The organism is Dactylosporangium sp. NPDC051087 (assembly GCF_055586325.1).
Map to the genome: position 1 here is coordinate 113272 of NZ_JBVJIJ010000006.1, position 57671 is coordinate 170942.

Here is a 57671-nt window from a genome sequence, read left to right on the forward strand (position 1 = left end):
CACGGTCGCGGCCGCCTGGACCGCCCGGCGGCACGACACGGTCCCGGTGGCCGGGCGGCCATGACGACCAGGGTCCGGCTGATGCTGCTGGCGGGCGGGACCGCCGTGGTGGTGTGGGCGGCGCTGCACCTGTCCTCCGCCGGCGCGTCCTGGTCGGGGGCGTGGTGGCAGCTCACCACCGTGACCTGGCAGTGGCTCGCCGGGCTCGGCGTCGTCTGGCTGGCCGGGCTCTGTGTGCACACCGTCGTGCTCAGCGCCGCCATGCCCGGGCTCACCCACCGCCGTGCCCTCACGCTCAACCTGGCCGGCAGCGCCCTGTCCAACGTGCTGCCGCTCGGCGGCGCAGCCGGCACCGCGCTCAACCTCGCCATGGTCCGCGGCTGGGGACACAGCAACCTCGACTTCGCCCGGTTCGTCGTGCTGTCGAAGGCGTGGGACTCCGCGGCGAAGCTGGTCATGCCGCTCGCCGCCGTCGTCGCGCTGCTCGCCACCGGCTCGCTGGGCGTCGGCCGGGCCGGCCTGCCGTGGCTCGCCGCGGCGGTCCTCGCCGCCGGTGCCGGGCTGCTCCTGGTCGCCGCGCTCTTCGGCAGCGCCGGTCCGCTCCTTCGCGTGGTCGGGTTCGCCGAGCGGCTGCGGCACGGCCGGCCCGGCCGCGGTGCCGGCACCGCCGCGTCCGGCGCGGTGCCGGGCTGGACGGCCGCGGCCGCGGCGCTGCTGGACGGCACCGGACAGCTCGTGCGCCGCCGCTGGGCCAGGCTCACCTGGGGCATGGCCGGCTACTGGCTGATGCAGGGCGTGCTGTGGTGGCTGTGCCTCCTCGCGGTCGGCGCGGACCTGCCATGGCCGCTGGTCCTCGCCGGCCTCGTCACCGAACGTCTCCTGACCCTCGCCGGGCTCACCCCTGGCGGCGCGGGACTCATCGAAGCCGGCACCGTCGGTGTCCTGATCGGCCTCGGCGCCGACGGGACCGGCGCCCTCGCCGGGGTTCTGCTGTTCCGCGCCTTCATCTTCGTCGCCGAGATCCCCGTCGGCGGCCTGGCCGCGGCGTTGTGGCTGCTGAGCCGGCGCACCACCCGGACCGGACCCTCACGACCGGAGGACCCATGCGGATCACCCACGTCACCGACGTCTTCCTGCCCCGGCTCGGCGGTGTCGAGCTCCAGGTCGACGACCTCAGCACCCGCCAGCGCCACAGCGGGCACCAGCCGGTCGTCCTGACCACGACAGCGCCCGGGGCGTCCGGCGGCGGCGCGGTCCCGGTGCTGCGGCTCGGGCAGGACACGTTCGGGATCGGCCCGTACCGTCACGTGCGGGAGCGACCGCTGCTGCGGACGCTCCGGGCGGGCCGGCCCGATGTGGTGCACGCGCACATCTCCGCGTTCTCGCCCCTCGCGTGGACCCTGACCCGGCTCGCCGCCGCCGACGGCGTCCCCACCGTCGTCACCGTGCACTCGATGTGGCACGACATCGTCCCCCTGGTGCGTCGCTACACCCGCCGGCACGGCGCCGCGGCCTGGCCGGTGACGTGGACCGCGGTCAGCACCGCCGCCGCGGCCGCCGTCCGCGACGCCCTCGACGGCGCGCCCGTCGCCGTGCTGCCCAACGGCATCGACCCGGCCGCCTGGCTGTCCCCGCCCGTCCCGCGTCCCGACGCGGTGCCGACGCTGATCAGCGTGCTGCGGATGGTCCGCCGCAAGCGGCCGGCGGCGCTGCTGGACCTGCTCCTGGCGTTGCGCGCGGCACGGCCCGGCGGGTTCCGTGCCGTGCTCGTCGGTGACGGCCCGCTGCTGCCCGGGCTGCGCCGCCGGGTCGCCGCGGCGGGCGCGGCCGCCGACATCGTGCTCACCGGGGCCCTGGACCGGCCCGCGATCCGGGCCCGGCTCGCCGCCGCCGACCTGTACGTCGCGCCGGCCCGGCACGAGTCGTTCGGCATCGCCGCCCTCGAGGCCCGCAGCGCGGGACTTCCGGTCGTGGCCCGCGCCGGCAGCGGTGTCGCCGACTTCATCCGGGACGGGACCGAGGGCTGGCTGGTGGACTCCGACGACGACCTGCACGCGACGGTGGCCTCGCTTCTGGACGATCCCGCGAGGCTCGCGGCCGTCGCCCGGCACAACCGCGCCACAGCTCCCGGCGTGAGCTGGGCGTCGGTCCTCACCGCCGCCGACGCTGTCTACAGTGCCGCGGCGCACCGCCAGGGCCGCCGGCCGCTGCAACGCTCGTCCTGACGGCCCGATGGGGCGACCTGCCCGCCGTCGCGGCGCGGGTGCCGGGCTCGGCCGCCTGCGCCGTCAACGTCGTCTACGTGGCCCGCCGCACCTGAGCGTCGTCGTCAGACCCGGGCCGGTCGCGGGGTGCGGACGAGGACGACCGCGAACGCGACCAGCCAGCCGCTCCACAGCACGTACCCGGCGAAGTTGGCGAGGTCGACGCCCGGCAGGTCGAGCGGGGACAGCACCCCGGCGAGGATCAGCGTCGCGGACACCGCGCCGAGCACCGTGAACCAGCGGCCGGCCAGCGAACGGCCGGCGGCGGCGAGGACCAGCAGCGTCCACGCGGCGGTGAACAGGTAGCCGAACGTCTCGCCGACGAGGTGGCCGAGGACCTGGTGCGCGGTGTCGAACGAGTCGCGGGCCGCGGCGGCGACCGCCGGGTCGGCGCTGGTGGCGTCGGCGGCGTAGCCGGGCACCAGCAGCGGCCACCGGGACAGCCCGATCACCTGGACGGCCGCGGCGGCGACGCCGGTGAGGACCGCGACGCGCATCACCCGCCCGCCGGACAGCCGCCCGACACCGACCGCGATCGGCGCGAACAGCGCCGCCGACAGGGCCAGGACGGTGAACCAGGCGACGACCGCGGTCTGCGAGCCGCGGAACGCGGCCAGGATGTCGTCGGTCGGTTCCTTCAGCACGTCCGGGTAGTTGAAGACGCTGCCGAGCGCGGTGAACGCGACATTGGTCAGCACGGCGGCGGCGACCAGCAGGGCCGCGGTGAGCTTGCGGTTCATGACGTTGTCCCTTCCAGGTACGGGCGGCTGGCGGCGATCCAGGCGACGAGCAGGTTGCCGGGGTGGTCGGCGAGGTGGTCCCGGGCGAGCGCGTCGACCCGCTCGGCGTCGCCGTCGAGGTGTGCGGTGGCGATCGCGGCGAGCTGCCGGTCGCGGGTGGTGGCGGCGAGCCCGGCCGCCCGGTCCACGAGGGCGCGGGCGCCGGGCGGTGCGGCGAGCGCTGCGGCGACGAGCAGGACCGGGTCGTCGCTGGCCCGGGCCAGTTCGACGATCGCCGCGGCCGCGTCCCGGTCGCCGCCGATGAACCGGCGGATGAGGAGCTCGGTGTCGGTCATGTGGGCAGCGTCGGCGGCAGCGCTGACACTTGGCTGACACCTGCCGCCCGTGCGGTGTCAGCGCTGGCAGGTCGGCCGATGTCAGGGCCGGTCAGGGGGCCGTTAGGGTCGGCGGCGTGCTCACGGTGGCGGTGCTGGGTCCGGTCGAGGTGCGCCGCGACGGCGTCCGGCTGACCGTGCCGGCGGGCCGCACGACCCCGCTGCTGGTCCGTCTCGCTCTCGACGCCGGCCGGGTGGTCCGCGCGGACCGGCTCATCGACGAGCTGTGGCCCGGCGAGACCGCCCGCAACACGCTGCAGGCGAAGGTGTCGAGGCTGCGCCGCGCGCTCGGCGACCCGGCGCTGATCACCGGCGGCGCCGCCGGGTACGCCCTCGCCGTGGACCCGGCGGCGGTCGACGCGCTGGAGGTGCTGCGGCTCGCGGGCACCGTCCCGGCGCTGCGGCAGGACCCCGGCACCGCCGCCAGGGTGTGCGCGACCGCCCTGGCGATGTTCCGCGGCGACCCGCTGCCCGGCGCCGGCGACGCCGGCTGGGTCGCGCCGCACCGGGCCCGGCTCGCGGAGGCGTGGCTGACCCTGACCGAGGAGCACTGCGCCGCCCGACTGGCTCTCGGCGCCGCCGGTGAGGTGGTCGGCGAGCTGGAGAGCCTCGCCGCCGCGCACCCGCTGAGGGAACGGCTGTGGCAGCTGCTCATCACCGCGCTGCACCGCTGCGGGCGGCAGGCCGACGCCCTCGCCGCCTACGGCCGCGTCCAGCATCTGCTCCGCGACGAGCTCGGCGTCGACCCGGGCGCCGGGCTGCGCGCCCTGCAGCGGCAGGTGCTCCGGCAGGAGCTCCCGGCGGAGCCGGCGCCCGGGGGCAACCTCACCGCGCTGCCGACCGCGCTGGTCGGCCGGGACGCCGACCTCGCCGCCGTCGGGCAGCTGCTCGGCACGCACCGGCTCGTCACCGTCACCGGACCCGCCGGCGTCGGCAAGACCCGGCTGGCGATCGAACTGGGTCGCGGCGCCCGACCCGAAGGCGGCGCGTGGCTGGTACGGCTGGAACACGCACAAGCGGCGGCGCCGGTCTGGCAGAGCATCGGTGAGGCGTTCGGGATGACGGACGCCGGCGAGCCGATGGTCCTGGACCGGCTGCGCGGCGCCCGGCTCCTGCTGATCCTCGACAACTGCGAGCAGCTCACCGCGGTCCTGCCGGAGCTCACCGCCCGGCTCCTCGGCGCCGCCGCCGGGTTGCGGATCCTCGCCACCAGCCAGGTCCAGCTCGGCGTCGACGGCGAGACCGTGCACCTTCTCGAACCGCTCACCGTCACCGACTCGATCGAGCTGTTCAGCCGCCGCGCCGCGCAGCACCGGCGGTCGTTCACCCTCGACGAGGGCACCGGCCCGGTCATCGAGCAGGTGTGCCGGTCCCTGGACGGGCTGCCGCTCGCGATCGAACTGGCCGCCGCGCGGGTCAAGGCCCTGTCGGTGCAGGAGATCGCCCGGCGGCTCGACGACCGGTTCACGCTGCTGCGCGACCCGGGCGGGCACCGGCCGGCCCGGCAGCGGGCGCTGCGTGCGGCGATCGCCTGGAGCTACGACCTGCTGTACCCCGACGACCAGCGCGGCCTGTGGGCCCTGGCGGTGTTCCCGGGCGGTGCGCCGCTGGCCGCCGCAGAGGCGGTCCTCACCGCGATCGGGGTGCCCGCCGCGTCGGCCGTGGACGTGATCAACCGGCTCGCCGACCGGTCCCTGGTCACCGTCGACGTCGCGGCCGGCGGCGCCGTGCGGTACCGGCTGCTCGACAGCGTCCGCGTGTTCAGCCTCGAGCAGCTGCGGGCGTCCGGGTCGGCCGGCACGGCGTCCGCCGCGCACGCCGCGTGGTTCGCGGAGGCCGCCGACGCTTGCGCCCGCGGCGTCCGCGGCACCGGGCAGGCCGCCCACCTGACCCTGGCCCGGACCGAGCGGGCGAACATCGACGCCGCCCTGGCCTGGGCTCGCGAGCACGACCCGGCGCTGGGGCTGCGGACCGCGACCGGGTTCGCGTGGGCCTGGGCGCTGCTCGGCGCGGGACCTGACGCCGCCCGCAGGGTCCGCGACGCGGTGACGGCCGGCTCCGGCGCGCAGGAGCGCGCGGCGGGGCTGCTGCTCGCGGTGTGGCTGGAGGCGTCCGGCGGGAACCTGGACCTCGCGGTCGCCGATCTGACGCGGGGCATGGCGCTCGGCGGGCCGGCCGCACACGCCGTCGGGGAGCTGCACCTCGCGTTCGTCCGCAGCCAGCAGGGCCGCGCCGCCGAGGCGCTGCGGCTGCTGGAGCGGTGCCGGGCCACGTTCGCCGCGCAGGACCTGCGCTGGGAGGAAGGCGCGAGCCGGCTGCTGTCCGCGTGGGCGCTGATCGCGCTCGGCGAGCCCGCGCGGGGCAAGGCGGCCTGCGACGACGCGGTGCGGCTGCTGCGGCCGGTCGGCGACCAGTGGGCGCTCAGCCACGCCGAAGGGATGCTCGGCGGGCTCGCGCAAGCGCAGCAGCGGTACGCCGACGCGACCGTCCACCTGCGCCGCGCCGCCGACGCCACGCACCGGCTCGGGTTCGCCGCCGCCGAGGCGCACCACCTCGCCAACCTGGGCCGCGCCCAGGAGCAGCACGGCGACCGGCCGGCCGCGGCCCTCACCTACCGGCAGGCGATCGAGACCGCGCAGGCGACCGGCGACCTGCGCACCGCCGCCCTGGCCGGCGCCCGGCTCGCCCGCGCGCTGCGGCTCACCGACCCCGCCGCCGCCAGGGACGCGGCCGTCTGGTCACGCGACTGGTACGACACGGCGGGCGGCGGCGACGGGCTCGCCCTGGCCGTGCTGGTGCTGGCGACCCTCGACAGCGACCCCGACCGCCTCGCGGAGACGGCGGACGCCGCGAGGACGGCCGGCGACGCCGAGATCGAGGTCCTCGCCTTCGACGCGCTGGCGCATGTACGAGCCGTGCGCGGCGACCCGGACGGCGCCCGGGCGGCCCTCGCCGACGCCGACGCCGCCATGCCCGGCGCCCGGCACCTCCTGGCCGAAACCGACCGCGTCGACCGGGCCCTGACCCTGTCGCGGCTGTAGGCCCCGCGCCGGGTCGGCGGCGCGGGGCCCGTTGTGTCGTGCACGGATCAGACGCGGGTCCACTTCTGGTTGGAGCCACCGGAGCAGTCCCACAGCTGCAGCTTCGAGCCGTTGGCGGTCCCGCGCTCGGCCACGTCGACGCACTTGTTGGCGCCGGTGTTCACGATGTCGCCGGAGGCGCTGACGGTGAAGCGCTGTGCGTTGGAGCCGTTGCAGGTGTACAGCTGGATCGCCGTGCCGTTGGCGGTGCCGGCCGCCGCGGCGTCCATGCACTTGCCGAGGGCGCGGATGGTGCCGTCGGAGCCGATCGTCCACTGCTGGGCGCCGCTGCCGTTGCAGTCCCAGATCTGCAGCCGCGCGCCGTCGACCGGGTTGGCGGACGGGATGTCGATGCAGCGGCCGCTGCCGTTGCCGCGCAGGGCGTTGGTCCCGCCGGTCGGCGGGGTCGTGCCCGAGGTGCTCACCCGGACGTAGTCGATCAGCATGCGGTTGAGCGCCGGGGTGCTGCCGTTGGGGCTGCCGGGGAAGTTCCCGCCGACGGCCAGGTTGAGGATGATGAAGAACGGGTGGTCGTAGACCCACCGGTTGCCGCGCAGGCTGGCCGGCGTGGCCCGGAAGTACTCCGAGCCGTCGATCGTCCAGATGATCAGGTTCGGTGACCAGTCGACGGCGAACACGTGGAACGCGTCGCCGACGGGGACGCCGAGGTTGCGGGTGCCGCCGACGGCGTTGCCGCCGGAATAGCCCGGGCCGTGCAGGGTGCCGTAGATGGTGTTCGGGTCACGGCCGACGTTCTCCAGGATGTCGATCTCGCCGTCCGTGGGCCAGTTGCCGCCGCCGAGCATCCAGAACGCCGGCCACAGCCCGGTGCCCTTGGGCACCTGGATGCGGGCCTCGATGTGGCCGTACTGCTGGGTGAACTTCCCGGCCGTCTGGATCCGGCCGGAGGTCCACTGACAGGTGCCGTACCAGCAGCTGCGGCCGCCGCTCTCCCGGCGCGCCTCGATGACCAGGTTGCCCTGGCCGTCCTGGTACACGTTGCTGTTGCCGCTGTTGTAGTACTGCAGTTCCTGGTTGCCGAAGCCGGCGCCGCCGGTGTCGTAGTTCCACCGGGAGCCGTCCACGGCCTGCTTGTACGCGCCGTTGAACTCCTCGGCCCAGACCACCGCGGCCTCGGCGGCCTGCTGCCCCGCGGTGACGACCAGCCCCGCCGCGATGGCGGTGCTGGCCACGACCGCGGCGGCCAGGGTTTTGAGCTTGCGCAATTCGGGGTCCCTTCTGGGCGAGACGCCCGCCGTGGGCCGCCGCGGACCGCATCCGGGTGGATGGGCCGGAGGTCCCGTGGCGGGCGGGAACCGCTCCTGCCGACCGGGCGGAGCCGGCAGGTCCATCGATCTGAAAGGTTGGTTAACAGATCCCAGGCAGGCTATGACGGCCCAGCTCAACCGTCAATACGAGACTTGAATTAAGACCTGTTCAAGCAAAACCCGCCGACGCCTGCGCCGCGCCTGCACCACGGCTCACTGGCGCGGTCACACCCGTCACGCGATGCTGGGACCACCGGTCGACCGAAGGAGCAGATTGAACGCTGGACTGACGGCGCAGCTGTGCCACGCCGATGCCGTACACCTGCAACCGGAACGCGTCCTGGCCGGCATCCGCCGGTTCTGGCCGTCGGCGGAGCTCGTCGACGGCACCGGGGACGGCGGCGCGTTCATGGTCGCGTTCCCCGAGCTGACCGGCCGCACCGCCGACGACCTCGACGTCCGGCTGCTCGTCGCGATCCGGCAGGCCGCACCCCAGCGGGCCCACCGCGACCTCAGCCAGACCTGGGAATGGCCGGACGCGGAGCAGACGCTGGCGGCCGCGGCGCACACCGTGACCGCGACCGAGGTCTTCGGCACGTCGTTCGCCCCCGCCAACCGCGTCCGGGCGTTCGTCTCCGTCACCCGCGGGATCGCCGCCGCCACCACACCCGCCGGGATCTGGTGGCCGGGCAGCGCCGTGGCGACCCACCCCGGGTCGTTCGGCGGGCGGCCGCTGACCGGGATCGTCAACGTGCGCATGTTCAACGTCACCGGCAGCCCCGGCACCCTGCTGATGGACACCCTCGGCCTGGCCGCGCTCGGCCTGCCCGACCTCGAGTGCGTCTACGCCGGGCTGCCGCCGGACCAGATGGCCGGGTACCTGCAGGACGCCGCCGAATACCTGGTCGCCGGCAACGTCATCCGCGGCGGGGACACCATGCAGGGCCTGACCGGCAACCGCCGCTGGAAGGTCGCCGCCAGACCCGCCAGGACCGACCCCGACCGGGCGGTCCTGGCGATCACGCCCCGGTAACCCGGTTCCGGGGACCGGCCGCGGCGGATACGCTCGCGGCATGACCTGGCGACATTGATCCTGTGCCCGAGGCCCGCCGGCAGTGGTCGCACCGCCCGACCACCGCCCGCAATCCTTCCGGAAGGCCTCACCCCCCATGTCACCAAGGCGTGTCACCGCTGCCCTGTACGGGTTCGCGTTCCTCGACGACTTCGTCCTGCTGTACCCCCTGTACGCGCTGCTGTTCAGCGACACGGGCCTGTCGGTGTGGCAGATCTCGTCGCTGTTCTTCATCTGGTCCGCCACCGGCGTGCTGTTCGAGGTGCCGTCCGGCGCCTGGGCCGACGCCGTCTCCCGCAAGCTGCTGCTGTGCGTCGGCCCGCTGCTCACCGCCGCCGGGTTTGCCCTGTGGGTGTGGACCCCGTCGTACTGGGCGTTCGCGCTCGGCTTCCTGCTCTGGGGCGTCCGCGGCGCGCTGACCTCCGGCGCCCTCGAGGCACTCGTCTACGAGGAGCTCGACCGCGCCGGCGCCGCCGACCGGTACGCCCAGGCGATGGGCCGCTCCAAGGCCGCCGGCATGATCGCCGTGGTCCTCGCGATGGGCCTCGCCACACCGGTCTTCGACCTCGGCGGCTTCCCGGCCATCGGCGTCGCGAGCATCGCCGCCTGCCTGGGCACCGCCGCCGTCGCCGCGCTCTTCCCGGAACACCGCGGCGCGGCCGGGTCCGGCGGCGACGACGAAGGCTGGGCCGCGCAGCTGCGGGCCGGGCTCGCGGAGGCGCGGCACGTCCGGCCCGTGCGGACGGCGGTCATCGTGTGCGCCGCCGCCACCGGGGTCTGGGGCGCCCTCGATGAATACACCCCGCTGCTCATCCTCGACACCGGAGTCGCGGCGGCCACGGTACCGCTGCTGCTGCTGGTCATCTGGAGCGCCGCGACGGTCGGCAGCCTCCTCGCCGGCCGCGCCGCCCACCTGCGCACCCCATGGTTCGTGGCGATCCTCGCCACCGCCGCGGTGCTGATGGCCGCCGGCGCGCTGCTCGGCACCGTGCCCGGCATCCTGCTGGTCGCGGCCGCGTTCGGCGGCTTCCAGCTGGCCAGCGTCGTCGCCGACGCCAGGCTCCAGGCCCGCATCACCGGCCCGGCCCGCGCGACGGTCACGTCCCTCACGGGCATGGCGACGGACGTGTCGACCCTCGCCGTCTACGCCGCGTACGCCGCCCTGTCCACCACCACCGGCAACGGCGGCTCGTTCGCCGTCCTCGCCCTGCCCTACGCCCTGGTGGCGGCGTGGATGCTGCGCTCGGACCGCCAGGCCGTCGGGCCCGATCCGGCCACGGCCCGCTGAGAAACCGGTGTTCGCCAGCAGCCCGGTCCTGCCGCGACAGGCTGCTGGCGAACGATCCGTACGCCGGTGCGGCGCAGACGCTGACAGACGAGTTCCGCGGGTGACCGCTGTGACGTACTCCTGCGCGGTTGAGGCGGTAGCACCAGCTCCGGGAAGGTTCAGACCGCCGACACGCCGGGCTCGCCGCGACCCGCCGAAGCGAGCAGTGCCGCGATCGCGGCGGTGTCGGTGAGATCGTTCCATGCCGCGACCGCGCCGGTGGCCAGCAACTGCTCGACGGTCTCGCCGCCGGAAGCGACCCCGATCGACTGCGCCCCACCGAGCAGACCGGTGCGGACGTCATGGCTGCTGTCGCCGATGACGACCGTGTTGTCGCGGTCGAAGACCGTGCCGTACCTGTCCGCCGCACGCCGTTGCGCGATGGCGACGAGCTTCGGCCGGTCGGTGTCGTCGTCGCCGTACGCGCCGACATCGAGGTCGACGTAACGGTCCAGGTCGACCACCTCAAGCTTGATCCGGGCGACCCGGCGCTAGTTGCCGGTGAGGACCGACTGGACCAGGTACGGCTGCCCGGCAAGGTTGGCGAGCGCCCGGCCCGCGCCGGGCAGCGCTCTCCCGCGCCGGGCGAGGTCGTCGCGGTGCCTCTCGTACTCCGCAGGCAGCGCCGCCTGATACCTGCCCAGGTACGGCTCGTCGGCGTCGATGCCGTGTAGCCGCAGCGTCGCGGTCAGGATCGACGGCTCGGTCTGCCCAGTCACGTCGGCCTTGTGGACCATCTGGATACCTGTCGCCGTGCGGAAGGCGGCCGCGTACAGCTCGCCGCCAAGGCCACGGGTTTCGATCAGCGTGTGGTCGACGTCCCCGAGGACCAGCCGGCGGGCGGACCGAGGCAGGATCATCACCCTGAGTTTGCCAGGCGGAGCGTGGCTGGCGGCGATCCAGGCGACGAGCACGTTGGACCGGTGTTAACCGGGATAGGGCTGCCAAGGCGGGCCTGGCGGCGGCGGTGCAGCCGCAGCAGCGCGGCGACGGCGGCGATCGTGGCCGCCAGGCCGAGACCCGATCCACCCCGCGCCGGACGTGGATCCCGTGTGCTGGTGGCCGTTTGGCGTGGGGTCTCAGGGGCACGCCACCCTCCGCGAGCTCCGAGATCATCAAGCCGTTGAACCACCGGCCATAGTGGTCCTTCGCCCGTCAGGTTCGTAGCTGACCGTCGTTGGTGTAACCAGGCGTGGTCCTGCTCGTCACGTCGCCCGGCTGTCGGTCTCAGTTCGGCGCCACGAAGGTCCCTCGGCCCTGGACGGTGCGGACCGCACCCTCGTCGCGCAGGACCTCGATGGCGTGGATGACCGTTCCTCGCGCAAGTTCGAACTCTTGCTGGAGCGACGTGATGCTCGGGACTGGCCGGTTCGGCGGGTAGACGCCCGTCCTGATCCGTTCACGTAGAACCGCCGCGAGCTGTAGGTACAGCGGTTCTGGGCCCTCCGGATCAATCACTCCTTGAAGGTAAGCGGTCACGGTCTTCCGCAATCCGTCATGGCAGACCATGGACTACCATGTAACAGTGAGATACGGTGACGACGGATGCGGCGATCAGGGCGAGGAGGAATACGGGCCGCCTCATCCGTCCTAACCATGCGCAGCAAGGGAGCGACGATGACCGCCCACCCCGACTGGTGCGTCCGCACCGCCTGCACGGCCTACGTTCTTGACGGAGATGAGTACCACCGGTCCGAACCGGTCGTGGTCAAGACCGACGATCCGGCCATCAACCTTTTCATCTGCAAGTTAGCCGACCCGGACGGCGCAGATGAGCACATCGAGATGGCGATGTTGCAGTTGTCCGATGGGCAGCCGTGGCACCTGACTGAGCCGGTCGCGAATCGGGAGATCCTCCTCCCTCGCGACTCGGCTGATGCCGTGCGACAAGCCCTGGCCGAGCTGGTCTGACCGCGACCCCGCTGCCCGCATTCCGGGCATGCCGGGGCAACCCGGCATTCCATGGCTCGATCATGGTCGCCGTGGATGGCGGTCAACTGGCGAACGGGCGATGTCACGGACCGGCTGTTCTCCATAGCGTCCGGCCGCCTGCGAAAAGGACCTGCTGGACTCACACGGCTCCCGCGCCGCGCTCCGGGGTGTCAGTGCCTCAAACGCTCGACCGGCCAGCACCTCGCTCGTCGCCAAGAGCGCTTCGCGGCACGAGCATGTACGCAGTCACAGCATGCTTAGGTTGGATGGGCACCGTCGCCGCCGCCCTCGGTAGTCGCAGGGAACGTCCCGCTCGGTTCGACTACACCTGGATCTCGGGACGGAACCCACACCACGGCTCAGCCTTGGTGCGGTTCGATATCGCGTCCTGGCTGTTGGCGCCTGAGCCGCCCCCGGGGCCGCCGCCGCTCGGAGACCCGATTTGGTCAGCCGGCGGGGTGCTGCAGGCGGTCGCTGAGGTCGCGGAGGAAGGCGACGGCGTCGCGGCCGTTAAGGATGCGGTGGTCGTAGGCGAGACCGAGCTGCACGACGGTACGCGAGGCCACCGCGCCGGACGGGTCGAGGGTCAGCTCGGTCTGGCGGCCGGCGAGGGAGACGGCGCACGCCGTGCCGGGCAGGACGACCGGGACGGCGTGGCTGACGTCGTCGTCGGTGTGCAGGGCGACGACGATGGTGGCGCCGGTGAGGTCGGCGGCGCGGAAGGTGCCGCGCAGCGCGGTCATCCGGTGCGCCATCAGCGCACCGGCGATCTCCTTGACGGAGGCCGACTCCACGGACCGCAGGACCGGCACGTGCAGGCCTTTGCCGACGTCGATGGTGACGCCGACGTCGGCGGTGTCCGGGACGTGCACGACGCCGGGCTCGACGAGGTGGGCGAAGCACAGCGGGTGCGTGGCCAGGAGGGCGCCGATGGCGGCGATCAGCAGCTCCGGCACGCCGACGAGGCGGCGGTGCTCCCGGGTCAGCGCCTGCGCGTGGCCGGCCGCGGCGTCGACGGGCACCTTCACGGCGACGAACGCCGCCGGCACGGTGCGGTGCGACTCGGCGACGACCGCCCCGACTGCCCGCTGCGCCGCCGGCAGCTCCACCCGCCGCCCGCCGGCGGTGGCGGGTGTGGCGGGCGTGGCGGGCGGGGCCGGGGCGGCGAGGGGAGCGAGATCCGCCACCCGCACCACCTTGCGCCCCAGGGACCGCACGGCCTCCATGGAGATGCCCCGCTCCGTCATCGCCCGCAACGCCGGCTCCGTGATGACCGGCCCGCCGGACGGGACGGCGGGGGAGGGGGTCAGGAACACGTCCCGGTCGGCCGCCGACGCGAACAGCCGCCCGAGCACCGCGCCCACCCCGCACGCCGCCCCGACCGCCAGGACGTGGTGCAGCACCCCGTCGCCGGGGCTCGGCAGCTCCTCCGCCGCCTTCGACGTCTCCACCGTCGCGACGGGGTCGCCCTCGCGGACGGTCGCGCCGTCCTCGGCGATCCACTCCACGAGGGTGTACTCGGTGTCGTTGGCGTTGAGCTTCGGGACCAGGATCTCGGTCATCGGTGTGCCTCCAGCACGGCCCGCACGATGGTGTCCGCCTGCACGAGGACGTCGCGTTCCAGGTGCGCGGCGGACGGGATGACGCTGTCGGCGGACTGCAGCAGCCGCACGGGCCGCGATGTCGACCGCTGCAGCCGGTACGCGACGTCGGTGCCCCATCCCGCGCCCGGGGTGCCGTCCTCGACGACGAGGACCGGACCCCCGGCGGGCAGGATCGGCAGCACCGGCTCCAGGTCCAGCGGATACAGCCGGGCCGGGACCAGGAGGCGGCCGCTCAGCTCGTACCGCAGCAGCAGCGTCCGCATGGCGGCCATCACCCGGACCGCGAGCCCGCCGGGCGCGACGATCACGAAGTCCGCCGGCAGGTCGTCGACGCCGACGAAGGCGAAGCCGCCGGTGTGCGTGACGGTGAACAGCTCGTCGGCCCGCGGCGGCGCGGTGTAGAGGGTCTTGTCCTCGAACAGCAGCGCCGGCCGGCCGCTGCCGAGTGCGGAGCGCAGCAGCTCCAGCGGGTCGTGGAACGGGCTCAGCTCGTACACGTCGAGGCCGGGCACCCCGATGAAGTGCTTCTGCGGGCTCTGGCTGTGCGTCGGCCCGTAGCCGCGGTTGCCGCCGGTCGGGCAGCGCACCACGACCGGCATCGGCACCGGATGGCCGTACATCGTGGTGGACTTGGCGGCGAAGTTGACGATCTGGTCGAAGGCGAGCGCGACGAAGTCCGCGAACATCATCTCGACGATCGCCTTGTCGCCGGCGAGCGCGAGCCCGTTGGCGACGCCGACGATCCCGGCCTCGCTGATCGGGGTGGTGATGACCCGCCGCGGGAAGCGGGTCGACAGGCCCCGGGTGATGCCGAACGCGCCGCCGTAGGGGTCGGCGATGTCCTCACCCAGCAGGTACAGGGAAGGGTCCTCGGCGAGGAGGGTGCCGAGGGCGGCGTTGAGCGTGTCGCCGACCCTGCTTCTCGTCGTCATCGCCGCTCCTGTACCGGTGGCCGCCCGGTCACGTCCCGCACCACGGCGGCGACCAGTGCGCGTTGCGCGGTGTCGAGGTCGGCGAAGCGCGCGCCGAGGCTCTCGGCGTACCGCGGGTACCAGTCGGCGGCCCGCAGACCGGCGAGCTCCGCGCCGGAGCGGGGGTCGTCGCCCTTGCTGTGCGGGCCGAGGCGGCGGGTCGCGAACTCGACGACGAGCGGCCCGCCACCGTCCCGGACCCGGTCCAGCGGCTTGTCCAGCAGCGCCCGCATGTCCGCCACGTCGTCGGCCGGCACGTACAGGTAGCCGGCGCCGAACGCGTCGGCGCGGGCCGCGATCGTCCCGGCGAGCTGCGCCGTCGTCGGGGTGCTCTGCGCGATGCCGTTGTGCTCGACGGCGACGAGCAGCGGCAGCCGCCACAGCGACGCCATGTTCAGCGCCTCGTAGACCGCGCCCTCGCCCCACGTACCGTCGCCGATGTGCACGCACGCGAGCCGGCCGGGCTCGTGGTGGGCGAGGTGCAGGGCGGCGCCGGCGGCGACGGGCAGGCTCTCGCCCTGCACGCCGGTGGACAGGTACCGGTCGCGTTTGAGGTGCTGGCTGCCGCCGACACCGCCGCAGACCGCGCCCTCCCGGCCCATGATCTCGGCGAGGAGCCCGGCGGGGTCGCCGAAGCGGGCCAGGTAGTGGCCGTGCCCGCGGTGGTTGCTGAAGACGAAGTCGGCGGGGTGCAGCAGCGGCCGCAGCGCGACGGGGACCGGCTCCTGCCCGAGGCACGTGTGGGTCGTGCCGGGGATCAGCCCCTGTGCGAACAGGTCGAGCAGCGCGGTCTCGAAGTGCCGGATGAGCAGCAGCAGCCGCAGGTCGTCGTCGGTCACGCGGACCGCCGCGCCAGGATCTCGGCGAGCGCCCGCCGGCGGGCCGGGTCGAGGGCGGTGGACCGCGCGGCGGGCACGGTGACGGGAAGGCCGGCCAGATAGCGTTCGAACGTGCCGGGGTCCAGCCCACCGGCGAAGGCGGCCGCCGAGGCCCGGCCCATGGCCGCGATCTCGGCGTGGTGCCCGGGGTCGTCGAGGAGCCGGCGCAGCGCGGCCAGCCACGGGGCGACGTCCTGCGCGGGCACGTCCGGCTCCGGGTACGGCGCGTCCGGCCGCTGCGGCAGGTACCGGGTGATCGGCGTGACCGGCAGCAGGTAGGGCACGCCGAGCTTCGCCTCCCCGAGCCCGCCGACGTCGGAGGCGAGGACGGGCACGCCGTGCAGCATCGCCTCGACGGCCGTGTACCCGAACGTCTCGTCCCACAGCGACGCCATCAGCAGCACCCTGGTCCGGGCGAACACGGCGGCGAGGTCGTCGGCGGGCGGCACGATCGTGATGTTCGGCCGCGCGGCGAGCGCCTCGCGGTCACCGGCGGTGGTGCCCCACGTCGGCACGGCCAGGAACGGCACGTCCGGGCAGGCGTCGGCGAGCCCGAGCAGGATCGGCAGTCCCTTGTACCCGCACGGGTTCACCATCGTCACCGCGTCGCCGTCGCCGGCCGGGAACGGGCCGGGGCCGTAGACCTGCGGGTTGATGAGCGTCGCGTCGATCCCCGCGTGCGCGCGGACGTAGTCGCGGGCGGCGTGGCTGATCGCGACGACCCCGGCGGCGCGGCGCAGCAGCCGCAGCCCGGACTCGCTCGGGTAGAACGCCCGCGGCCCGAACGGCAGCTGCTGCAGCGTGTGCACCAGGTACACGACACGGCCCGGGGTGGCGCGCAGGGCGAGGCCGAGCATCAGCGACCCCGGGTCGTCGGACGGCACCAGGGTCCGGCCGGGCCGCTCCCGCTCCGCGACCGCGAGGACGGTCGCGGCGAGCCGGGACGGCGACGTGACCGCGTGGACCGTCACCCCGCGGTACGTGTACTCGACGGCGTCGCCGGTGTGCCGGGCGTCGGTGACGCCGCGGGCGGCGAGGTCGGCGAGGAGGTCCTCGACGGTGAGCCGGTGCTCGGTGGCGTGCAGCGGGGTCACCGCGACGCACCGGTGCCCGCGCGCCGCCAGCTCCTCCAGGAGGATCCGGTCGGCCCGGTTGGCGCCGCCGTGGCTGGGCAGGTACCGCATGTTCTGCGCCAGCAGGACGGTCATGGCCGCCATCTAGTCGGCCTGGCCCAGCAGCGCCGCGATCTCCGCGTCGGACATGCCGTCCAGCTCGGCCATGACGGCCGCCAGCTCGGCCGGGGCGAGCCCGTCCAGCTGCGCCTGGGTGATCGCCCGGGCCGCCGCCGCGACGGTCAGGTCGGTCTCGAAGAGCGCGTCGACGGGGACCTCGACGCCCATCGTGTCCTGCACGCGGGCCAGGAACGCGACCAGGGTCAGCGACTGGCCGCCGAGGACGAAGAAGTCGTCGTCGACGGACGTCGCGGGCAGCCCGAGGTCGGTCCAGATCCGCAGGACGGTGGCCTCGGTGACGTCGGGGGTGGATGCTGTCATCGCTCGGTTCTCCTGCCGCTTCAGCGGGCGCTGCGGGGACGCATGTCGGTCCACACGGTGTCGATGTGCTCGAGGCAGTGCTGGCGGGTCCCGGTGGTGCCGTCGGGGTGCCAGCCGGCGGGCGGTGCGTGGCCGGCGGGCCAGATCGAGTACTGGTCCTCGTCGTTGCGGACCACCTGATACGGCTCGGACGTCTCGCTCATGTGCTGTGCTCCTTGCGTTTCGCCGCGCGGGCGCGGGCGCCGATGAGGTCGTCGGGCACGGCGTCGGGCACCCGGTCGTCGAACTGGGCGAGGCTCGGCAGCCGCAGCGACACCAGCACCTGCATCGCCATGACGGCGGCGAGGAGCAGGAACAGCAGCGCCGTGCCGCGGCCCGCGCCGGTGCCGATGACCGCGCCTACGGTGCCCGCGAGGGCCCCGCCGGGCGCCATCAGCGGTTCCAGGAGACGGCTGCCGACCGGCCCGACGATCGCGTAGCCGATGGGGATGGTGGAGAACGCGATGACGGTGTTCACCGCGAACACCCGCCCGTGGAAGCGCTGCGGCACCTTCACCTGCACGATCGTGGTGTAGACGCCGTTGGCGAGGGTCAGCCCGAACGACATGCCCAGCGCGCCGGCGGCCACGAGCAGCTCGCTGGTCCGCAGCCCCGGCAGCGCGCTGAACGCGGCGAGGACCAGCACGATCAGCAGCATCCCGCGGACCCGCTGCTGCCGCGGCCCGCCCCAGAAGCTCATCAGCAGCCCGCCGAGGATCGCGCCGAGCCCGCCGGCCATCGCGACCCGGGCGACGGCGTCGAGGTCGGCGAAGGACAGCACCAGCGGCGAGATGAGCAGGAACAGCGGGGTCATGAACAGGTTGAGCACCGCGAAGAACACCAGGACCGGGCGCAGACCGCCCTCGCCGAGGGAGTACCGCCAGCCGCCGACGACCTCCTGCCAGAACGTCTCCCGCCGCGCCCACGCGAGGGTCCGCGGGAACCGGACGAGCAGCACGACGGCGGTGGCGACGACGTAGCTGGCGACGTCCAGCAGCAGCACCCCGCGCAGCCCGACGGTCGCCATCAGCCCGGCGGCGGCGAGGGGCACCAGGAACTGCCCGGCGCCGAAGCTCAGCTGGACGATGCCGTTGGCGTGGCCGAGGTACCGCTTCGGCACGAGCTGCGGCACCGCCGACGCGAACGCCAGCCGCTGGAACGTGAGCGCGATCGACAGCGTCACCAGCAGCACGTAGATGTGGCCGATCCGCAGCGTCCCGGTGAGGGCGAGGACGAGCAGGACGGCCTGGCTGGCGCCGGCGGCGATGTCGCCGAGGAGCATGACCGTGCGCCGGTCGTAGCGGTCGATGACGGCACCGGCGATCGGCGCGACCAGCATCCCGGGCACCAGGCCGAGGACGGCGAACACCGCGAACCGGACCAGGGACCCGGTCTCCAGGTAGATCCACAGCGGGATCGCGAACTCGGTGAGGGCCGAGCCGACGATCGACACGAGCTGCCCGGCGGCGACGGCCATGAACCGGCCGAGGCTCGGCTCGGGTCCCGACGCGACGACGCCGGTGCCGGGGACGGACGTGGAGCGGCCGGCGACGGTCCAGCCGCCGTCGGGGTCGGCGACCGGCGCGTCGGTGCGGTGCACGGCGGTGACGATCCCGGCGAGCTCCGTCGCGCGGTACTTGAGGAAGAAGTGCCCCGCCTCGTCGAGCACGACGAGCGCAGTGGTGCCGGTCAGGAAGTGCCACTCCCGGAACCGTTCGGCGTAGAACTCCGTCTGCGTGTCCTCGCTGCCGACGACGGAGACGACGGGCGCCCGCAGCGGCGTGAGGTCGCCGTCGGCGAACAGGCCGGTGAAGTACTCCTCGGCGAGCCTGGTGTGCTCGCGCATGTTGCTGATGATGGTGTCGGCCTCGGCCCGGTCGAACTCGGCCATGTCGACGCCCATGGACCGCATCCAGTTCTCGTACACGCGGTTGCCGAGCAGCGCCTCCCGCCCCGCGATCCGCGACAGCAGCCCGGTGATCCTCCCGGTGGGGCGGGCGAACGGGAACACCGCGCCGATGTAGACGGCGTCGACGGTCCGGCCGGCCGCCTCGAGGCGGCGGGCGAGCTCGACGGCGAGGGACGAACCGACACCGCAGTGCCCGTACACGATGAGCGGCCCCTCGACGCGTTCCAGGACCTCGGCGGTGCAGCGGGCGGCGAGCTCGTCGAACGGCAGCGCCTCCTCCTTGAGCCCGATGTCCTGGCCCGGGATCGAGACCGCGTGCAGCGACCAGCCGTCCGGCAGCGCGTCCGCGAGGGGCTGGTACACGACGGCGCTGCCACCGCCGTACGGCACGCACACCAGGGACGCGACCCGCTGCGCGGCGGGGACCGGGCGGGTCAGCTCGTTGAGCAGCCGCCGCGGCCCGCGTTCGGCGGCGGGCGTGTCCAGCAGCTCGGCGAGGGCGCGGACGGTGCGGTGCTGGAACACGTCGAGCACCGACACCCCGCCGCCCGCGCCGGTGCGCAGCCGCGCGACGACCTGGGTGGCGATGAGGGAGTGCCCGCCGAGGTCGAAGAAGTCGTCGTCGATGCCGAGGGTCTCGACGCCGAGCAGGTCCCGCCAGATGCCCGCGATGAGCTGTTCGGCGGGTGTACGGGGCTCGACCAGCTCGGCGGCGGCGTCGCGGCGCACCACCGGGGCGGGCAGCGCCCCGCGGTCGAGCTTGCCGTTCGGGGTCAGCGGCAGCCGCGGCAGGATCACGATCCCGGCCGGCACCATGTAGTCCGGCAGCCGGGTGCGCAGCGCGGCCCGTAGCGGCGCGTCCTGCAGGTCGTCGTCCGCCGCGAGGTACGCGACGAGCCGCTTGTCGCCCGGGTTGTCCTCGCGGACGATGACGGCGGCGTCCCGGACGCCCGGCTGGTCCCGCAGCGCCGACTCGATCTCGCCGAGCTCGATGCGCAGCCCGCGCAGCTTCACCTGGGTGTCGATGCGGCCGAGGAAGTCGACGGTGCCGTCGGGGCGGCGGATCGCGAGGTCCCCGGTCGCGTACATCCGGGTGCCGGGCGGGCCGTACGGGTCGGGCAGGAACCGTTCCGCGGTCAGCGCCGGCCGCCGCAGGTAGCCGACCGCGAGGCCGGTCCCGGCGATGAACAGCTGCCCCGGCACGCCGGCCGGGACGGGCCGCAGCTTCCCGTCCAGCACGTACAGGGCGATGTTCTGGATCGGCGCGCCGATCGGCACCCGCGCGAGGCCGGTGAGGGCGTCGCCGTCGCAGTGCCAGGCGGACACGTCGATCGCCGCCTCGGTCGGCCCGTACAGGTTGTGCAGCCCGGCCGGCAGCGTGGCCAGGCACCTGCGGGCCAGGTCGACGGGCAGCTCCTCGCCGCTGCAGATGACGCGCCGCAGCGACGTGCACCCGGACACCCCGTCGGCGGCGAGGAACACCGCCAGCATCGACGGCACGAAATGCAGAGTGGTGACCTTCTCCGCGCGGATCAGGTCGCGCAGGTAGTCGGCGTCGCGGTGCCCGCCCGGCTTGGCGAGGACCAGCCGGGCGCCGGTGAGCAGCGGCCAGAAGAACTCCCACACCGACACGTCGAAGCTCGCCGGGGTCTTCTGCAGCACGACGTCGCCGCCGTCGAGCCGGTACTCGCGCTGCATCCAGTCGAGGCGGTTGACGATGCCCCGGTGGGTGTTCGGCACGCCCTTCGGCCGCCCGGTGGACCCGGACGTGTAGATGACGTAGGCGACGTCGCCGGGCGCCGGGAGGTCGAGCGGCTCGCCGGCCGGCGGCAGCGGCGCGTCCAGGTCGACCACGGTCGCGCCGGTCGGCGGGAGCGCGGCGGCGAGCCGGGCCTGGGTGAGCACGACCGGCGCGGCGGCGTCGGCGAGCATGAACGCCAGCCGGTCCGCCGGGTACTCCGGGTCCAGCGGCACGTAGGCGGCGCCGGCCCGCATGACGGCGAGCAACGCCACGACGAGCTCGTGGGAGCGTTCCGCGCACACGGCGACGAGGTCGCCGCGGCCGACGCCGAGCCGCCGCAGGTGCCCGGCCAGGGCCGCGGACCTCGCGTCGAGGTCGGCGTAGCTGAGGTCGGCGCCGTCGAAGGTGACCGCGACCGCGTCGGGGTGCTCGGCGACGGTCCGGGCGATCAGCGACGGCAGCGTCGCGTCCGCCGGCACCTCGACGAACGCGGGCGGCCGCACGAGGTCGGCGTGCTCGCCGGGCGTCAGGAGGTCCACATCGGACAGCCGCACCGCGGGGTCGGCGGCGACGGCGTGCAGGAACGCCCGCAGGTGCCGGGCGAGCCGCTGCGCGGTGCCGGCGGTGAACAGGTCCGTGTTGTAGACGACCGTCGCCCACAGCTCGTCCGGCGTCTCGTTGACGTACAGCTCGACCTCGAACCGGGTCGCGGTCACCGGCGCCGGCCAGTGCCCGACGGTCAGCCCGGCGAACGCGCGGCCGGTCGTCGTCTCGGCGTAGTTCTGCATCGCGAACAGCGCCTGGAACAGCGGTGGGCGCCGCACGTCCCGTGGCCCGCCGAGGTCCTGGACGAGTTGCTCGAACGGCAGTTCCTGGTGCGCGTACGCGTCGAGGCAGGTGTCCCGGGTGCGCTCCAGCAGCTGCGCGAACGTCGGGTCGCCGTCCAGCCGCGCCCGCAGCGTCAGGGTGTTGACGAACATGCCGACGAGCCGTTCCAGCTCCGGGTGGGCGCGCCCGGCGACGGGGGAGCCGACCGCGAACCCGGTCTGGCCGGTGGCCCGGCCGAGGACGGCGTGGAACGCGGCGAGCAGCGTCATCGACAGCGTCGCGCCGTGCGCGCGGCCCAGCGCGGTCAGCTCGTCGCGGAGCGCCCCGCCGAGCGCGACGGTGTGCTCGGCGCCGGCGAACGTCTGCCGGGCCGGCCGCGGGTGGTCCGTCGGCAGTTCGAGGGGCTCGACGCCGGCGAGGGCGTCGCGCCAGTAGGCGAGGTCGGTCTCCTTCGCCGGCCCGGCCATCCGCTCGCGCTGCCACGCGGCGTAGTCCCGGTACCGCACCGGCGGGTCCGGCAGCGGGCTGCCGCAGTACAGCGCGGCGAGCTCGTCGGCGAACACGTCCATCGACCAGCCGTCGGTGACGATGTGGTGGATCGCGACGACGAGCAGGTGGTCGTCGCCGGCGAGCCGGACCAGGACCGGCCGGACGAGCGGGCCGGCGGCGAGGTCGAACGGCTCGGTGACGTGGGCGGTGACGAGCCGCCGCGCGTGCGCCTCGTCGTCGGCGGGCAGGACGGCCAGGGCGATCGGGGCGGGCGGGTCGACGTGCACGGCCGGGCGGCCGTCGCCGGGGTCGGTGAACCGGCTGCGCAGCGGCTCGTGCCGGGCGACGACCCCGCTGAACGCCGCCGACAGGGCGGCCGGGTCGAGGGCGCCGTGCAGCCGCAGCACGACGGGGATGCTCGCGGCGCCGCTGCCGGGCGCGAACTGTTCCAGGAACCACAGTCGCTCCTGCGCGAACGACAGCGGCACCGGCGCGCCGTCGGGCAGCGCGGGCACGACCGGCCCGGCCGGTGCCTGCCGGCGCAGCCGGCGGTCCAGCAGGGCGCGTTTCGCGTCGGACAGCCCCTCCCGGGACGGTGCGTCGGGGGTGGCGGTCACAGGGTCGGCTCCTCGTCCAGCAGCAGCAGCGCCTCGGCGTCCTCGTCGGACAGCCCGGCCAGGTCGGCGATCATCAGCTCCTCGACGGCTGCCGCGAGCGGGCCGAGGCGGGGGTGGCTGAACATGGTCCGCAGCGGGACCTCGGTGCCGGTCGCGGCCCGCAGCCGGCCGGCGACCTTCATGGCGAGCAGCGAGTGCCCGCCGACGGCGAAGAAGTCGTCGTGGACGCCGACCCGGTCGACGCCGAGGACCTCGCACCACACGCCGGCGACGAGCTCCTCCGCCGCGGTGCTCGGCGGCACGTACCCCACCGGCGCCCGCGCCGCGTCGACGGTCGCGGGCCGGTCCGCCCGGGGCGGCACGGCGAGCAGCCGCGCCCGGTCCGCGCCGTCCCCGCCGCCGTCCACAGTGGACAGGGGCGCGTCCGGGTTGGTGAGGACGGCCCCGAGCAGCGCCGCGAACCGGTCCGCGAGGCCGCCGATCGTCGCCCGGTCGAACAGGTCCGTGCGGTAGCCGTACACCAGCCGCAGCGAGTCGACGGTGCGCCACACGTCGAGGCTCAGCTCGAACTTCGCCTGCCGCACGCCCGGGTCGAAGAAGTCGGCCGTCACGCCCGGCAGCACGTCGGTGCCGGCGGACTCCTCCGTGTGCATGGTGAACATCGTCTGGAACAGCGGGGTCCGGTTCAGCAGCCGCGGCACGTCGATCGAGGCGAGGAGCCGATCGAACGGCACGTCCTGGTGCCCGTACCCGGCGAGGGCCGTGTCGCGGGTACGGGCGAGCAGCTGCCGGAACGTCGGGTCGCCGGACAGGTCGCCGCGCAGCGCGAGGGTGTTGACGAAGTAGCCGACGACCCCGGCGACCTCGACCCGCGGCCGGTGCTCCACCGGCGTGCCGACGCACACGTCGTCCTGCCCGGCCAGCCTGGCCAGAAGCACCTGGTAGGCGCTGAGCAGCACCATGAACGGGGTGCACCTGGCGTCCGCGGCGAGCCGGCGGACCGCCGCGGCGACCGGGGCGGGCAGGTCGGCGGAGAGGAAGTCGCCGGCGAACCCGGACAGCTCCGGCCGCGGCCGGTCCGTCGGCAGGTCCAGGACGAGCACGCCGGTCAGCTGCCCGCGCCAGTAGCCGAGGGACTCCTCGTCGAGGGGGCGGGTGCGCTGCCACGCGGCGAAGTCGGCGTAGGTCACCGGCAGGTCCGGCAGCTGCCGCTGCTCGTACGCGGCGCGCAGGTCCTCCACGAGGATGCCCATCGACCGCCCGTCGCCGGCGATGTGGTGCACCACCAGCGACAGGACGTGCTTGTCAGGGCCCAGACGGATCAGGCCGGCCCGCAGCAGCGCGCCGCCGGCGAGGTCGAACGGGGTGTTGCTCCAGCCCATGACGACCGCCCGGGCCTCGTCCTCACCGGCGGCGTCCACAATGCTCAGTTCGGGGCCGCCCGGCGGCAGGAGCTCCTGCACCGGTTCGTCGTCGCCGGCCCGGTACCGGGTCCGCAGCGCCGCGTGCCGTTCGGTGACCGCGTGCAGCGCCCGCCGCAGCGCCGGTACGTCGACCGGGCCGCGCAGCCGGTACGCGACGCTGATGTTGTACGACGCGTCGGCCGGGTCGAGCTGGTGCAGCAACCACAGTCGTTGCTGGCCGAACGACAGCGCCGCGGGCCCGCCGGCGCGGCGGGCGACGGGTTCGTCGCCGGTGCCGCGCAGCCGGTCGATCGCGGCGGCGAGCCCGGCGACGGTCGGCTGCAGGAACAGCGCCCGCACGGGCACGTCCCGGCCGGTGGCCTCGCACAGCCGGGCGACGACCCCGACGGCGAGCAGCGAGTGCCCACCGAGGGCGAAGAAGTCGTCGTCGGCGCCGACCCGCTCCCGGCCGAGGACACCGGCCCACACCTGCGCGACGAGGTCCTCGGTCGGGGTGCGCGGCGCGACGTACCCGCCGCCGGTCGCGTCGGGTGCGGGCAGCGCCGCCCGGTCGACCTTGCCGTTGACGGTCAGCGGGATCCGGTCCAGCGGGATCAGGTGCGTGGGGACGAGGAACGGGGGGAGCCGCTCGGCGAGCGCGCGGCGCAGGTCGTCGGCGCGCAGCCCGTCCCCGGCGGCGTACCCGGCCAGGACCAGGTGTCCCGCCGCGTCGGGGCGGGCGACGACCGCCGCCTGCGTCACGCCGGGCAGGGCGGCGAGCGCGGCCTCGACCTCACCCGGTTCGATCCGGAACCCGCGGATCTTCACCTGGTCGTCGAGCCGGCCGAGGAACTCCAGCTGCCCGTCCGGGCGCCACCGGACCAGGTCGCCGGTGCGGTACAGCCGCGCGCCGGGCGGACCGAACGGGTCGGGGCGGAACCGGTCCGCGGTCAGCCCCGGCCGGCCCAGATACCCGCGGGCGAGCCCGGCCCCGGCGATGCACAGCTCGCCGGGGACACCGGCGGGGAGCAGCCGCAGCCGGTCGTCGACGACGTACAGGCGGGTGTCGGCGATCGGGGTGCCGATCGGGGGCCGCCGCCCGCTCGGGTCGGCGTCCAGCACGGCGGTCGTCGCGATGACGGTCGCCTCCGTCGGCCCGTAGGTGTTGAGGACGGTGACCCGGTCGCCGACGTGCGCGAACCAGGCGGCCAGGGCGTCGCCGCGGACCTGGTCGGCGCCGAGGATCAGCAGTCGCAGCGCCGCCGGCCAGCGGACCTGGGTGACGACGGCGGCGAGCTCGTGCCAGTACGGCGTCGGCAGGTCCAGCACGGTGATCCCGGGCTCGCGGGCCAGCAGCTCCGGCAGGTCCTCGCCCGGCGGCAGCAGCACGAGGCGGGCACCCGCGGTCAGCGCCGGCCACACCTCCTCGATATGCGTGTCGAAGCTGATCGACGCGAACTGCACCATCTGGTCGGCGGTGCTCAGCTCGTACCGCTGCCGCATCCACGCGACGCGGGCGTTGAACGCGGACCGGGGGACCCCGACGCCCTTCGGCGTGCCCGTCGAGCCGGACGTGTAGATGACGTAGGCGAGGCCGTCCTGCCCGGCAGGCGGGGCCGGCGCGGCCGTGGGGTCGCCGTCGGGGAGGTCGCCGGCGGTGATCTGGATGTCCGCGCCGCAGTCGCGCAGCAGCAGGTCCTGGCGGGCCTGCGGGTAGCGGGGGTCGATCGGCACGTACGCGGCGCCGGCCTTGAGCACCGCCAGCAACGTCACGATCAGCTCGACGCCACGCTCCAGGGAGACCGCGACGACGCCGTCCGCGCCGCGCAACGCGGCGGCCCGGCGTGCCGCACGTCGGTCGAGCTCGGCGTACGTCAGCCGCTCCTCGCCGCAGACGACGGCGACCGCGTCCGGGGTCCGCGCCGCCCACGACGCGACGAGACCGGCGACGTCGTCGTCCGGCTCCGAACGAACCGGGCCCCGCCCCAGGTCCAGCAGCGCCGCCCGGTCCTGCGGCGCCGCCAGGTCCACTTCGGACAGCCGCAGGTCCGGGTCGGCGGCGACCGCCTCGAGGAACAGCCCGAAGCGGGCGACCAGCCGTTCGGCGGTGACCGCGTCGAACAGGTCGGTGCGGTAGTTCAGCGACAGCTGCAGCCCGACGGGCTCACGCCACGCGTCGAGCATCAGGTCGAACTTCGCCTGCACGAACCCGTCGTCGAACAGCTCCGCCGTGACGCCCGGCAACACGTCGAGGCCCGCGCCGGTCTCGGTGTGCAGGATCAGCATCGTCTGGAACAGCGCCGTGCGGCTCGGGTCGCGGGCCAGCCCCAGCGCCGCGGTCAGCCGCTCGAACGGGATGTCCGGGTGGGCGTACGCGGCGAGCGCCGTCTCCCGCGCCCGGCCGAGGAGCTCCCGGAACGTCGGGTCGCCGGACACGTCGGTGCGCAGCACGAGCGTGTTGACGAACAGGCCGACGAGGTCCCGCAGCTCGGGCCGGCCACGGTCGGAGATCGACGAGCCGACGCTGACCTCGGCCTGGCCGGTGTGCCTGGCGAGGACGGCCTGGTACGCGGCGAGCAGCAGCATGAACAGGGTGCTGCGCCCGGCTCGGGCGACCCGCTCCAGCTCGTCGGCGAGCCCGGCCGGCAGGCGGTGCCGGACGAACGCGCCGCGCGACGTCTGCACCGGCGGCCGGGGCCGGTCGGTGGCGAGCTCCAGGGTGCTGACCCCGTCGAGCTGCGCGGTCCAGTAGCCGAGGGCCGCGTCGGACGCGTCGGCGGGCAGGGCGCGCTGCCAGACGGCGAAGTCGGGGTACTGCACCGGCAGCGGCGGCAGCTCCCGGCCGGCGTGGACGGCGTGCAGCTCCTCGACGAAGATGCCGAGCGACCGGCCGTCGCCGGCGATGTGGTGCATGACGAGGCACAGCACGTGCTCGTCGGGGCCGAGCCGGATCAGGCCGGCGCGCAGCAGTGCCCCGGCGGTCAGGTCGAACGTCGCGTTCGTCCACGCCGCCACGATCCGCCGGGCCTCGTCGGCGCTCGCCGCCGTGGCCCGCTCCAGGCGCACCCCGGCCGGGGCAGCGACGAGCTGGATGAGCTGCTCGCCCTGCTCCAGGAACCGGGCCCGCAGGCTCTCGTGCCGGTCGACGACCACCCCGAGCGAGCGTTCGAGGCGGTCGGCGTCGACCGGGCCGTGGAGCCGGTAGACGAGGTTCATGTTGTACGCGGCGTCGGTCGGGTCGAGCTGGTGCAGGAACCACAGCCGCTGCTGCGCGGCCGACAGCGGTGCCGGCGCCGCCGGGTCGGGCCGCGGGGCGATCGGCCCGGTGCGGGTGCCGGTCTCGGTGGCGGTGAACGCGTCGACGGCGGCGGCCAGCTCGGCGACCGTCGGGTGGGCGAGGACGACCCGGACGGTGACGTCGTGGCCGGTCACCTCCGACAGCCGCGCCGCCACCGTCATCGCCGGCAGCGAGTGCCCGCCGAGGGTGAAGAAGTCGTCGTCGACGCCGATGCCGTCGTGACCGAGCACCTCGGCCCACACGTCGGCGACGAGCCGTTCGGTCGCGGACCGCGGCGCGGCGCCCTCCCCGGCGGCGACCGGCCCGGGTGCGGGCAGCGCGGCCCGGTCGAGCTTCCCGTTCGGGGTCAGCGGGAGCCGGTCCAGCACGACGACGTGCCGGGGCGTCACCGCGCCCGGCAGCACCGTGGCGAGCCGCTCCCGCCAGTCGTCCGGAACGGCGCCGGCGACCAGGTAGGCGACCAGGAAGCGGTCGCCGGCCGGGTCGCCGTGCACGACTGCCGCCGCCTCGCTCACCCCCGGCAGCTCGGCGAGGCGGGCCTCGACCTCGCCGAGCTCGAGGCGGTGACCGTTGAGCTTCACCTGGTTGTCGGCGCGGCCGAGGAACTCCAGCCGCCCGTCGTGCCGCCACCGGGCGAGGTCGCCGGTGCGGTACAGGCGGGCGCCCGGCGGGCCCCACCGGTCCGGGCGGAACCGGTCGGCGGTCAGCGCCGGGCGGTCCAGGTAGCCGCGGGCGACGCCGTCGCCGCCGACGCACAGTTCGCCGACGGCGCCGACGGGCACCGGCCGGCCCAGCTCGTCGCACAGGTGGACGCGGGTGTTGGCGATCGGGCCGCCGATGCTGACCTCGTCCGGGTCGTCGGGGACCTCCCAGGCCGTCGACCAGATCGTGGTCTCCGTCGGCCCGTACACGTTGATCAGGCGACCGGTGACGGACCGCAGCTGCCGCGCCAGGGCCAGGGGCAGGGCCTCACCGCCGATGAGCGCGGTCACGGCCGGCCCGTCGAACCCGGCGGCGAGCAGCAGCCGCCACCGCGACGGGGTCGTCTGCACGTGGGTGACGGCGGCGCCGCCGATGAGCGCGCAGAGCGCGGCGCCGTCGCGCAGCAGCGCCTCCCCGGCCACGACGACGGTCCCGCCGGCGACCAGCGGCAGGAACAGTTCCAGGCCGGCGATGTCGAAGGCGAGGGAGGTGACCGCGAGCCAGCGGTCCTCCGGGCCGGCCTCGAGCCGGTCCCGCATGTCGAGGACGAAGTTCGCCAGGGCGGCGTGCTCGACGGCGACGCCCTTCGGCCGGCCGGTCGACCCGGACGTGTAGAGCACGTAGGCGACCCGGCGCTGTTCGGGCGGTATCGCCTGGAAGGCGGTCTCCCGCACGTCGTCCAGGAGCACCACGGACGCGTCGTGCGGCGGCAGGCCGGGCAGGAGCGCCCGCTGGGTCAGCACGATGGGGGCGGCGCAGTCGGCGAGGACCAGGGCCTGCCGGGCCGGCGGGTAGTCGGGGTCGATCGGCACGTACGCGCCGCCGGCCCGCCACACGCCGAGCACCGCCGCGACCAGGTCGGCGGACCGGTCCACGCGGACCGCGACGAGGGTGCCCGCCGTGCAGCCCGCACGGGTCAGCGCGGCGGCGATCGCGTCGGCGCGGGCGGACAGCCGCGCGCCGGTCAGCGTCTCGTCGCCGGCGACCACCGCGACCCGGTCCGGCGCCGCCGCGAGCCGCCGGTCGATCAGGTCCGCAACCGTCGGGCCGGGCGCCGCGGCGGTGTCGTTCCAGGCGCCGGTCAGCGCGGTGTCCTCTTCGGACGGTCCGATGCTCCCCAGTGGACGGTCCGGGTCGGCGGTGAGCGCGGCGGCGACGTGGCGGAAGTCGGCGGCGATCCGCTCGGCCGCGCCCGGCTCCAGGGCGCCGGTGGGGTGCCGGAACGTCAGCTCCGCCCCGCCGCCGGGCAGCGGCGTCGCCTCGACGGTCAGGTCCAGGCCGGGCGCGCCGACCTCGTGGTGCCACGTCGAGACCGCCAGCCCGGGCCACTCGCCGGTGCGGTCGCGGTGCCGGTGCAGGTGCAACGCGACCTGGAACAGCGGGTGCACGCCGGCCCGCCGGGCGGGGTTGGCCGCGGCGACGACCTCCTCGAACGGCACCTCCCGGGTGAACGCCTCGATGACGGTGTGCCGGACCCGCCGCGCGACCTCTCCGTAGGTCTCCGCGCCGTGCAGGTCGGTGCGCAGCGCGACCGGGTTGAGGAAGCACCCCACGACCGGCTCCAGCTCCACCCGTCCCCGGCCGGAGGACACGGTGCCGACGCAGAGGTCGCGGCGGCCGGTGTACCGCATGAGCACGATGTCGAGCACGGCGAGGAGCATGACGAACGGGGTGGCGGCCGGGTCTGGCCGCAGCCGGTCCACGGTGCCCGCCGGCAGGGCCGTGCGGACGCTGACGGTCGTGCTGGACGCCGCGCGCCGGGCAGGGGCGACCGCGAACGGCAGGATCAGGTCCTCCGGCGCGGGCGTGAACCGCTCCCGCCAGTGCTCGAGCCGGTCCGCGGGGCTGTCACCGAGCCAGGTCGCGTAGTCGGCGTACTGCACCGTGGGCGCGGGCGTGTCGTCGAGCCGGCCGGTGTACGCGGCGGCGAGGTCCCGCTCGACGACCGTCACGGACTGCTCGTCGAAGGCGATGTGGTGCCCGGCGAACAGCAGCACGTGCCGGTCCTCGGAGAGGCGCAGCACGGTGGCCCGGAACAGCGGCCCGCACGCCAGGTCGAACCGCTCCGCGGCGGCGGCCTGGGCCAGGGCGAGGGCCTCGCGCTCGGGATCCTCCAGGTGCCGCAGGTCGATCAGGTCGACCGGGGCGGGCGCGGTGTCCAGGACGCGCTGGCGGGGGCGGCCGTCCTCGACGACGTACACGGTCCGCATCGCCTCGTGCCGGTGGACCACCGCGGCGAAGGCCGCCTCGAGGTCACCGGCCCGCAGCGGCCCGTCCAGGCGCAGCCCGAACGTCGCGTTGGGGATGGTGACGTGGGCGGCGTCGAACTGGTCGGCGAGCCAGACCCTCCGCTGCGCCGGGGTGCACGCGAACGTCCGACCGTCCCGCGGCTGGACCGTGATCGGTGCCGCCTCACGGTGCCGGACGGCCAGCAGACGGGTGAGCGCGGCGCGGCGGCGTGGATCGAGAACCGGCGAGGCCATGGCAGACGTTTCCCCCGAAACATTGATCTCCGTGCAGCCTGCAGCGCCGCTTCGGCACACGCGCTGAGGTGCGCGGATAGCCATGGGAGCGCTTCCAACCGGATGCACGGTACTGACGCCGGTAGCCAAGCGTCAAGGTCTGTCGAAACACGCGCGTCACGAAACGGATCCGCGACCGAAATTGACGCATTTTCCCGTGTCGATCACACCGCATTGATCACGGTCGGTCGCGGCGGCCATACTGCGCCGATGGGGGACTTCCTGCTCGTCACGCACGGCTCCGCCGGTGACGTCCTGCCGTTCATCCGCATCGGCGCCGCGCTCATTGCCCGCGGCCACACGACGACACTGATCAGCCACGCGCCCTACGCCGACCGCGCCCGCGCCGCCGGCCTCGGCTTCGCCGCCATCGACACCGTCGCCGACCACGACGACTTCCACCGGCGCACCCCCGACCTCCTCGCCGCCCAGCGCCCCCACGAACTGCGCGCCTACTACGAACGCGAGGGCCTGTTCGACCAGCTGCGCCGCGAGGTCGACCTGCTCGCCGAGCGGCACCACCCCGGCCGTACCGTCCTCGTCGGCCGGCACACCTCCGCGCTGTCGGTCCTCGTCGCCGCCGACCTCCTCGGCGCCCCGGCCGCCTGGGTCGCCGTCGCCCCGGTCCAGCTGCTCGTCGCCCCCGTCGCCGCCGCCCACGTCCGGGCCGGCCTCGCCCCCGGCATCGACGCCGTCCGCGCCGGCCTCGGCCTGCCCCCGGTGCCGGACTGGACGGCGTGGCTGCGCTCCGCCCGGGGGCTGCTCGGACTGTGGCCCACCTGGTTCGACACGGCCGGCCCCCGCGCCACCGCCACCCTCACGGGCTTCGTCACCGGCGACGACGACGGCACCCCCGGCCCGGTCATCGACGACCGGCCGCTGCTCGTCACCGGCGGCACCGGCCAGCTGCTGGACCCACGGTTCTACCCGGTCGCCCTGGACGCCGTCGCCGAGACCGGCCGCCCCGCCCTGGTCGTCGCCCCCGACCGGGCCCTGCTGCCGGCACGGCTGCCGCCCGGCGCGCGATGGCACGCCCGGCTGCCGTTCCCGGCGGTGCTGCCCCAGGTCGCCGCGATACTGCACCACGGCGGGATCGGCACCGCCGTCCGCGCCCTGCGCACCGGCACCCCACAGGTCCTCATGGCACACGGCGCCGACCGCCCCGACAACGCCGCCCGCCTCGCCCACCACAACCTCGCCCTGTGGACCCCCGCCCACGAGTGGACCCCGTCCGCCGTGGCCGCGCAGCTCTCCGCCGCCGCCTCCGACACCGGCTACGCGGCCCGCGCCGCCCAGCTCCTCGACGAACCCGAGGACGCCGCCCCGGCCCGCGCCGCCGCCGCACTCGAAGACCTGCTCACCGCCGCCCCGGCCGGCCGGCTCACCCAGTCCCAGCGGCTCCTGCTCGCCCGCCGCCTGATGGCCCGCAACGCGTCCGCCCCGGAACCCGGCTGACTGTCCTTCTTGACCGGGCGCCGTTCGTCATCAGGTGGGGGCCCGTCCGGGTCCGCGCCGAGAGAGCGGGTGACCTGCATGCAGCCGGGGCGACGGGCCGTGACGGCGGTGTTCTTCCTGAACGGGCTCACGCTGTCGACCTACATCGTGCGGGCCCCCTCGTTCGGTATCGTGGGCGGCCGTGGCATGCCGCGGATACATCCTCGCCCTCGACCGTCCCTCGCTGGCGACCCTGCTCGCCGCCCGCGACGACGATGAGGTCGTCGAGGCGTTGCCGGCACACATCGACCCGCCGCTGGAATGCCCACTGGACAAGGCGTGGGACGGCATCCAGCGATGCCTGACCGATGGAACGCTGGGCGATCGCCGGTTCCCGCTCGGCGCCGCGATTCTCGGCGGCCGGCCGCTCCACGACGGTGACCGCTACATCGTCAGCTTCAACACCGTCGACGAGGTGCGTGAGATCGCCGCCGCGCTCACCGCCGTGGACCCGGCCGTCGTCGAGGAGCGGTTCTGGGCACTGGACCCGGCCGACTACCAGGGCTCCGTCGAGGCCGACGAGCTGGAGTACGTGCTCGGATATCTGCAGGACCTCACCACGTTCTACCAGGACGCGGCCCGGCAAGGCTGGGCGAGCGTGTTCTTCGCCGACCAGTGAACGGTGCTCAACCCTGGTGCGGTGCGGGGGATTCCGCTGTCCTCGGTGTGAGCCTCTCGACGCAGCTCAGGCCGCGGAGGCCGCCGGTCAGCCCTCGAACCACACGTACATGCGATCTGCGCTGGTACTGGCCGTGCGAGCCAGGTCGCGCAGCCCGCGTACGGTCGCGTCCAGCTCACCCGGCGCCCACGGCTCGTCCCACCGCTGCCACTCGTCGGCGGTCGCCCAGGTCGCCGCGACGGCCGGGATCCGCTCGTCGGACAGCCCCGCGAGGGCCTGCACGAAGCCGTCGTGGATCAGCATCAGCCCGCAGTACTCGTGCGCCATCCCGACACAGTCCTCCCAGGTGTCGAAGCGCATTGGGTCGAACTCGAGCGGCGCACCCGCGAGGACCGCCCACAACAGACCACCGATCTCGGACGGCTCCCCGTCGTTGAGCTCCACCCCGGTCAGCCCGGCCGGCCCCGGCCCGTCCTCGACCAGACTCTCGGCCACCCGCGGGTCGGCGACGAAGTACACGCTGAACATGCCGTGAGTGTGCCGCACCCGGCGAGCGGGTCGCCGCCTGCCTCCCCGGCTCGGCCGTACGATACGGCTGTGTACGTCCTCACGACGGCTGACCTGGTCTGGAACCGTGCGATGTCCGATGATCCTGTCTCCGGCGTCGGAGACCGACATCTTCGGGCGATGGCCAAGCCGTACGGCCGCATCATGGGCAGCGGTGTCTCGGCGGTCATGGACACCAGTTCCGCCGCAGAGGTCGAGCAGGCCGCCGACGCCTTCGACTACCTCGGCCTGCCGGACCCGGCCGACGTGACCCGGCGACTCGTCGACGCCGACTGGTATTCCGAAGACGACCTCGAGACGCGGCTCAACCACGCGTTCTGGAGACTGGAGCACGCGCTCGAAGGTGCGTTCGAGCGCAAGTACGCCGAGTCCCCGGAAGACTTCGACGCGGTCGCCGCCGACGGATTCGATCGGCGGCCCGGATCGTGGTCGTCGGGCGGCGGCCAGGGCAAAGACGTCTGTATGGGTGAGCTGATCGTGCGTGCAGACGATGTCCTGTGCTCGCAACGCGCTGCGTGTCCGGGGATCACGCCTCATGTGCTGCATTCCAGGTCGCGGTTGCACAGCGGAACTTGATGCGGACGCCCCCGGAGGTGCCCGCTCCTGCGCATCGCCGGCGGACGCCGTGCTGTGGCTACCAGTCGAGGTACCCGACGGTGACCTCCACGGGCCGGCCGGTGTCCGGATCGCCGTCGTGCAACGCGGTCAGCATGGTGCTCAGCGTCTCCGGCAGTGCCGGCCACGTCGGGCCCGGGGACATCGCCGCGTCGCTATTCGCCGATGGAAGCAAGGATGTCGGATATCGCAGCCATCGTCGCGAACACGCCGGCGACTGCGAAGATCGATCCGATGCCGCGCCCGAGGATCAGCGCGTCCCGCTCCGCGGTCTCAATGGGCGAGTCGATCCACGGGGACCGGCGGATCGCCGCCCGGGCGTGCCGACGGGCGAGGCCTCGGTAGTTCGTGGCCAGCACGAGGCCAGCGCCGGGGCAGCCCTGGGTAGCCCCAGAGTGGTGCCGGCGCACGATCTCGGCTGAGCTGAGCCGGCCTGCCGCAGCCGGTCAGGTGTCGACGGTCTGTGCGGCGGCGGCGACCGGTTCGAGGCCGGCGATCAGTTCGTCGAGCTCGTCCGGGCTGAGGATGTCGTACGGGGGCGTGGCGAGCTCGTCGGTGAGGGCCTCGATCCGTGCCCTGGTCTCCCGGCCGGCGTCGGTGAACCCGCCGTCCGCGTCGACGAGACCGCGGGCGCGCAGCCCGTCGATGACCGCGGCCAGTTGCGCCGCGGGCAGGTGGTGGACCCGGCCGAACTGCTCCGCCCGCATGCCGAGGGAGAGCGCGAGCAGGACGTGGGCCTCGGTGCCGCCGATGCCGTGGGCGAGGAGGGCGGCGTTGTGACCGTCGCCGCGGTGCTCGCGCAGCAGCGTCGCCGCGTGCCACAGCCTCGCCACCGGTTCCGTGGGCACGTCCAGCGCCCGGAGCCCGGCGTACAGGGCCCGGCCCTCGGTCGGCGCGCTGAGTGCCGCCCTGGTGGCGAGGTCCGCGACCCGCGCCAGGCCCGGGGCGTCGGCGGCGTCCCCGAGCGTCTGCCGCAGCGCGGCGGCACTGCCCCGCTCGCGTACGGCGATCGCCTCCTGCGGGGTGATCTTCCCCCACACCCACGGGATGTGCCGGGCGACCTCACCGTCGGCGAAGTTGTAGAAGACCGCGTGGACCACCTCGGCGGGCGCGAGTCCCAGCGGCGCGGCCCGGCCCGCGAAGTACCCGTCCCAGTAGTTGCGCATGCCGACGGCCAGGAAAGCCTCGTTCGGGACTTCGGAGAACGTGATGGCGCCGATCGGCTCGACGAGCTCGAACATGCGGTGGATCTTGGCCGGTGCGTGCGGCATCTGTCGGTGCCTCCTGTGATCGTGGCGGCACCCCTGTGGCCCGCTCATCTCAACTACGAACGGGGCTGCCCGGATCCGACAACCCGGCCGACATCAATTGCGGCCGGCCCGGACGTGGCTGCGCACCGCCGCGGGGTCGGCCCGAGTGAAGGACGATAGCCTGATCGCTCGAAGTGACCTCGTGACCCCCTGTGACCCGGACGGTGGTGGCTTCTCGATGCGACGCGGACTCTGGTCCTGGCCGGTGGTGGTGGCGTTGGTGGTGTCGACACCGGCCGGCTGCACCCTGCTGGACGACGAGCCCCGGCCGACCGAGCCGTCCCGCGAGATCAGGGCTTTCGACTTCGGCGCGGCCGAGTGGTACGACGCGTCGGTGAGCAAAACCGTGCAGCTGAAGGACGGTGCCGCGCGGCACAGCGACGACGACGCCACCGGGCCGATGGAGGGCGGCGGTAACTGGGAGCTCGAATGGACACCGCGGTACGCGGACGTGGACGGTGACGGCGACGAGGATGCCGCCGCCGCGCTGCGGACCCTCGGTGGGCAGTCCGCAAACGTGAACTGGTACATCTGGCTGTGGCAGGACGGCACCGCGCAGCAGCTGCGCCGCCCGATCGCCGCGACGATGCGATGCTCCCGCCCGATCGAGGCCGTGACCCCGGTAGCCGGCGGATTTGAGATCCACGCGTTCCTCTTCCAATGGGAGCGTGACACCTGCGCCGGCGGCGGTGCGATCCCGATCGTGTACGTGGCCGGGCTCCGCGACGGGTGGCCCGTGCGGATCCGGCCCCTGTACGGGCCCATCGACACCTGCGACCCGCAGGCCCTGGTGAACGTGTTGCACCCCGTCGGTCAGGTCCAGCTGCGCGTCGACGCCGATGAGCGGTCACCGGTGGTCGAGCCGGCCGGCCGCTACGACCGCGTCCTGGTGGACGATCTGGTGGTCAGCCCGCTCCTCACCCGGGATTTGATCGGCGACTGGGCGCTGACCCTTGCGGTGCGGGGGGAAGAGCGGATCTGTGGTTGGGTGCACCTCGATCAGGTGTTGTGAACCGCTGGCGGCATGTCAGGAGTACCGCTCTCGCAGCTGGACGAGATTGGTCAGGGCGCTGTCGGTGATCAGCAGCCCGATGACCAGGTCCTGCGGGTCGGTCCAGACCAGTGCCCGCTCTGTCTGGCTCCACGCGAACACGTGCATGCCTTCGGGCGGGTCGTCCTCGCCCCAGGCCGGGTTGGCCGGGGGGTCCGCGCCGTAGTATCGCGAGCGGACCGTCTGGAAGTTCTCCAGGGTTTTGAATTCGGCGAACATCGCCGTCAGGCTGCCGCCGTTGTCGCAGCGGATGTGCTGCACCGGGCCGACCTGCTGCGCGGGACGGGCGGGAAAGCTGCCGTTGACGGCCTCGTCGTCGATCTCGCTGCGGCACCACACCCACTCGGGAAAGGCGTTCCAGGGCTTGACGAACCCGGCCAGCGGGAACCTTGCCAGGTCACCCGGCTTCTTCGGCAGTCCGGCGATCGGGTTGCTGCTCTGCTTGGCCTTCGGTTCGCCGGGCGAGCCCCAGTCGACGAGCGCGCCGGTGCCGATGGCAGACACGGCCAGCAACGCGGCCGCGGCGCCGAGGACCAGCCGACGCCGGCCGCGGAGTGGCGCTACAGGGGGTGGATCGGACACCGGCCGGGGCCGCAACGCCCGTATGACTCTGTGGTCCGTGCCGGGTGCACCGGACAGCGCTTCGCGGACCTCCGGACGGACGGGCAGCCGGCGCAGCACAGCGGCAAGTGCGGATGCCGCCTGCCCTGTGCGGGTCGCCATCCATTCGGCGAGACTCGCCAGGATCTCGGCGTTGTCGACATCGGCGCTCAGGACGATCAGGCTGTCGGTCGCCTCGTCGAGCAGGTCCCACTGCTCACCGGCCTCGGCCTGCCCGGCCACGACGAGCAGCCAGGCGACACTGTCCCGCCCCGGTTTGCCGGGGACCGGTTTGCGCAGCATCCGCGCGATCTCCGTCGCGGTCGACGGATCGGCGGCGACGGCGGCGCGGATCTGCTCGTCGCCGAGGCTCAGAAGGTCCTCCCGGAGCACCTGGAGGTGCTCATCGGACTGGGCGGCGAGCCGAAGCAGCCGAGGCACGGCGGTGGGGTCGCCGGCCCCGGCGCCGGCGAGCAGTTGCCGTCCGCGCTCGCCAACCGCCTCCGGGCTGTCCAGCTCGTCGGCCATCGCGGCGAGGAGGTCGTCGACGCTTGCCAGGCGCCGGTGGACATCGTGGACGGTCGCCGCCTTGACGACCGACCGCCATGGGCCGTCGGCGGGCAGGAGGGCGAGGTTGGCGCGTGGCAGGCTGCCGGTGAGCGCCCAGCCGATGATCTGCCCGATGCTGTACACGTCCGCCTGAGGGCCGGCGGCGTGCGCGTCGACGGCGAGCTCAGGGGCGGCGAACCCCTCGGTGCCGAAGGCGACGCCCATCCGGGTGCGGCCGGCGTCCGTCGTCTTCCCGCGGGGTCGCCGGCCCAGCCCCCAGTCGGCGACCACCCAGCGGCCGTCGAGCCACAGCACGTTGTCGGGCTTCAGATCGCGGTGGATCCAGCCCTGCTCGTGCGGGCCGCGCAGCGCAGCGCACACCGCCTCGACCAGCTCCCGCAGCGCCTCCGGCCGGGCCAGGTCCCCGGCCCGTGTCGATGCGGTCGCGTCGGCCAGCGGCATGACGAACCAGTCGAAGGCGGAACTGTGGTCGAGCACCGGCATCACGTTGGGATGGTCGCCGAATTGCCGGGCCGCCTCGATCTCGCGCCGCATGCGGGCGATCACGTCGGGGTGGCGCCCGTCGACCCGTTTGAACGCGACCCGGCGCCCGGTCGGCTTGTGCCTGGCGGCGAAGACGGTGGCCTGACCGCCCTGTGCGATCGGCCGGGCGTCGAGCGCGTAGTCCTTGCGGTCGCCGGACTCGAGGGGCAGCACCGCACTGTCGGAACTCAAGCCTGGACTCCCGTTATGGGCGACATGCCGATCGGAGCGCCCCATCATCGCACGGCGCGGCACCCGCCAGCGTTACCGCACACGGCGCCGTTGCGAAGCGGGGCGCCGCCGTAACGGGCTACCGGGGACGTCAATGTCAATGTAAGGTGACGCCCAGGTGCGCCGGGAAGTCTGGTCGGCAGTGGTTTTGCCGTGTCCAGAAAGGGTTCCCGTCATGGACGTTTTCGTCATCCGCACCGCATCCTCCGCTGAGCGCTCCAGTCGCGTGCCCGTGCCGGATCTGACCGTCCTCGTCGGAGCGACGCCGCTGCGGCGGCGGTCGCCGGGGCAGCCACGTCCGGCCGCGGGCACGTGACCGTGGGCGCGTTCATCAGCGCGGCGTTCGCGTTTCCCACCGCCGTCTTCAGTGTGCTGCTGGTCGCCGTCGTCGCCTACTGGGTGGTCGTGGTGGCGGGTGCGCTGGACGTCGACACGCTCGACGACGGCGGTGCCGGTGTCGACGGCGGCATGCTGAGTGTTGTCGGGCTCGGCGGCGTGCCGGTCACCGTCGCCGCCTCGTTCCTGATCGCGGTCGGCTGGTTCGCCAGCCTCGCCGCGGGTGCGCTGGTGCACGGCGCGTTCGCCCCCGCGGTCGTCCTGGTCGTGGCGCTCGCCGTCGCCTGGCTCGTCACCCGGCTGGCCGTCCTGCCGCTGCGGCGACTGTTCGCCGAGGCGCCCGCGCCGTCCCGCGCCGACTTCGTCGGCCGGCCCTGTGTCATCCGCACCGGGACCGTCACGCTGACCTTCGGCCAGGCCGAAGTGACCGTCGAGGACGGGTCGTCGGCGATCGTGCAGGTGCGCCAGAGCGGTGAGGACCGTCTGAGCGCCGGCTGCGCCGCGTACATCTACGGCTACGACGATACCGGCGAGTTCTTCTGGGTCGTGCAAGACCCGGCCACCGTCGCCTGACACCGGACCTCACCGTCCGGCGGCGTGGGTCGTGCAAGACCCGGCCGCCCTCGCCTGACACCGGACCTCACCGTCCGGCGGCGTGGGTCGTGCAAGACCCGGCCGCCCTCGCCTGACACCGGACCCCACCGTCCGGCGGCGCTCGACGCCGCCCGGTCCCGCTCGACGCTGCCCTGAAGTGTCCGCCCTACGTAAGGGATTTCTCGATGGATGTCATCACCACTGGCCTCGCCGTGCTCGTCGCCGTCGTCGTGCTCATCGTGCTCGGCGCGCTGCTCATGGTCGCCCGGCTGTTCCGCAAGATCGATCAGGGCCGGGCGCTGATCATCTCCAAGGTGCGACGGGTCGACGTCACCTTCACCGGTGCCGTGGTCCTGCCGGTGCTGCACAAGGCCGAGGTCATGGACATCTCGGTCAAGACGATCGAGATCGAGCGCTCCGGGCACGAGGGCCTGATCTGCCGCGACAACATCCGCGCCGACATCCGCATCACGTTCTTCGTGCGGGTCAACAAGACCGTCGAGGACGTCATCAAGGTCGCGCAGGCGATCGGCACCGCCCGCGCCAGCGACCAGTCGACGCTGCAGGAGCTGTTCAACGCCAAGTTCTCCGAGGCGCTCAAGACGGTCGGCAAGCAGCTGGACTTCGTCGACCTGTACACCAAGCGCGACGAGTTCCGCGACCAGATCATCCGGGTGATCGGCACCGACCTCAACGGCTACAGCCTCGAGGACGCCGCCATCGACTTCCTGGAGCAGACCCCGATGAGCCGCCTCGACCCGGCGAACATCCTGGACGCGCAGGGCATCCGGAAGATCACCGAGCTCACCGCGATCGAGCACGTGCGGACCAACGAGTTCCAGCGCAGCGAGCAGAAGGAGATCAAGCGCCAGGACGTCGACGCGCGGGAGGCGATCCTCGAGCTGGAGCGGCGGCAGGCCGAGGCGGAGATCCGGCAGGCCCGCGAGGTGGCGACGCTGCAGGCCCGCGAGGACGCCGAGGTGGTGCGGGTGAAGGCGGAGGAGCGGCTCAAGGCGCACGGCGCGGACCTGCGCACCGACGAGCAGCTCGGCGTCCAGCGGGAGAACCAGGCCCGGGAGATCGCCGTCGCGCAGAAGAACCGCGAGCGGGTCATCGCCATCGAGACCGAGCGGATCGAGAAGGACCGCATGCTGGAGGTCATCGCCAGGCAGCGGGAGACCGAGCTGTCCACGATCGCCAAGGACAAGGAGATCGAGGTCGAGCGGCGCGGCATCGCCGAGGTCGTCCGCGAGCGCGTCGCGGTGGACCGTACCGTCGCCGAGCAGGAGGAGCAGATCAAGCGGCTCCGGGTGGTCGAGGAGGCCGAGCGGACCCGGCAGGCGGTCGTCATCCAGGCCGAGGCGGAGGCGCAGGAGAACCTCGTCAAGGACATCAAGGCCGCCGAGGCGGCGGAGGCGTCGGCGAAGTTCAAGGCCCGCGAGGAGCTGGTCCTCGCCGAGGCCCGCCAGCAGACCGCCGAGCTCGACGCCCGCGCGAAGATCCGGCTCGCCGAGGGTGTCCAGGCCGAGGCCGCCGCCGTCGGGCTCGCCGACGTGCAGGTCCGCGAGCGCAGCGCGGAGGCGATCGAGAAGGTCGGCCGCGCCGAGGTGGCCGTCGAGCGGGACAAGGCGCTCGCCACCGCCGAGGTCGGCCGGGCCAACGCGGGCGTGGAGCGGGAGCGGGCGCTGGTCGCCGCCGAGGCCATCCGCGAGAAGCTCAAGGGCGAGGCGGAAGGCCTCACCGAGAAGGCCGCGGCGATGGCCGCGCTGGACGACGCGACCCGCCAGCACGAGGAGTACCGGCTGCGCCTGGAGACGGAGAAGGAGATCCGCCTCGCCGGCATCGAAATGCAGCGACAGGTCGCCGAGTCGCAGGCGCACGTGCTCGCGACCGGGCTGGAGAAGGCCGACATCGACATCGTCGGCGGCGAGAGCATGTTCCTCGACCGGCTCATGAGCTCGATCACGATGGGCAAGAGCATCGACGGTTTCGTGCAGCACTCCGACGTGGTGGGCGCGGTCGCCGCGCCGTACCTCAACGGCAGCGCCAACCTGGGCAGCGACCTGGCCCGGCTGCTCGGCGCGATCAGCACCGCCGACATGGGCAACCTGACGCTGTCCGCGCTGCTGCTGCAGCAGATCAAGGCGGGCGGGTCCGACGCGGCGAAGCTCAAGGAGCTGCTCGCCGCCGCGCAGCACCTCGGGGTCGCCGACGCGCCGGTGGCGTCCCTGACGGCGGGGAAGCACTGACCGTGGCGCAGCGGACCGACACGGCACCGGCCGGCCTGGACGCGGGCACCTACGAGGTGCTCCGCGCCCGGCTGGCCGGCCAGGCCGCCGAGCTCACCCGCAGGGCCGACCTGCTCAACCACCGCCGGGTCGAGGCGTTCGGCAGCGCCGGGATGCGGCTGCTCGGCAGCGAACAGATCCGCACCGGCAACCACTGCGTGCCCCGCGACATCGTGTCCGTCGGCGGGCTGCTGCTCTTCGGGTACAACGTGTTCATCGGCCTCAAGTCGGAGACCACGGTCGAGGACGTCTTCTCCGTGCACGGCTTCGCCCGCGACGGCGACACGGCCCGGTTCGACGAGCGGCCCCGCGACGCTCTGCTGAGCGACCCGCAGTTCCAGCGCGACTTCAGCGAGCTGTACCGCTACTACCAGCAGACCCGGCTGATGCGGCTGCGCCGCCTCGACGGCCGGCTCCTCGCGGTGTTCCAGACCGGCCCGCGGGTCGACGACACCCGGGTGCTGCGCTGGCGGGTCGACACCGGCGGGACGGTCACCTACCTGGACAACCGGGGCGAGCGCGACGACACGTTCCCCGCCACCCACGACTTCGCGTGGGTGCAGACCACGCGGGAGCACCACGTGCTCGGCCGGCACCCGCACGTCTCCATCGAGGACGAGGTCTTCGTCGAGACGGTCGGCGGTGACCTCACCGTCAAACTGGAGAACAACACCGAGACCGGCGAGGGCATCTACGCGGAGCCGGTCGACGAGCCGCTGCAGAGCCTCGCCGACGCCGACATCGCCTACGCCCGCGTCGGCGCGCTCATCCTGCTGCGGATCCTGCCGTACAAGGAGACCGTCACCCGCTACCTCGTGTTCAACACACGGACCAGGGACGTCGTGCGCCTGGACGGCATCGGCCAGGCCTGCCTGCGGCTGCCCGAGGACCACGGCATCGTCTTCCCCGGCGGGTACCACCTGGACACCGGCGTCACGAAGACCTTCGACACCGACGTGACCGACCTGGAGTTCGAACGGGTGATCCGCTCGACCAACGGCGAGGACGTCCTGTACGTCTTCCACGCCAGGGAAGAGGGACGGTCGCTGCTGCTGCCGTACAACGTGATTCGCAAGACGGTCGCGAACCCCATGACCTGTCACGGCTACTCGCTGTTCGACGACGGCACCCTGGTGCTGTTCCGCGCGCTGTCCGACACCCCGGCCCGGGTCCACACGATGCAGATCTGGCAGACGCCGTTCTGCTCCGACGCGCACGCCGCGGCCCGGCCGGCCGGCGGCGGGGCGCTGGAGCGGATCGGCAACGCCGACCTCGTGCGCGGGATCTCCGACTGCCTGTCGGTGGCGCGCATGGTCGAGGAGATGGCCCCGGCCGGGCCGGTGTTCGAGGCGATCGTCGCCGCGTGCGTGCGGCTCGCCGACCACCACCACTGGCTGGGCGAGGAGGAGGTCGGCGACCTGCTCGGTCCCCTCGCCGAGGTGCGGGCGGGCGCCGCCGCGGTGCTCGAGGAGCACGAGAAGGTCCGCGCCCTCACCGATCGGGCCGCCGCCGAGCTGCGCGCCGCCGCCGACGGCATCGGGTCGCTGGTGCGCCGCTCGCGGGGCGAGACCCCGGCCGACGCCGACGCGTGGGTGCGCCGGCTCACCGAGCTGCGCCACGCGCAGGGCAGGCTCGTGACGCTGCGCGAGGTCCGCTACGTCGACACCGGGCGCGTCGACGAGCTCGACGGGATCCTCACCGCCGAGCTCGCCGCCGCCGCGCACCGGGCCGTCGACTTCCTGCGCCGCGACGACGCCTTCGACGACCACCACACCGAGATCGAGCGGCTCGCCGCCGAGGCCGCGGCCATCGCCACCGCCGCCGAGGCGGCACCGGTGCGGGAGCGTCTCGCCGAGCAGGCCGACGGCCTGCGGGTGCTCACCGAGGTGGTCGGCTCCCTGGACATCGCCGACACCACCGTGCGCATCGGCATCCTGGAAGGGGTCGCCGCGGTGCTCGGCGCCGTCAACCGGGCCCGGGCCGTCCTCGACGGCCGCCGCCGCGACCTGCTGGAGCGCGAAGGACGCGGCGAGTTCGCGGCCGAGGCGAGCCTGCTCGGCCAGGCGGTCACCGGGGCGCTCGCCGCCGCCGACAACCCGCAACGCTGCGACGAACAGCTCGGCCGGCTGCTGCTGCGGCTGGAGCAGCTGGAGTCGAGGTTCGGCGAGTTCGACGACTTCCTCGACCAGCTCGCCACGAAGCGGTCCGAGGTGTACGAGGCGTTCACGGCCCGCAAACAGGCACTGCTGGACGAGCGGTCCCGGCGGGCCGACCGGCTCGCCGGCTCCGCCGAACGCATCCTGGGCAGCGTCGCCCGGCGGGCCGCGACCCTCGACTCGCTGGACGCGGTCAACACGTACTTCGCCTCCGACCCGATGGCGACGAAGCTGCACGGCATCGCAGACGACCTGCGCGCCCTGGACGACCAGGTGCGCGCCGACGAGCTGAGGGGCAGGATCAGGGCGGCCCGCCTGGAGGCCGGCCGGGCGCTGCGGGACCGGCTCGACCTATTCACCGACGGCGGCGGCACGATCCGCCTCGGCCGGCACCGGTTCACGGTCAACACCCAGCCGGTCGACCTCACGCTCGTCCCGCACGACGGCCGGCTGACCTTCGCCGTCACCGGCACCGACTACCGGTGCGCCGTCCACGACGACGTCATCGACGCCGCCCGGTCGTTCTGGGAGCAGCCGCTGCCGTCGGAGTCGCCCGAGGTCTACCGCGCCGAGCATCTGGCGTCGGTACTGCTCGCCGAGACCGACCCGAAGACGTTGCTCGGCGGTGACCTGCTCGACGTGGTGCGCCGCGCGGCGGAGCAACGCCTCGACGAAGGCTACGAGCGGGGCGTGCACGACCACGACACCGCCCTGATCCTCGACGCGTTGCTGCGCCTGCACGCCGGCGCCGGGCTGCTGCGGTTCCCACCGGCGGCGCGGTCGGCGGCGCAGCTGTCGTGGTCGCAGGACGCGTCCCTCGTGCGGCGGGTGGCCTCGCTCGCCCGGGCCCGCGCCCTGTTCGGCGCCCCCGCCGCGATCGGGGACCTGTCCGCCGAGCTCGCCACGTCGATCGCGGAGTTCCACGCGGCCAACGGCCTGCCCCTGTCCGCCGGTGCCGCGGACCTGGCGGGGGAGTACCTGTTCGAGGAGCTGGCCACCGCGCCGGACGGGTTCGTCACCAGCGCCGCCGCGCGGGCCGTCGTCGCCGCGTTCCGGGCCGCGCTGGCCGGCGACCGGCAGGCCTACGAGGCAGACCTACGCGCGCTCGGCGACGACCTCGCCGCCCGCCACCAGCTGGTCGAGGCGTGGCTGACGTCCTTCGCCGCGGAGCGATCCTTCACCGCCGAGGACCTGGCCGAGGCCGTGGCCGTCGAGGTGTGCGACCCGCGGCTGCCGCGCTACGACTGCGCCGCGCCGCTGACCGCCGACGTGCCGGGGCTTCTCGGCACGCACCCGCGCATCGCCGGACGGACGCTGCACGTACGCCTCGACGACCTGCTGACCCGGACCCGCGCCATGCGCACCGAGCGGATGCCGGCGTTCCGGGCGTACCAGCGCCGCCGCGCCGAACTCGTCGCCGCCGAACGGGACCGGCTGCGGCTGGGCGAGTACACGCCGAAGGTGATGAGCGGCTTCGTCCGCAACCAGCTGGTCGACCAGGTGTACCTGCCGCTGATCGGCGACAACCTCGCCCGGCAGCTCGGCGAGTCCGGCGCCCAGATGGGCCTGCTGCTGCTCATCTCACCGCCCGGCTACGGCAAGACGACCCTCATGGAGTACGTCGCGAACCGGCTCGGCCTGGTCCTCGTCAAGGTCAACGGACCGGCGCTCGGCCGTGGTGTCACGTCCGTCGATCCCGCCGAGGCGCCCAACGCCACGGCCCGGCAGGAGGTCGAGAAGATCTCCTTCGCCCTGGAGATGGGCACCAACGTCCTGCTGTACGTCGACGACATCCAGCACGTCTCGCCGGAGCTGCTGCAGCAGTTCATCTCGCTGTGCGACGCGCAGCGCAGGATGGAAGGCGCCTGGAACGGCCGCACCCGCACCTACGACCTGCGCGGCAAGCGCTTCGCGGTGTGCATGGCCGGCAACCCGTTCACCGAGTCGGGGCACCGCTTCCAGGTGCCGGACATGCTGGCCAACCGCGCCGACGTGTGGAACCTCGGCGACGTCCTGTCCGGCAGGGAGGAGCTGTTCGCGCTGAGCTTCATCGAGAACGCGCTCACCGCCAACCCCGTCCTGGCGCCGCTGTCCACGCGCGCCCCGGGCGACGTCGAGCTGCTGCTGCGGCTCGCCCGCGGCGACGAGCGGGTGCGCACCGACCAGCTGGAGCACCCCTATGCGCGGGCCGAGCTTGAGCAGATCCTGGCGGTGCTGCGCCACCTGCTGCGGGTCCAGGAGGTGGTACTGGCGAGCAACCGCGCCTACATGGCCTCGGCGGCGCAGGCGGACGCGTCGCGCACCGAACCACCGTTCCGGCTGCAGGGTTCGTACCGCAACATGAACAAGCTCGCGGAGCGGATCGTGCCCGTCATGAACGACGACGAGCTGGAGTCGCTGATCGACGACCACTACGCCGGCGAGGCGCAGACCCTCACCGACGGCGCCGAGGCGAACCTGCTCAAGCTCGCCGAGCTGCGCGGCCGGCTGAGCGAGGACGAGACGCGCCGATGGGCCGAGGTGAAGGCCGGCTATCTGCGGCGGCTGGCGCTCGGCGGGCGGGAGGACGACCCGCTGACCCGTGCGGTGGCAGCGGTCGGTCTTCTGGCGGACCGGGTCGGCGGCGTCGAGTCCGCGATCGACCGCGCCACGATCGCGCGGTGACGCGAGCGCTCCGGCCGGCACGCGTCACGGCGTGGGGCGGGCGGGCGGCAAGCGCGTCCGCCGTGGACGGTGCGGGCGGCAAGCGCGTCCGCCGTGGGTGGTGTGGACTGCAAGCAGGTCCCCCGCGGACGGTGCGGGCGGCAAGCACGTCCGCCGTAGGTGGTGCGGGCTACAGCACGTCCGCCGTGGGTGGTGCGGTGGCGCCGGCCGGATCGCCGGTCAGCGCCTCCGGCAGTGTCCGGAACGTCGGGAACAGCCCGTCGAGGCTCAGCAGGCGCAGCGCGTCCTGGACCTGCGGTGCCGGGCCGACGAGGCACACGGCGATCGGCTGGCGGTGCGCCTCGACCAGCACGTCGAAGGCGCCGGAGTCCAGCCGGGACACCCCGGTGACGTCGACGGCGAGGCGCCGCGCCCGGCCGCGCAGGTCCAGGACGAGATCGCGCAGGCGGGAGTTGACCAGCAGGTCCGGGTTGCCGGTCAGGGTCACCACGGCGACGTCCCCGACGTGGGTGACGCTGAGACGGCGCGACTCCCGCGCGGTGGGGGTCGTGCGCTCGCGCGTCAGCGCCTGCTCGACCATCCGCGGCGGCGGCGACGTCCGCGTGCACCGGCCGCAGGCGTGCGGCCCGGTCGCGAGGTCGTCGCCGGTCCAGCCGTCCTGGCTGAACAGGCTCCAGGCGACGGCCCAGTCACCCATCGTCGGGGCGAGGTTCGTGACCAGCTGGCCGCATCCGTCGCAGGCCAGCGTGAAGTTCCTGCTGTCGAGGCTGAGCAGCGCGGTCATCGAGGGCCCCCGATCGGATGTGCGGACTGGCTCCACCCTGCGGGCACGGCATGGCAGCTGTTCCGCGAACATATGACAGTTCCATGACGATGCCGGCCGTCGCGGGTGCCGGGTGCTCACAGATCCACGACGGTCCGTGTCCGGGTGTCGTAGCTGCGCGCCGCGGTGAACTGCCCGTGGGCCGGCGGCACGTCCGCGAGCGTCCGCAGCGCCGCCGCGCGCCGGTCCTCGGGCACGTTGAGGGCGAGGCTCACGTGCGGCACCCAGTCCTGCGGCGGGGGCCACCGGTCGGTCCCGGGCAGCGACGACCACGCCCGCAGGTGTGCGGCCCGCAGCGGGTCAGGGTCCAGCACCTCGAGCACCAGGGCCCTGCCGAGCATGCGTGCCGCGCCCAACTCCACCGCCAGCGGCAACGGCGGCGAGGCCAGCCCGGCCAGTGAGGCGGCGGTCAGCAGGGTCAGGTGCGGCCGGTTCGTCGGGTGGCGGTGCGTGGCCAGGCTCGGCAGGCCGGCGTCGCGCAACCGGGACCACAGCGCGCGGACGCCGGACTCGAGGCGCTCGTCCAGCAACAGTTCGACGGTGTGCACGTCAACAGGCCTACCAGACCGCGCACCGTCGCCGTGCGGGGTGAAACCCGGACGCTGCGACCGGCGCGGCGCGCGCTTCGATAGAGTGCCAATTGACCGGGCGGCGCGCCTCACAGCGAACGTCCAGGGTGACGGGGCACGATGGGGGCAGAGTTGACCATCGCCGAGAGCGTTCGGCGTCATCCTGTAGCGCCGATCAAGCAAACTCGTAGCTGGAGCACACCCGTGCCCAGTCATCTACCTGGAGGGTATGCATGGGAGTCAGCCTCACCAAGGGCGGCAATGTCAGCCTGACCAAGGCCGCGCCTGGCCTGACCGCGGTCAACGTCGGCCTCGGCTGGGACGTCCGCACCACCACCGGCGCGGACTTCGACCTCGACGCCAGCGCTCTGCTGCTCGGCGCCGACGGCAAGGTGCTCAGCGACCAGCACTTCGTGTTCTTCAACAACCTCAAGTCGCCCGACGGCACGGTCGAGCACACCGGTGACAACCTCACCGGTGAGGGCGAGGGCGACGACGAGATGATCAAGGTCAACCTGGCGGGCGTGGCCCCCGAGGTCGACAAGATCGTCTTCCCGGTGTCGATCCACGACGCCGACGCCCGTGGCCAGTCGTTCGGCCAGATCACCAACGCCTTCATCCGCGTGGTCAACGCCGCCGACAACAACGAGCTCACCCGCTACGACCTCACCGAGGACTACTCGACGGAGACCGCGCTGGTCTTCGGCGAGCTGTACCGCAACGGTGCGGAGTGGAAGTTCCGCGCCGTCGGCCAGGGCTACGCCTCGGGCCTCGCGGGCATCGCGAAGGATTACGGCGTCAACGTCTGATGAACAACCGATGACGGCGGGCCCGCGCACAACGCGTCGGGCCCGCCGGTCGTCGCTCACCACCGAGTCGCGATGACCGCTCACCCCCCCCGTTTCCGGCAAGGGTCAACCGCGTCCGTGACTCCTGGCGAGGCCCTGGGCCTGCCCGTCGTGCACGTCGCTGACCCACTCCCAGCCGGGCTTCGCCGACGGGCCGATCCGCGGGTCGCTGGGCGCCCGGCCGTCGCGCAGTGCGAGCACGTAGGCCCGGTCCAGCTCGATCCGCGCGGTTGCCTGACCGGCCCCGCCGACCGACCCGTGGCCGGGGACGACGACGCCGACCTCGCCCGCCACGCCCTCCAGCAGCCGCAGCGCCGCGAGATAGTCCTCGATCGGGTCGGCGGTCTCGCCCAGGCCGAACATCGGGATCAGGACGTCGGAGAGCATGTCGCCGGCGACGAGCACCCCGCGTCCCTCGACGAGCAGCGCCGCGTGGCCCGGCGCGTGCGCGCGGTGCTCGATGATCCGGACCGCGGGGCCGTCCCACGGGATCCGCGTCGTCCCGGCCGGCAGGGCGGTGACGAGACCGTAAAGATCCAGGGGGACCTGGTCGGCGATGCCGGTCGGCTCCAGGTGCTCGGTGATGCGGGCCTTCGCGTCCGGGTCGGCCAGCTCCTCCCGGACGGCGGCCACGCAGCGGGCGGTGCCATAGCGGGGAGGCGCGCCGAACCGGGCGTGCCAGAGCACGTGATCCCAGTGCGGATGGGTCGAGAAGCCGGCCACGACGGTCTGGCCCAGCCGGGACAGGTCATCGGCCAGGCAGGCCATCTCGTGCTCCTGCACCCCGGGGTCGATGAGCAGCACGCCGGCGCCGCCCTGCACGACGACGGCGTTGCTCTTGATGAACTCGCTCTCGTGGACGAACACGCCGTCGGCGACCTGCGTCAGCACGGGACCGCCTCGCCGGCGTCGCGGATGGCGTAGTGGTGCATCGTGACCCCCTGTTTGAATGATCGCTGCTCGAGCAGGTCGAGGTCGATCGGCATGTCGTAGTCGTCGAAGAGCGGCCGGCCGAAGCCGAGGATCGCCGGGTGGGTCCAGAGCAGCAGCTCGTCGAGCAGCCCCGCCCGCAGCAGCTGCGTCGCGAGCGTCGCGCCGCCCACGCTGATGAGGCCGTCGGTCTCCGCCCGCAGGGCGGCGAGCTGCCCGATCGCGTCGTCGCCGCCGATGACCCGGGTGTTGTGACCGGCGCTGTGGCGGGTGCGGGAGACGAGCACCTTGGGCTTGGCGGTCCACAGCTCGCCGTACTCATGCATGAAGTCCGGCAGCGACGCGTCCTCGTGCGTCGTCGGCCAGTGCTCCTCCATGGTCTCGTAAAAGACCCGGCCGTGGACCATGAGCGCGACCGTCCGCGCCAGCGCGTTGGCCGCGCGGTGCAGCTCCTCGTCGATGCGCAGCCACTCGCCGGCGCCGTTGTCCCCGGGGACCTGCTCGATCCGCAGGTCGAGCGACACGTTCATCGAATAGACGAAGCGGCCCATCCTCGGCCTCACCCCCCTAGTGGTTGCGTTCTGCAACCACTATATTGAGGGCGAAATGCCTGTCAAGGAGGAGTGGTGGAACCACGGTCCGGGTCGCCGGTCACCGCGGCCGTCGAGGTGCTCGGCGATCGCTGGTCGTTGCTCGTGCTGCGCGACGTCATCTTCGGCGACCGCCGCTACTTCCGGGTGCTGCTCACCGGGTCGGTCGAGGGCATCGCCTCGAACATCCTCGCCGACCGCCTCGTGCGCCTCGTCGAGGCGGGGCTCCTCACCCGCGGCGCCGGAGCCCGGGGGCAGCGTGCCCGCTACAGCCTCACCGAGGCCGGCATCCAGACCCTGCCGATCATCTGCGCCCTCGGCAACTGGGGCCTCGACTGGCGCCCGGACGGCGGCGACCTCGGCGACCGGCAGCGGTATCTGCGCGATCAGGGCCCGGCGTTCGTCGATGAGCTCATGGCCGAGCTGCGCGAGCGGCACCTGGACGCACCGCCGAAGCCGCGCCCGGGACCGGGACCCTTCGAGCGCCTCGCCGCCGCCCGGCCGGCCTGAGGCCGTGTCACCGGCCGGCGCCGGCCCGGACGGTGCGCGGCGCGGCGTCCGGTGCGGGCAGGGCGGGCGGTCTGACCAGGGTGGCGCCCTCGACGTCGACGTTCGGCAGGACGCGCTGCAGGGCGCGGGGGAGCCACCACGCGCTGCGGCCGAGGATGTGCAGGACCGCCGGGACGAGGGTCATGCGGACGATGAAGGCGTCCACGACGACCCCGACGGCGAGGGACAGCCCGATCGCCTTGATGATGACGTCGCCGCCGAAGATGAACGCGGTGAACACCGCGGCCATGATGAGCCCGGCGGCGGTGACGACGCGGGCGCTGTCGCGCATGCCGTCGGCGATCGCGCGGCGGGCGTCGCCGTGGTGGGTGAAGGCCTCCTTCACCCGGGACACGAGGAACACCTCGTAGTCCATGGCCAGCCCGAAGAGGATGCCGATGACGAGGACCGGCAGGAAGCTCAGGATCGGTCCGGGCGCCCGCACCCCGAACAGTCCGCCGAGGTGCCCCTGCTGGAACACGAACGTGGCCATGCCCATCGAGGCGCCCAGCGACAGCAGGAACCCCACGACCGCCTTGACGGGCACGAGGACCGAGCGGAACACCAGCAGCAACAGCAGCAGTGCGAGCACCACGATGAGCGCCAGGAAGGGGGCCAGCGCGGCGCTGAGCTTGTCGGAGACGTCGTTGTTGACCGCGGTGGTGCCGGTGACGTAAGCGATGATCCCGGCCTGCTGCTTCGCCTGCTCGCCGGCGGCCCGGATGCGCCGGACGAGGTCCTTCGTCTGCTCCGTGTCGGGGCCGGACTTCGGGATGACCGACAGGATCACCACGTCGCCGGCCTGGTTGGTGGCCGCGGGCACGGCGACGGCGACGTCGGCGTCGGCCCGCAGCAGCGGGGCGGCCTGCTCGCCGACGCTCTTCATGTCGGTGCGGCCCGGCCCGTACAGCACGAGCGTGAGCGGGGCGTTGAACCCGGCGCCGAACCCCTTCGCGAGCAGGTCGTAGGCGCGGCGTTCGGTGGTGCCGGTCGACTTCGTGCCGTCCGACGGCAGCCCGAGCCGCATGTCGAGCACCGGCAGCGCCATCGCACCGACAACGGCCAGGCACGCCACGACGGTCAGCCACGGGCGGGCGGTGACGATCCGCGCCCACCGCGCCCCGAACGGGTCCGGCTTCGGCTCGGCGCGGCGGTTGAGGTACGCGATGCGGCTGCGGCTCATCCGGGTGCCCGCGACGGCGAGGACCGCGGGGGTGAGCGTGACGGCGAGCACGACGGTGACGGCGACGGTCGCCGCGGCGCACAGGCCCATCACGGTGAGGAACGGGATGCCCGCGACGGCCAGCCCGCACAGGGCGATGATCACGGTGAGGCCGGCGAAGACGACGGCGGAGCCGGCGGTGGCCGTGGCGGTGGCGATCGACTCGCGCACGGGCATGCCCTCGCGGAGCTGCTGGCGGTGCCGGGCGACGATGAACAGGGCGTAGTCGATGCCGACGGCCAGGCCCAGCATGGTGGCGAGGGCCGGCGCGGTCGAGTTCAGCTCGACGAACCCGGTCACGACCTGGATGCCGAGCATGCCGACGGCGACCCCGACGAGCGCGTTGAGCAGCGGCATGCCGGCCACGACGAGACCGCCGAGGGTCAGCGCGAGGACGAGATAGGCGATGATGACGCCGTACAGCTCACTGCTGGCGCCGTGCGCCTCGGTGGTGGAGATGACACCGCCGGAGAACTCGACCTGCAGCCCCGCGGCGCGGGCCGGTCCGGCGATCTTCTGCAGCGCGTCCTTGGACTCCTGGGTGATCTCGGAGACCGGCACGGCGTACTGGACGTCGGCGAACGCGATCCGCTTGTCGGCGCTGAGCGTCGCCTGCGTGAACCCGGTGACCGCGATGACCTGCGGTGCTTTCGCCAGCGCGGCGAGGGCCTCGGCGGCGCGGGTGGTGTAGGCGGCCTCGTCCAGGGTGTGCCCGCGCGGGGCGGCGACGACGATGCGGGCGCTGGCGCCGCCGGTGCCGGGGAACTTCGTGGCGAGCAGTTCGATCGCCCGCTGCGACTCCGTGCCGGGGATCGTGATCGCCGACGTGGTCGGCTTCGCCAGGACGGTCGCGGAGATGCCGATGGCGACCAGGATCGCCGTCCAGACGCCGAGCACGATCCAGCAGCGGCGGGCCGCGAAGGCTCCGAGACGGTACAACGTCGTTGCCATGCGCCTGCTCCTTCGAGAGGGCGGCGGGGAATGTTGATCATATGGCTTCCCGGCCCTGAGCAGGGCCGGAACCGGCGAACCGCATGCGCAGGACGGCCCATCCGACGAGCACCGCGGCCAGGGCCGTGAGCGTGAGACCGGCGGTGGTGACCGCCTGCTCGAACTGCGCGGTCTGCCGCGGGCTCCAGTGGGACGTGGCGATGGTGCCGGTGAAGAGCGCGGCCAGGACGGTGCCCGTGACGGCGATGCCGGCACCGGAGGTGACCTGCGTGGCGGTGTCGACGAGCGCCGCGCCGGTCGTGGTCCGGTGCGCCGGCAGGCCGCGCATCACGTTGACCCCGGCGACGACCCCGACCACGCGCATCCCGGCCGCGACGAGCACCAGCGCGACGGCCACCCACACGTAGCCGAAGCTGTGCAGCAGCCCGTACACGCCGAGCCCGGCGACGACCGTCGCGGCGCTGACCCACGCGGCGCGCTCGAGACCGGCCCACCGCACGAACGGGTCGACGAACACGGCCCCGCCGATGAGGACGACGACCTGCGGCAGCATGCCGACGGCCGCGAGCGCGGGCGACCAGCCCCAGTCGAGCTGGAGCTGCAGGGTCACCATGTACCCGAGTCCGGCGGTCGCCAGCCCGGCGGCGGCCTTGTACGCCAGGCCGCTGGACACCAGCGGGCGGGCGACGAGCTTCAGGTCGAGCATCGGGTGCCGCGCGGTGCGCTCGCGCAGGACGAAGAGGGCCGCCGCCGCGACGGCCGCGGCGGTCGCCGCCCAGCCGGCCCGCGCGCCCCCGCTCACGAACAGGGTCGGCGCGACGAGCGCGAGGACGATCGTCGCCGTGCCGAGCACCGCGCCGGCGACGTCGACGGGGTCGCGGTGCAGCTCGCCGGGATCGTCGGCGGCGATGCCCGCCCGTACACCGGCGATGGCGAGCACGGCGATCGGCGCGTTCGCCAGCAGCAGCACCTGCCACGGCGCGACGGCGAGCACCAGGCCGCCCAGGGTCGGCCCGGCGGCGAGCCCGACCAGGCCGACGGTCGAGATCAGGGTCATCGCGCGGACGCGCAGCCCGTCGTCGTCGAACAGCCGGAACGCGAGGGCGACGGACCCGGGCGTGGTCATCGCCGCCGCGACGCCCATGACCGCACGGACGGCGATGAGCTGCCCCGCGGTGGTGACGAACAGGGTGGCGAGGCTGGCCAGGCCGAGCAGCACCAGGCCGGTGAGCATGACCCGGCGCCGGCCGAACCGGTCGGCGAACGCGCCGAAGGCCAGCATCAGCCCGCCGAACACGACGGCGTAGGCACTGGTCACCCACTGCAGCGCGGTGGTGGACGCGGACAGGTCGCGGCCGATGCTCGGCAGCGCGACGTTGAGGATCGAGTTGTCGAGCATCTCGAAGAGGAACACCGCGGACAGCCCGGTCAGGGCGATCCAGGAGCTCCGCAGGGTCGTCGGCATGTCTAGAGCGTACGCGATATTTAGAGCATGCTCCAAAAATGTGGCCTGCTACACTGGACGGGTGGCTGGCACCGGACTCCGTGACCTGAAGAAGGCGCGCACCCGCCGCCTGATCGCCGACACCGCGGCCCGGCTGTTCGCCGAGCGCGGCTATGAGCAGGTCACGGTCAGCGAGGTCGCCCGCGCGGCCGAGGTGGCGGAGCAGACGCTCTACAACTACTTCCCGACCAAGGAGCACCTGGTCACCGACCGCGAGCAGCAGGTGCAGGACCAGCTCGGCGACCTGATCCGGGCCCGCCCGGCGGGGACCACCCCGGCCGCCGCCATCCGCGGCTTCGTCCTGGAGACGGTGTCGGCGATCCGCGACATGCCCCCGGACCTGGCCCGCGGCACCCTCGGCTATCTCGCCGCGATCAGCCCCGCCGTGCACCGCCTCGCGCTGGACCTGATGGACCGCCTCGCCACGTCGCTGGCGGCCGCCGTCGCCGAGACGAGCCCGGTCCCGCCCGAGGTCGCCCGCCTGCAGGGCATCGCCCTCGCGGGCGTCTTCAGGATCGTCATCGGCGAGACGGGGCACAGGACCCGCGACGGCCAGACCCCGGCCGAGATCGTCGACGCCCTGCACCCGCGGATCGAGCACGTCCTCACCGAGCTGGACCGCTGGCTCACCTGACGGACCCGTGCCGCCCCGTGCCGGCTGAGGGCCGCCCCGCAGCGGGGCGGCCCTCAGGGAATCAGTGCCGTCACCGCGCGTGGCGCAGGGCCCAGTCCAGGGCGAAGTCGGCGATCTCCTCCCAGCCCTTCTGTGCCGGGAGCAGGTGCGCGTAGCCGTCGTACTCGACGTGTTCGGTGACGGTGGCGGACCTGTAGTGCTTGACGTTGGAGCGCTGCACCGCCGGCGGCATGATGTGGTCCTCGCCGCCGGAGATGAACAGCAGCGGCGCCCGGTCGTCGTTGCGGTAGTCGACCCAGGTGTCCTGGTGACCGGGCTGGAAGTTGGCCAGGACGCTGCCCCACAGGATGCCGCCGTTGGCCGGGATGTGGTAGCGCTCGTACAGCGCCTTCGCCTCCTCGTCGCTGAACGTGTTGGTGAACGCGTACTTCCACTCGTCCAGGGTCAGGCCGATGGACCGGTGCCGGTTCGCGGGTGACCGCAGCACCGGCAGCGTCGATTTCACCTGCGAGAACGGCACCACGTGCACGCCTTCGGTCGGTGCGGAGTTCAGCGCCACGGCCGAGGCGCCGAACCCGTGGTCGAGCAGGATCTGGGTGAACGCGCCACCGGCGGAGTGCCCCATGATGATCGGCGGCGTCGGCAGCGGCCGGATCACCGACTCGAGGTGCTCGATGATCGCCGGGACGGTGAGCGCGGTGATGACGTCGGGGTTGGCGTTGAGCGCCTCGACCTCCACCTCGAAGCCGGGGTAGCCGGGCGCCAGGACCCGGAAGCCCTTCTGCTCGTAGTGCGTGATCCAGTGCTCCCAGCTGCGGGGTGTGACCCAGAAGCCGTGGACGAGGACGATCGTGTCCGGTGCCATGTCTCAGCCCTTCAGGAAGTCGAGGAGGTCCGCACCCAGCCGGTCCTTGTGGGTGTCGGTGATGCCGTGCGGCGCGCCGGGGTAGACGATCAGCCGGGCGCCCTTGATGAGGGCCGCGGACGCCTTGCCGCCGACCTCGAACGGCACGACCTGGTCGTCGTCGCCGTGCACGACGAGCGTCGGCACGTCGAACCTGGCGAGGTCGGCGCGGAAGTCGGTGGCCGAGAACGCGGCGATCGACTCGTAGGCGTTGCGGTGCCCGGCGGCCATCGACTGCAGCCAGAATGCGTCGCGGATGCCCTGCGACACGCTCGCGCCGGGCCGGTTGTCGCCGAAGAACGGCCCGTCGGCGAGGTCCCGGTACAGCTGTGAACGGTCGGCGGCGGAGCCGGCGCGGATCCCGTCGAACACCTCGACCGGCACCCCGCCGGGGTTGTCGTCGCGGCGCACCATCAGCGGCGGCACGGCCGAGACGAGCACCGCCTGGGCGATCCTGTCCGTGCCGTGGCGGCCGATGTACCGGGCGACCTCGCCGCCGCCCGTGGAGAACCCGACGAGGGTGGCGTCGCGCAGGTCGAGGTGCTCGATGAGCGCGGCGAGGTCGTCGGCGTAGGTGTCCATCTCGTTGCCGTGCCAGGTCTGCGTCGACCGTCCGTGGCCGCGGCGGTCGTGGGCGATGGCCCGGTAGCCGTTGGCGGCCAGGAACAGCTGCTGCGCCTCCCAGCTGTCGGAGTTCAGCGGCCAGCCGTGCGACAGGACGACGGGCCGGCCGGTGCCCCAGTCCTTGTAGAAGATCTCGGTGCCGTCGGGCGTGGTGACGTAAGGCATGGTGAGGTCCGTTCTCGTTCAGGCGCTGCGGGCGGCGAGCGTGATGAGGTCAGCGGTCAGCTGCGGGTGCGTCATCATGGCGACGTGCGAGGCGCGGGCCTCCACGACGCGGGCGCCGGCCCGCTGCGCCATGAACCGCTGCGCGGCCGCGGGGATCAGGTTGTCGTCGCGGGCGACGAGGAACCACGACCGGATCTGCTTCCACGCCGGCGCACCCGACGGCTGCTGCAGCGTGTGCACGTCGCCGGGCCGCTGCGTCGCGGCCATGATCGCGGTGGTCGAGCGGGGCAGGTCACCGGCGAAGATGTCGCGGAACACGTCCTGCTTGACGTAGCCGTCGTAGCTGAGGCTGCCGTCCGGCAGCGCGTACGGCCGCAGGTCCAGCTGGGGCTGGCCGAGCTTGCTGCCGGGGAACCGCGTCTGCAGCCCGAGCACGGTGTCCCCGGCGTCCGGCGCGAACGCGGCGACGTAGACGAGCGCCTTCACGTTCGGGTTGCCGGTGGCCGCGTTGGTGATGACGACGCCGCCGTACGAGTGACCGACGAGCACGACCGGTCCGGCGACGGTCGCCAGGATGCCGGCCAGGTACGCGGAGTCGGAGTCGACGCCGCGCAACGGGTTCGCCGGCGCCAGGACCGGATAGCCGTCGCGGATCAGCCGGCGGATCACGTCGTTCCAGCCGGAGGCGTCCGCGAACGCGCCGTGCACGAGCACGACGGTCGGCTTCGCGCCCGGGCTGCCGTGGGCGCTCGCGGGTGCGGCGGCCGCGGTGGTGACGACCCCGGCGGCGATGACCGCGGCGGACCCGGCAAGGACCGTGCGGCGGGTGGCATTGGGCATGGTGCATCCCTTTCGAAGCGTTCGGGGGAGAGGCGTTGCTGGTGTGCCAGGGACGCTACGGACGCCGTACCGGCGCAGTCGTGAGTCAGATGACTGCGAATGCCGACGCAGTCGAGCGGCGGCGCTATTGACAAAATTCTGTTGTACGTAAAAACTGTGTTTGCCATGAGAGATGTCGTGTACCTGGACCAGATTGAGCAGGCCGAGGCGCTGCTCAAGCCGCAGCGGATCGAAGTGCTGCGGCAGCTCGCCGTGCCCCGGTCGTGCACCGAGGTGGCGGCCGAGCTCGA

The 57671-nt window shown here is 73.6% G+C and carries 46 protein-coding genes (2 of these 46 only partly in view); 18 read left to right on the forward strand and 28 right to left on the reverse strand.

The window, feature by feature from the left end:
• The 3 genes in view from galE to ACZ6TV_RS13585 are tightly spaced (each overlapping or abutting the next) and all read left to right on the forward strand, a layout consistent with a single transcriptional unit that may run on beyond the window.
• Positions 1-64 carry the 3' end of a UDP-glucose 4-epimerase GalE gene (galE, locus tag ACZ6TV_RS13575; RefSeq protein WP_465297451.1) on the forward strand. The gene continues 920 nt to the left of window position 1, outside the view, so 64 of the gene's 984 nt are visible here — the last part of the coding sequence; its start codon lies off the left edge, out of view; it ends in the stop codon at positions 62-64.
• Positions 61-1218, forward strand: coding sequence for a lysylphosphatidylglycerol synthase transmembrane domain-containing protein (locus ACZ6TV_RS13580; protein ID WP_465297452.1), 1158 nt, complete (start codon positions 61-63; stop codon positions 1216-1218). The genes galE and ACZ6TV_RS13580 overlap by 4 nt, the downstream gene beginning before the upstream one ends.
• The gene (locus tag ACZ6TV_RS13585) at positions 1104-2225 is read left to right on the forward strand and encodes a glycosyltransferase (protein ID WP_465297453.1); all 1122 of its coding nucleotides are present in this window, start codon (positions 1104-1106) and stop codon (positions 2223-2225) included. Before ACZ6TV_RS13580 ends, ACZ6TV_RS13585 begins: the two co-directional genes overlap by 115 nt.
• 104 nt (positions 2226-2329) lie before the next feature.
• On the opposite strand, the gene ACZ6TV_RS13590 is transcribed toward ACZ6TV_RS13585, so the two are convergent.
• Together ACZ6TV_RS13590 and ACZ6TV_RS13595 are read right to left on the reverse strand one after the other, a co-directional pair.
• Complete coding sequence (locus ACZ6TV_RS13590) at positions 2330-3004, reverse strand: DUF4386 family protein (protein ID WP_465297454.1); 675 nt, start codon at positions 3002-3004, stop codon at positions 2330-2332.
• Positions 3001-3339 (reverse strand): hypothetical protein, encoded by a 339-nt coding sequence (locus ACZ6TV_RS13595; RefSeq protein WP_465297455.1) that lies wholly within the window; start codon positions 3337-3339, stop codon positions 3001-3003. Before ACZ6TV_RS13595 ends, ACZ6TV_RS13590 begins: the two co-directional genes overlap by 4 nt.
• A 116-nt stretch (positions 3340-3455) precedes the next feature.
• Between ACZ6TV_RS13595 and ACZ6TV_RS13600 the strand changes: the two genes are divergently transcribed.
• The gene (locus tag ACZ6TV_RS13600; protein ID WP_465297456.1) at positions 3456-6419 is read left to right on the forward strand and encodes an AfsR/SARP family transcriptional regulator; all 2964 of its coding nucleotides are present in this window, start codon (positions 3456-3458) and stop codon (positions 6417-6419) included.
• Positions 6420-6466: 47 nt separating this feature from the next.
• On the opposite strand, the gene ACZ6TV_RS13605 is transcribed toward ACZ6TV_RS13600, so the two are convergent.
• Positions 6467-7684 carry a ricin-type beta-trefoil lectin domain protein gene (locus ACZ6TV_RS13605; RefSeq protein WP_465297457.1) on the reverse strand — a complete coding sequence of 406 codons (1218 nt, stop codon included), beginning with the start codon at positions 7682-7684 and terminating at the stop codon, positions 6467-6469.
• A 316-nt stretch (positions 7685-8000) separates the two neighbouring features.
• On the opposite strand from ACZ6TV_RS13605, the gene ACZ6TV_RS13610 reads away from it, so the two are divergent.
• Together ACZ6TV_RS13610 and ACZ6TV_RS13615 are read left to right on the forward strand one after the other, a co-directional pair.
• On the forward strand, positions 8001-8759 hold the full coding sequence (locus ACZ6TV_RS13610) for a DUF4261 domain-containing protein (protein ID WP_465297458.1): 759 nt from the start codon (positions 8001-8003) through the stop codon (positions 8757-8759).
• 136 nt (positions 8760-8895) lie between these two features.
• The gene (locus ACZ6TV_RS13615) at positions 8896-10086 is read left to right on the forward strand and encodes an MFS transporter (protein ID WP_465297459.1); all 1191 of its coding nucleotides are present in this window, start codon (positions 8896-8898) and stop codon (positions 10084-10086) included.
• A gap of 158 nt (positions 10087-10244) precedes the next feature.
• Here the strand turns inward: ACZ6TV_RS13615 and ACZ6TV_RS13620 are convergent, their stop codons facing one another.
• The 3 genes from ACZ6TV_RS13620 to ACZ6TV_RS13630 form a co-directional block, all read right to left on the reverse strand.
• On the reverse strand, positions 10245-10589 hold the full coding sequence (locus ACZ6TV_RS13620; protein WP_465297460.1) for an HAD hydrolase-like protein: 345 nt from the start codon (positions 10587-10589) through the stop codon (positions 10245-10247).
• Between the two features lie 27 nt (positions 10590-10616).
• Positions 10617-10985 carry an HAD family hydrolase gene (locus ACZ6TV_RS13625; protein ID WP_465297461.1) on the reverse strand — a complete coding sequence of 123 codons (369 nt, stop codon included), beginning with the start codon at positions 10983-10985 and terminating at the stop codon, positions 10617-10619.
• Positions 10986-11352: 367 nt separating this feature from the next.
• Positions 11353-11583 carry a GntR family transcriptional regulator gene (locus ACZ6TV_RS13630; RefSeq protein ID WP_465297462.1) on the reverse strand — a complete coding sequence of 77 codons (231 nt, stop codon included), beginning with the start codon at positions 11581-11583 and terminating at the stop codon, positions 11353-11355.
• 159 nt (positions 11584-11742) lie between these two features.
• Between ACZ6TV_RS13630 and ACZ6TV_RS13635 the strand changes: the two genes are divergently transcribed.
• Complete coding sequence (locus tag ACZ6TV_RS13635) at positions 11743-12036, forward strand: hypothetical protein (protein ID WP_465297463.1); 294 nt, start codon at positions 11743-11745, stop codon at positions 12034-12036.
• A gap of 467 nt (positions 12037-12503) precedes the next feature.
• Here ACZ6TV_RS13635 and ACZ6TV_RS13640 read toward each other — a convergent pair whose 3' ends face one another.
• The 8 genes from ACZ6TV_RS13640 to ACZ6TV_RS13675 are packed head-to-tail and all read right to left on the reverse strand — an operon-like array spanning position 12504 to position 30572.
• The gene (locus tag ACZ6TV_RS13640; protein WP_465297464.1) at positions 12504-13619 is read right to left on the reverse strand and encodes a 2-oxo acid dehydrogenase subunit E2; all 1116 of its coding nucleotides are present in this window, start codon (positions 13617-13619) and stop codon (positions 12504-12506) included.
• Positions 13616-14593: an alpha-ketoacid dehydrogenase subunit beta gene (locus ACZ6TV_RS13645; RefSeq protein ID WP_465297465.1), complete on the reverse strand. Its 978-nt coding sequence runs from the start codon at positions 14591-14593 to the stop codon at positions 13616-13618. The genes ACZ6TV_RS13640 and ACZ6TV_RS13645 overlap by 4 nt, the downstream gene beginning before the upstream one ends.
• On the reverse strand, positions 14590-15471 hold the full coding sequence (locus ACZ6TV_RS13650; protein ID WP_465297466.1) for a thiamine pyrophosphate-dependent dehydrogenase E1 component subunit alpha: 882 nt from the start codon (positions 15469-15471) through the stop codon (positions 14590-14592). Before ACZ6TV_RS13650 ends, ACZ6TV_RS13645 begins: the two co-directional genes overlap by 4 nt.
• Positions 15468-16718, reverse strand: a complete 1251-nt coding sequence (locus ACZ6TV_RS13655; RefSeq protein WP_465297467.1) for a glycosyltransferase family 4 protein — start codon at positions 16716-16718, stop codon at positions 15468-15470. Before ACZ6TV_RS13655 ends, ACZ6TV_RS13650 begins: the two co-directional genes overlap by 4 nt.
• A 9-nt stretch (positions 16719-16727) precedes the next feature.
• Complete coding sequence (locus ACZ6TV_RS13660; protein WP_465297468.1) at positions 16728-17063, reverse strand: phosphopantetheine-binding protein; 336 nt, start codon at positions 17061-17063, stop codon at positions 16728-16730.
• A 20-nt stretch (positions 17064-17083) separates the two neighbouring features.
• Positions 17084-17266 carry an MbtH family protein gene (locus tag ACZ6TV_RS13665; RefSeq protein ID WP_465297469.1) on the reverse strand — a complete coding sequence of 61 codons (183 nt, stop codon included), beginning with the start codon at positions 17264-17266 and terminating at the stop codon, positions 17084-17086.
• Positions 17263-22686 carry an amino acid adenylation domain-containing protein gene (locus ACZ6TV_RS13670; RefSeq protein WP_465297470.1) on the reverse strand — a complete coding sequence of 1808 codons (5424 nt, stop codon included), beginning with the start codon at positions 22684-22686 and terminating at the stop codon, positions 17263-17265. The genes ACZ6TV_RS13665 and ACZ6TV_RS13670 overlap by 4 nt, the downstream gene beginning before the upstream one ends.
• Positions 22683-30572 carry an amino acid adenylation domain-containing protein gene (locus tag ACZ6TV_RS13675; RefSeq protein WP_465297471.1) on the reverse strand — a complete coding sequence of 2630 codons (7890 nt, stop codon included), beginning with the start codon at positions 30570-30572 and terminating at the stop codon, positions 22683-22685. Before ACZ6TV_RS13675 ends, ACZ6TV_RS13670 begins: the two co-directional genes overlap by 4 nt.
• 249 nt (positions 30573-30821) lie before the next feature.
• Here ACZ6TV_RS13675 and ACZ6TV_RS13680 point away from each other — a divergent pair, with 249 nt between their 5' ends.
• Entirely contained in the window at positions 30822-32066 is a 1245-nt protein-coding gene (locus ACZ6TV_RS13680; protein WP_465297472.1) for a glycosyltransferase, read from the forward strand.
• A 181-nt stretch (positions 32067-32247) separates the two neighbouring features.
• On the forward strand, positions 32248-32724 hold the full coding sequence (locus ACZ6TV_RS13685; protein ID WP_465297473.1) for a DUF1877 family protein: 477 nt from the start codon (positions 32248-32250) through the stop codon (positions 32722-32724).
• A gap of 87 nt (positions 32725-32811) precedes the next feature.
• Here the strand turns inward: ACZ6TV_RS13685 and ACZ6TV_RS13690 are convergent, their stop codons facing one another.
• On the reverse strand, positions 32812-33252 hold the full coding sequence (locus tag ACZ6TV_RS13690; protein WP_465297474.1) for a hypothetical protein: 441 nt from the start codon (positions 33250-33252) through the stop codon (positions 32812-32814).
• Between the two features lie 69 nt (positions 33253-33321).
• Between ACZ6TV_RS13690 and ACZ6TV_RS13695 the strand changes: the two genes are divergently transcribed.
• Positions 33322-33867, forward strand: coding sequence for a hypothetical protein (locus ACZ6TV_RS13695; RefSeq protein ID WP_465297475.1), 546 nt, complete (start codon positions 33322-33324; stop codon positions 33865-33867).
• A 58-nt stretch (positions 33868-33925) separates the two neighbouring features.
• Here ACZ6TV_RS13695 and ACZ6TV_RS13700 read toward each other — a convergent pair whose 3' ends face one another.
• The 3 genes from ACZ6TV_RS13700 to ACZ6TV_RS13710 form a co-directional block, all read right to left on the reverse strand.
• Positions 33926-34051: a hypothetical protein gene (locus ACZ6TV_RS13700; RefSeq protein ID WP_465297476.1), complete on the reverse strand. Its 126-nt coding sequence runs from the start codon at positions 34049-34051 to the stop codon at positions 33926-33928.
• A 10-nt stretch (positions 34052-34061) separates the two neighbouring features.
• Positions 34062-34265, reverse strand: coding sequence for a hypothetical protein (locus tag ACZ6TV_RS13705; RefSeq protein WP_465297477.1), 204 nt, complete (start codon positions 34263-34265; stop codon positions 34062-34064).
• 87 nt (positions 34266-34352) lie between these two features.
• On the reverse strand, positions 34353-35177 hold the full coding sequence (locus ACZ6TV_RS13710) for an SCO6745 family protein (RefSeq protein WP_465297478.1): 825 nt from the start codon (positions 35175-35177) through the stop codon (positions 34353-34355).
• Between the two features lie 217 nt (positions 35178-35394).
• On the opposite strand from ACZ6TV_RS13710, the gene ACZ6TV_RS13715 reads away from it, so the two are divergent.
• Positions 35395-36228 carry a hypothetical protein gene (locus tag ACZ6TV_RS13715; RefSeq protein ID WP_465297479.1) on the forward strand — a complete coding sequence of 278 codons (834 nt, stop codon included), beginning with the start codon at positions 35395-35397 and terminating at the stop codon, positions 36226-36228.
• Positions 36229-36243: 15 nt separating this feature from the next.
• Here the strand turns inward: ACZ6TV_RS13715 and ACZ6TV_RS13720 are convergent, their stop codons facing one another.
• Entirely contained in the window at positions 36244-38151 is a 1908-nt protein-coding gene (locus tag ACZ6TV_RS13720; protein WP_465297480.1) for a serine/threonine-protein kinase, read from the reverse strand.
• A gap of 357 nt (positions 38152-38508) precedes the next feature.
• On the opposite strand from ACZ6TV_RS13720, the gene ACZ6TV_RS13725 reads away from it, so the two are divergent.
• From ACZ6TV_RS13725 to ACZ6TV_RS13735, 3 genes are all read left to right on the forward strand, one after another.
• Entirely contained in the window at positions 38509-39099 is a 591-nt protein-coding gene (locus tag ACZ6TV_RS13725; protein WP_465297481.1) for a hypothetical protein, read from the forward strand.
• A gap of 206 nt (positions 39100-39305) precedes the next feature.
• Positions 39306-41369 carry a flotillin family protein gene (locus ACZ6TV_RS13730; RefSeq protein WP_465297482.1) on the forward strand — a complete coding sequence of 688 codons (2064 nt, stop codon included), beginning with the start codon at positions 39306-39308 and terminating at the stop codon, positions 41367-41369.
• A 2-nt stretch (positions 41370-41371) separates the two neighbouring features.
• Positions 41372-46228 (forward strand): DNA repair ATPase, encoded by a 4857-nt coding sequence (locus tag ACZ6TV_RS13735; RefSeq protein WP_465297483.1) that lies wholly within the window; start codon positions 41372-41374, stop codon positions 46226-46228.
• Between the two features lie 169 nt (positions 46229-46397).
• Here the strand turns inward: ACZ6TV_RS13735 and ACZ6TV_RS13740 are convergent, their stop codons facing one another.
• Positions 46398-47012, reverse strand: a complete 615-nt coding sequence (locus ACZ6TV_RS13740; RefSeq protein ID WP_465297484.1) for an STAS domain-containing protein — start codon at positions 47010-47012, stop codon at positions 46398-46400.
• Between the two features lie 116 nt (positions 47013-47128).
• Positions 47129-47599 (reverse strand): 2'-5' RNA ligase family protein, encoded by a 471-nt coding sequence (locus tag ACZ6TV_RS13745; RefSeq protein ID WP_465297485.1) that lies wholly within the window; start codon positions 47597-47599, stop codon positions 47129-47131.
• 254 nt (positions 47600-47853) lie between these two features.
• On the opposite strand from ACZ6TV_RS13745, the gene ACZ6TV_RS13750 reads away from it, so the two are divergent.
• Entirely contained in the window at positions 47854-48429 is a 576-nt protein-coding gene (locus ACZ6TV_RS13750) for a TerD family protein (RefSeq protein ID WP_465297486.1), read from the forward strand.
• Positions 48430-48534: 105 nt separating this feature from the next.
• Here the strand turns inward: ACZ6TV_RS13750 and ACZ6TV_RS13755 are convergent, their stop codons facing one another.
• Together ACZ6TV_RS13755 and ACZ6TV_RS13760 are read right to left on the reverse strand one after the other, a co-directional pair.
• On the reverse strand, positions 48535-49359 hold the full coding sequence (locus tag ACZ6TV_RS13755) for an MBL fold metallo-hydrolase (protein WP_465297487.1): 825 nt from the start codon (positions 49357-49359) through the stop codon (positions 48535-48537).
• Complete coding sequence (locus ACZ6TV_RS13760; protein ID WP_465297488.1) at positions 49353-49949, reverse strand: dihydrofolate reductase family protein; 597 nt, start codon at positions 49947-49949, stop codon at positions 49353-49355. Before ACZ6TV_RS13760 ends, ACZ6TV_RS13755 begins: the two co-directional genes overlap by 7 nt.
• A gap of 75 nt (positions 49950-50024) precedes the next feature.
• Here ACZ6TV_RS13760 and ACZ6TV_RS13765 point away from each other — a divergent pair, with 75 nt between their 5' ends.
• Positions 50025-50498, forward strand: coding sequence for a winged helix-turn-helix transcriptional regulator (locus tag ACZ6TV_RS13765; protein ID WP_465297489.1), 474 nt, complete (start codon positions 50025-50027; stop codon positions 50496-50498).
• A 7-nt stretch (positions 50499-50505) separates the two neighbouring features.
• On the opposite strand, the gene ACZ6TV_RS13770 is transcribed toward ACZ6TV_RS13765, so the two are convergent.
• Entirely contained in the window at positions 50506-52710 is a 2205-nt protein-coding gene (locus tag ACZ6TV_RS13770) for an MMPL family transporter (RefSeq protein WP_465297490.1), read from the reverse strand.
• A 37-nt stretch (positions 52711-52747) separates the two neighbouring features.
• Positions 52748-54175 (reverse strand): MFS transporter, encoded by a 1428-nt coding sequence (locus tag ACZ6TV_RS13775; RefSeq protein WP_465297491.1) that lies wholly within the window; start codon positions 54173-54175, stop codon positions 52748-52750.
• A gap of 61 nt (positions 54176-54236) precedes the next feature.
• On the opposite strand from ACZ6TV_RS13775, the gene ACZ6TV_RS13780 reads away from it, so the two are divergent.
• Positions 54237-54848 carry a TetR/AcrR family transcriptional regulator gene (locus tag ACZ6TV_RS13780; RefSeq protein ID WP_465297492.1) on the forward strand — a complete coding sequence of 204 codons (612 nt, stop codon included), beginning with the start codon at positions 54237-54239 and terminating at the stop codon, positions 54846-54848.
• Between the two features lie 70 nt (positions 54849-54918).
• On the opposite strand, the gene ACZ6TV_RS13785 is transcribed toward ACZ6TV_RS13780, so the two are convergent.
• From ACZ6TV_RS13785 to ACZ6TV_RS13795, 3 genes are read right to left on the reverse strand one after another with little or no spacing between them, the layout of a single operon-like run.
• Positions 54919-55713 (reverse strand): alpha/beta hydrolase, encoded by a 795-nt coding sequence (locus ACZ6TV_RS13785; protein ID WP_465297493.1) that lies wholly within the window; start codon positions 55711-55713, stop codon positions 54919-54921.
• Positions 55714-55716: 3 nt separating this feature from the next.
• The gene (locus ACZ6TV_RS13790) at positions 55717-56541 is read right to left on the reverse strand and encodes an alpha/beta fold hydrolase (protein WP_465297494.1); all 825 of its coding nucleotides are present in this window, start codon (positions 56539-56541) and stop codon (positions 55717-55719) included.
• A gap of 18 nt (positions 56542-56559) precedes the next feature.
• Positions 56560-57381 carry an alpha/beta fold hydrolase gene (locus tag ACZ6TV_RS13795; RefSeq protein ID WP_465297495.1) on the reverse strand — a complete coding sequence of 274 codons (822 nt, stop codon included), beginning with the start codon at positions 57379-57381 and terminating at the stop codon, positions 56560-56562.
• A gap of 165 nt (positions 57382-57546) precedes the next feature.
• Between ACZ6TV_RS13795 and ACZ6TV_RS13800 the strand changes: the two genes are divergently transcribed.
• Positions 57547-57671, forward strand: the 5' end (the start) of a protein-coding gene (locus ACZ6TV_RS13800) for a helix-turn-helix domain-containing protein (protein WP_465297496.1). Its footprint extends 448 nt past the window's final position; only the first 125 of its 573 coding nucleotides appear in the window; the start codon lies at positions 57547-57549; the stop codon falls past the right edge of the window.

What these genes read in the sequence shown, in the direction of transcription:
- ACZ6TV_RS13700 (WP_465297476.1), bottom strand. Translation starts at nt 34,051, where the DNA reads ATGTCCCCGGGCCCGACGTGGCCGGCACTGCCGGAGACGCTGAGCACC.
- ACZ6TV_RS13750 (WP_465297486.1), top strand. Translation starts at nt 47,854, where the DNA reads ATGGGAGTCAGCCTCACCAAGGGCGGCAATGTCAGCCTGACCAAGGCC.
- ACZ6TV_RS13770 (WP_465297490.1), bottom strand. Translation starts at nt 52,710, where the DNA reads ATGGCAACGACGTTGTACCGTCTCGGAGCCTTCGCGGCCCGCCGCTGC.
- ACZ6TV_RS13690 (WP_465297474.1), bottom strand. Translation starts at nt 33,252, where the DNA reads ATGTTCAGCGTGTACTTCGTCGCCGACCCGCGGGTGGCCGAGAGTCTG.
- ACZ6TV_RS13760 (WP_465297488.1), bottom strand. Translation starts at nt 49,949, where the DNA reads ATGGGCCGCTTCGTCTATTCGATGAACGTGTCGCTCGACCTGCGGATC.
- ACZ6TV_RS13665 (WP_465297469.1), bottom strand. Translation starts at nt 17,266, where the DNA reads ATGAGCGAGACGTCCGAGCCGTATCAGGTGGTCCGCAACGACGAGGAC.
- ACZ6TV_RS13675 (WP_465297471.1), bottom strand. Translation starts at nt 30,572, where the DNA reads ATGGCCTCGCCGGTTCTCGATCCACGCCGCCGCGCCGCGCTCACCCGT.
- ACZ6TV_RS13580 (WP_465297452.1), top strand. Translation starts at nt 61, where the DNA reads ATGACGACCAGGGTCCGGCTGATGCTGCTGGCGGGCGGGACCGCCGTG.
- ACZ6TV_RS13740 (WP_465297484.1), bottom strand. Translation starts at nt 47,012, where the DNA reads ATGACCGCGCTGCTCAGCCTCGACAGCAGGAACTTCACGCTGGCCTGC.
- ACZ6TV_RS13680 (WP_465297472.1), top strand. Translation starts at nt 30,822, where the DNA reads ATGGGGGACTTCCTGCTCGTCACGCACGGCTCCGCCGGTGACGTCCTG.
- ACZ6TV_RS13625 (WP_465297461.1), bottom strand. Translation starts at nt 10,985, where the DNA reads ATGATCCTGCCTCGGTCCGCCCGCCGGCTGGTCCTCGGGGACGTCGAC.
- ACZ6TV_RS13640 (WP_465297464.1), bottom strand. Translation starts at nt 13,619, where the DNA reads ATGACCGAGATCCTGGTCCCGAAGCTCAACGCCAACGACACCGAGTAC.
- ACZ6TV_RS13730 (WP_465297482.1), top strand. Translation starts at nt 39,306, where the DNA reads ATGGATGTCATCACCACTGGCCTCGCCGTGCTCGTCGCCGTCGTCGTG.
- ACZ6TV_RS13595 (WP_465297455.1), bottom strand. Translation starts at nt 3,339, where the DNA reads ATGACCGACACCGAGCTCCTCATCCGCCGGTTCATCGGCGGCGACCGG.
- ACZ6TV_RS13585 (WP_465297453.1), top strand. Translation starts at nt 1,104, where the DNA reads ATGCGGATCACCCACGTCACCGACGTCTTCCTGCCCCGGCTCGGCGGT.
- ACZ6TV_RS13795 (WP_465297495.1), bottom strand. Translation starts at nt 57,381, where the DNA reads ATGCCCAATGCCACCCGCCGCACGGTCCTTGCCGGGTCCGCCGCGGTC.
- ACZ6TV_RS13785 (WP_465297493.1), bottom strand. Translation starts at nt 55,713, where the DNA reads ATGGCACCGGACACGATCGTCCTCGTCCACGGCTTCTGGGTCACACCC.
- ACZ6TV_RS13660 (WP_465297468.1), bottom strand. Translation starts at nt 17,063, where the DNA reads ATGACAGCATCCACCCCCGACGTCACCGAGGCCACCGTCCTGCGGATC.
- ACZ6TV_RS13775 (WP_465297491.1), bottom strand. Translation starts at nt 54,175, where the DNA reads ATGCCGACGACCCTGCGGAGCTCCTGGATCGCCCTGACCGGGCTGTCC.
- ACZ6TV_RS13790 (WP_465297494.1), bottom strand. Translation starts at nt 56,541, where the DNA reads ATGCCTTACGTCACCACGCCCGACGGCACCGAGATCTTCTACAAGGAC.
- ACZ6TV_RS13615 (WP_465297459.1), top strand. Translation starts at nt 8,896, where the DNA reads ATGTCACCAAGGCGTGTCACCGCTGCCCTGTACGGGTTCGCGTTCCTC.
- ACZ6TV_RS13710 (WP_465297478.1), bottom strand. Translation starts at nt 35,177, where the DNA reads ATGCCGCACGCACCGGCCAAGATCCACCGCATGTTCGAGCTCGTCGAG.
- ACZ6TV_RS13645 (WP_465297465.1), bottom strand. Translation starts at nt 14,593, where the DNA reads ATGACGACGAGAAGCAGGGTCGGCGACACGCTCAACGCCGCCCTCGGC.
- ACZ6TV_RS13715 (WP_465297479.1), top strand. Translation starts at nt 35,395, where the DNA reads ATGCGACGCGGACTCTGGTCCTGGCCGGTGGTGGTGGCGTTGGTGGTG.
- ACZ6TV_RS13590 (WP_465297454.1), bottom strand. Translation starts at nt 3,004, where the DNA reads ATGAACCGCAAGCTCACCGCGGCCCTGCTGGTCGCCGCCGCCGTGCTG.
- ACZ6TV_RS13655 (WP_465297467.1), bottom strand. Translation starts at nt 16,718, where the DNA reads ATGACCGTCCTGCTGGCGCAGAACATGCGGTACCTGCCCAGCCACGGC.
- ACZ6TV_RS13635 (WP_465297463.1), top strand. Translation starts at nt 11,743, where the DNA reads ATGACCGCCCACCCCGACTGGTGCGTCCGCACCGCCTGCACGGCCTAC.